Source organism: Methylobacterium sp. J-048 (assembly GCF_022829515.1).
Taxonomy (GTDB): Bacteria; Pseudomonadota; Alphaproteobacteria; order Rhizobiales; family Beijerinckiaceae; genus Methylobacterium.
Genome location: NZ_JAKSYL010000122.1, coordinates 1 through 56,899 on the forward strand (window position 1 = coordinate 1; position 56,899 = coordinate 56,899).

Sequence of the window (56,899 nt, forward strand, 5' to 3'; positions counted from 1 at the left end):
CGCCAGGCGCTCGGCCAGGGTGCCTTTCACCTTGAGGATCGTGAACAGCACCGACGAGCGCTGCATGCTGATCTTCACCTCGCGCACCGCCGCATGCACGGCCGGCGACGCGAAGGGCAGCGCCGCGGCGCCGAGGCCGGCCAGGAGGAGCGTCCGGCGGGACGGGGACCCTCCTGCGGGCGTGTCGTCGGTCATCGTGGTCTCCGGTCGGTGAAGAGCCCGTCCGCGCGGGTCCGGGAACCAATGTCCCCAGTTCTGCGGCGCTTGGAGTGGGCGATCACTATTGAAGCCCGGGCTTAGGGGATGGATCAATGAAACACGCTTCCGAATTCAGCGCGCTTCAAAGGACAGACCCTCTCTGTCGACGGCGAAACGCAGCACAAAGCCTTTGGGAATCGGGAATCGCGCAGTGGGAAGCGAGGATCTACCCGCCATCGTGTCGGCCAAATACCAAGCCTGCGTAGAAGATTTTTCTCACTAATTCGATTAATGCAGAACGTTCATTCTATGAAGCCAGGAAACTATGTGCCTGCCTTTCCTTGACCCCCGTCGGCGCCGACCGCCATACAGATCGCTTGCGTGAGATCCGACGCCGTCGCGGACCGCTCGGTCCCGCTCGAGGAGCACCCACAGGCTGTGTCCACCCTGCCGCCTTCCCGCGTTTCCGCCGACCCAGCCCTCATCCGGTTCGAGAACGTCTCGAAGACCTATCCGGCGCGGAAGGGCGCGGCTTTGGTCACGGCGCTGTCAGGCATCGACCTCTCCGTTCCGGCAGGCACGATCCTCGGGGTGATCGGGCGCTCGGGTGCGGGCAAGTCGACGCTGATCCGGTTGATCAACGGCCTGGAACGGCCGAGCGCCGGGCGGGTGGTGATCGGCGACGCGGAGGTGTCGAGCCTGCCCGAGCGGCAGCTGCGGGCAGTGCGCGCCCGGGTCGGCATGATCTTCCAGCACTTCAACCTGCTGTCCTCGCGCAATGTGGCCGACAACGTCGCCCTGCCGCTGGAACTCGCGGGCTGGAAACGCGCGGCGATCCGCGCCCGCGTGGCGGAACTGCTCACCCTCGTCGGGCTGGAGGCGCAGGCCGGCCGCTACCCGGCGGAGCTGTCGGGCGGCCAGAAGCAGCGCGTCGGCATCGCCCGGGCGCTCGCCACCGAGCCGGACGTGCTGCTCTCCGACGAAGCCACCTCCGCCCTCGACCCGGAGACGACCCGGTCGATCCTGGCCCTGCTGAAGCGGATCAACCGCGACCTCGGCCTGACCATCGTGCTCATCACCCATGAAATGTCGGTGATCCGGGCAGTCGCCGATGACGTGGCGGTGATCGACCACGGCGCGATCGTCGAGCGCGGCACGGTCTACGAGGTGTTCACCCAACCCCAGGCCGAGGTGACCCGCAGCCTGCTCGCCGGCGAGGTCGGGCTCGACCTGCCGGCCGGGCTGGCCGAGCGGATCTCCGCCGATCCGCGCCCCGGCGGCGTGCCGGTGCTGCGCCTTTCGCTCCGGGGTCCGCAAGCCGATACGGCGATCCTCGCGCGGCTGGCCCGCGAGACCGGGATCGAGGCCGCGATCCTGGCGGGCGCGGTGGACGAGATCGGCGGCCAGCGCTTCGGCTCTCTGGCGGTCGGTCTGTCACCGGGTCCGGACGTCACCGCAAGGGCCCAAGCCTATCTCGCCGCGCTCGGCATCCCGGCCGACTTCCTCGGCTATCTGCCGCCGGCCCAGGAGGTCGCTCAAGACATCGCCCAGAACATCGCCCATGGGGCTGCCCGTGTCGCCTGAGCTCATCAACCTTCTGGTCCAGGCCACCATCGACACGCTGACCATGGTGGCGCTGTCGGCCGCCATCGGCACGCTGCTCGGCCTGCCGCTGGGCGTGTTCCTGGCGACCAGCCGGCGGGGCGAGTTGCTGGCGGCGCCCGCGCTCAACGCCGCCCTCGGGGTGGTCGTCAACGCGACGCGCTCGACGCCCTTCATCATTCTGGTCGTGGCGATCATCCCGTTCACCCGCCTCGTGGCCGGCACCTCGATCGGCACCTACGCCGCCAGCGTGCCCCTGACGGTGGCGGCGACGCCCTACATCGCGCGACTGGTCGAGGCGGCGATCCGCGAGGTCGATCATGGGCTCGTGGAGGCCGCCCGGGCGTTCGGGGCGAGCCCGGCGCAGATCATCCGCAAGGTGCTGATCCCGGAGGCGATGCCCGGGATCGTCCTGGGGCTGACCCTCGCGGTCGTGTCGCTGATCGGCTACTCGGCCATGGCCGGCGCAGTCGGCGGCGGCGGGCTCGGCGATCTCGGCATTCGCTACGGCTACCAGCGCTTCCGGCCCGACATGATGCTGGCAGTCGTGGTCGTCCTGATCGTGCTCGTGCAGGTGTTCCAGACCGCGGGCGACCACTTGGCGCGCCGCCTCAACAGGCGCCACCGCCAGAGCTGATCCGTACACGCGTTCGACCCCGAAAACACGAGATCGTCCGTCATGTTGCGTCGCCTGGTGCTTGCCGCCCTCCTTGTGCTGCCCGGCGCCAGCCACGCGGAGGCCCTGAAGCGCGTCCGCATCGGCGCGACGCCGGGGCCGCACGGGCAGATCCTGGAGGCGGCGAAACCCGTCGCGGCGCGCAACGGGCTCGACCTGCAGATCATCGAGTTCTCGGATTACGTGGTGCCGAACGAGGCGCTCTCGGCCGGCGAGATCGAGGCGAACTCGTTCCAGAACCAGCCCTTCCTCGACAACCAGAAGGCCGATCGCGGCTACAGGATCGTCGGCGTCGCCACGACGGTGAACTTCCCGCTCGGCATCTACTCGAAACGCCACACGAGCTTCGACGCCGTGCCGCCCGGCGGCACAGTGGCGATCCAGAACGACCCGACCAATGGCGGCCGTTCTCTCCTGCTCCTGCAGGACAAGGGCGTGATCAAGCTGAAGGCCGGCACCGGGTTCAGGCCGACCGTCGCCGACATTGTCGAGAATCCGCGCAAGCTCCGGTTCATCGAGGTCGACGCCGCGCAGACGCCCCGATCGCTGGACGATGTCGACGCCGCGGCGGTGAACACCAACTTCGCCACACCCGCCGGCCTGAAGCCTTCGGACGCGATCCTCAAGGAGGAGCCGAAGGGCCCCTACGTGAACCTCCTCGTGGTCCGCGAGGCCGACCGCGACCAGCCCTGGGTGAAGGCGCTGGTAGAGAGCTACCGCAGCCCCGAGGTCAAGGCGTTCATCGAGAAGACGTTTGGGAGCACGGTGCTGCCGAGCTGGTAGCAGGCACATCAGCCCGCGCGCTTGCCGACCGCGTCCCGTCATCGATTGCCGAGCCGCGCCCGGAGCATTCTTGCTCGGCCTGCCGGAAGGTACCCGCCGTTTACAGGCACGCGGCCTTCAAGCGAGAACGTTGTTTCCCGAACAGATCGCTGCACGAAACACCTGTTTACGCAGTCGTTCTTGAAGAGATCTCGGTTCCAAATCGATCGACAACGGTCGTTTTCCGCGCAGATCGGCTTGAGATCGCGGCCCGACTTGGCGAATCCATAGGTCTCGCGTCGAGCGCCTTCGGGGGTCCGGCAGCGACGGTCTGGATGGGATGCGCAAGGCGATGTCGCAGAGGGATGCGGGTTGGGGCGCTGGCCCGAGCGAGCGCTACGAGGAGCTGGCCGCGCGCTTCCGGCCGACCTTCGCCGAGATCCGCGCCACGGCGGTCGAGCGCGACCGCACGCACGGCCTGCCGCACGCGGAGATCGGCTGGCTGAAGGAGGCCGGCTTCACCACCTTGCGGCTGCCGGTCGAGGCCGGCGGCCACGGCGCCAGCCTGCCCGAGCTGTTCAACCTGCTGATCGAGCTGTCGCAGGCCGATTCCAACGTGACCAACGCCTTGCGGGCCCATTTCGGGTTCACCGAGGACGTGCTCGCCTCGACCGCGCCGGACTGGCGCGCGCGCTGGATCGCCAGGATCGCCGCCGGCGAGACCGTGGGCAGCGGCGTGTCCGAGACCGGGGCCGCGAAGGTCGGCCAGTTCGACACGGTGGTGCGCCGCCGGGGCGCCGAGCGGGTCGTGTCGGGCAAAAAATTCTACACCACCGGCTCGCTGTTCGCCGACTACATCCATCTCTCGGCCGACGACGAGGACGGTACCACCCTCGTGGCGGCCGTGCCGACCGGAGCGCCGGGCGTCGCAATCGTCGACGATTGGGACGGGTTCGGGCAGGCGCTCACCGCCAGCGGCACGATCCGGTTCGACGACGTCGTCCTGTCGCCCGACCTGATCAAGCCGGACCCGGCTCGCTTCCCCTACGCGATGGCGTTCTTCCAGCTCGTCCATCTGGCGACGCTCGCCGGGATCGGGCGCGCGGCGGCCGAGGATGTCGGGCGCCTGGTCGCCGAGCGGACCCGAATCTACAGCCACGGCAATGCCGGGCGGACTGCCGACGATCCGCAGATTCTGGCTGTCGTCGGGCGCGTGCGGGGCAACGCCTACGCGGCCGGCGCCGTGGCGCTGAAGGCGGCCGAGGCGTTGCAGCGCTCCTATGAGCTGCATCGCGACGCGGGCGGCCAGGGGACTGAGGCTGAGGCGGAGCGCGCCACGGCGCTCGCCGATGTCGAGGTCAACCAGGCGGTCACGGTGGTCACCAACCTCGTGCTGGAGGCGACCACCATCCTGTTCGACGCGCTCGGCGCCTCGGCGGTGAAGCAAGGGCTCGGCCTCGACCGCTACTGGCGCAACGCCCGCACCATCGCCTCGCACAATCCCCGGATCTATCGGGACCGCATCGTCGGCGCCTTCGCGGTGAACGGCACCGAGCCGCCGCGTCAGTATCGCGTCGGCACGGCCTGAGGGACGCGAGGATGCCGCGCCGTCACGACCGCATGCGCCTTGGGGCGTTCCTGTATCCCGGCGGCCACCATGTGGCGGCGTGGCGCCATCCGTCGTCCCAGGCCGATGCCGGGATCAACGCCCCCCATTACCGGCAACTCGCCCGGACGGCCGAGGCCGCGAAGTTCGACCTGATCTTTCTGGCCGACGGGGTCAGCATCCGCGGCGACGATCTCGACGCCCTGAGCCGCACCGCGATCCGCTATGTCGGGCAGTTCGAGCCGCTGACCCTGCTGTCGCATCTCGCGGCGGTGACCGAGCGGATCGGCCTCGTGGCCACCGCATCGACCACCTACAACGAGCCGTTCCACGTGGCGCGCAAGTTCGCCTCCCTGGACCATCTGAGCGAGGGCCGGGCCGGCTGGAACCTCGTCACCTCGGCCGACCCGCGCGAGGCCTGGAATTTCAGCCGCGAGAGCCATCTCGCTCATGCCAACCGCTACGCCCGGGCGGAAGAGTTCGTGGATGTCGTCCGCGGCCTCTGGGATTCCTACGAGGACGACGCCTTCGTGCGCGACCGGGAGGCCGGCCGGTTCTTCGACCCGGAGAAGCTGCACCTGCTGGCCCATGAGGGCACGCATTTCTCGGTGCGCGGCCCGCTCAACGTGCCGCGCCCGCCCCAGGGGCATCCCGTGGTGGTGCAGGCGGGCTCCTCCGAGGCCGGCAAGGCGCTGGCCGCCCGCACCGCCGAGGTGATCTTCACCGCGCAGGATTCGCTGGACGATGCGGTCGCCTTCTACGCCGACGTGAAGGGTCGGATGGCACGGCACGGCCGCGATCCGGACCATCTCAAGATCATGCCCGGCGCCTTCCCGGTGGTCGGGCGCACGGAGGACGAGGCCCGGGAAAAATTCGCCGCCCTGCAGGCGCTGATCCACCCGGTGGTCGGCCGTTCGCTCCTGGAGCAGCTCACCGGCGCCGATCTCTCGGCCTACCCGGACGACGCGCCCATGCCGGACCTGCCCGAGACCAATGGCGGCAAGAGCCGGCAGGACCTGTTCCTCCGCCTCGCACGCCGGGAGGGCCTGACCATCCGCCAGCTGTACCTGCGCGCGGCCGGCGCCCGGGGCCACTGGATCCTGGTCGGCACCCCGGTCCAGATCGCCGATGCGCTTCAGGAGCGCTTCGAAGCCTACGGCGCCGACGGCTTCAACCTCATGCCGCCGACCCTTCCGGGCGGCCTCGACGATTTCGTGGCGCTGGTCCTACCCGAATTGCGCCGGCGCGGCTTGTTTCGGGAAGATTATGACGGAAACACCCTGCGCGCGCATCTCGGCCTGCCGCGGCCCGAATTCCAGCCGCGCCATCGGAAAGTGTGAGGAGGCGAGACGTTGCGAAACGCCACTTGGATCGGATGCCTTGGAGATTGATGCGGCAGATCCCGTACGGATCTGCCGTTGACATTGCTATTTCGATTCCGCGCATCCGAGATAATAAGTCGGATCCTTTCCAATTTCAGTTGGTAATTTACTTATGTTACCACTTATAGCCAAAATATAGATTTACTGATTGCTATATTGTGATCAAGTCTTCGCTGCGAATGCTGGCGCCTGTAAGGATGTGGCTCGACGCCGTCGCCGAGCCGACGCCATGAAGCAGATTCGTTCTCGGTTTCACGCCAAGCGAACGAATATCTTTCTTTCGCAGAGTGAAAGATTGGAAAACGCTTTCGTTGACTCGAGTGCGAGTCAATTGAATATTCAAATCGTTGATCCCTCGACGGATCATTCACCGAAATTGAGGACGTACGACCTGTCCGGCCACGCGGTCGGGCCGCATCGTGCGTCGGCCCACCTCACCGCGCGGTCGCGCGGTCCGGAGACTTCCGATGACAGACGATCCGTCACATCCGGGACCCACAGGATCGGGCCGGATGCCCTCGCGCCGCCTGCTGCTGCGGGCCGGTGCCGCCGCCATGGCCGCGCCCTTCGGCCTGGGCGTGGGCGCGAGCCAGGCCTGGGCGCCCGGGCCTGGCGCGCCGTTCGATCCCGGCCCGCTCTGCCGGCCCGCTGCGGCCGAGGCCGCTTCGGGACCGCTCCGGCCGGTCAAGCTGGCCTGGAACGCCACCGCGATCTGCACCGCCGCGGCGCCGGTCGCGAAGGAGCAGGGCATCTTCGCCAAGCACGGCCTCGACGTGGAATTCGTCAATTTCGGCGGTGCCACCGAGGCGCTGCTGGAGGCCATCGCCACCGGCAAGGCCGATGCCGGGATCGGCATGGCCCTGCGCTGGCTCAAGCCCCTGGAACAGGGCTTCGACGTCAGGATCACCGCCGGCCTGCATGGCGGCTGCCTGCGGCTGCTGGCCGGCAAATCCAGCGGCATCACCGACATCGCTTCCCTTAAGGGCAAGACCATCGCGATCAGCGATCAGGCGAGCCCGGCCAAGAACTTCTTCAGCCTGCAGCTGGCCAAGGCCGGGATCGACCCCGATAGCGGCGTCGAATGGCGGCAATACCCGGTCGATCTGCTGAACCTCGCGGTGGAGAAGGGCGAGGCCCAGGCGCTCGCCGATGGCGACCCGCGGACCTGGATCTGGCTGAAGGACCCGCGCTTCGCCGAGATCTCGACCAACCTTGCGGGGGAATATGCCGACCGCTCCTGCTGCGTCGTGGCGGTCCGCGGCAGTCTGCTCCGCAACGACCGGGCGGTCGCCGCGTCGCTCACCCGGGCGATCCTGGAGGGTGGGCACGCCGTCCATGAGAACCCGGAGGCGGCCGCGAAGGCGTTCGCCGGCTACGGCGGCAAGGGCTCGATCGAGGATCTCGCCGCCATGCTGCGCAGCCAGCATCACGGCGACAGCCCGGTCGGCGGACGGCTCAAGCAGCAGCTCGCCCTCTACGGCGATGAACTGAAGCTCGTGAACGTCCTGAAGCGCTCGACCGACACGGCGAAGTTCGCCGAGCGGATCTACGCCGACGTGCTGAGCTGAGGGGCCGCATGTCCGGAAGCATCACCGCCGGCACGGCGCTGCGGACCGCCGCCGTACCGACGCGTCTGTCTTATCCGCCCTGGCGTGTGCTCGCGGCCGGTATCGTCTGGCTCGTGCTCGCCGGACTCACCCTGCAGTTGCCCGAGGCGGGCGACTTTCCGAGGACGGCCGTGTTCGCCCAGGGATCGGCGGCTATCGGTCTGGCGCTGCTGCCGCTGGGCCTGCTCGCCGGCCGGCTCGGGACCTTCGGGGCGCGGCTGCGGCACTGGAGCCCGTGGCTCGCCGCCATCGCCGTCGTCCTGCTGACCTGGGAACTCGTCACGGCGAAGTTCGATCTGTTGCCGATGCCGTTCTTCCCGCCACCCCAGGCGATCCTGGAGGTCTTCCTCGACGATTGGCCGAAACTCGGCGGTAGCACGCTGAACTCGCTCATCCTGCTGGCCGGCGGCTATGCCTTCGGGGCAGGTCTGGGCTTCGTGCTGGGCGTCGCCATCGGGACGTCCAAAGCCGTGGGCTATTGGGCCCACCCGGTCCTGCGCTTCGTCGGGCCGCTCCCCGCGACCGCTTGGCTGCCCCTGGCCTTCTTCGTGTTCCCGTCCTCTTGGTCGGCGAGTACGTTCCTGGTGGCCTTGGCCACCGGCTTTCCCGTGACGGTCCTGACCTGGTCCGGGGTTGCCGGTGTCAACAAGGCCTATTTCGACGTGGCGCGCACGCTCGGCGCCTCGCGCAGCTTCCTGATCCTGCGGGTGGCGATTCCGGCGGCGCTGCCGCACGTCTTCGTCGGGTTGTTCATGGGGCTCGGCGGCTCCTTCGCGGTGCTGGTGGTGGCCGAGATGCTCGGCGTGAAGTCGGGCCTCGGCTGGTACCTGCAATGGGCCCAGGGCTGGGCGGCCTATGCCAACATGTACGCCGCGCTGATCGTGATGGCCCTGATGTGCTCGTCGCTGATCACCCTGCTGTTCCGTCTGCGCGACCGCCTGCTCGCGTGGCAGAAGGGGCTGGTGCAATGGTAGCCGCAACGCGGGAACGGCCGGCGGTTCAGGCGGTCGGGGCCCGGTTGAGCGTCGAGGCGGTCAGCCACGCCTTCGATATCCGCGGGACGCCCCTGCCGGTTCTCGACCGGGTCAGCCTCGCCGTCGAGCCCGGAGGGTTCGTGGCTTTGCTCGGTCCCTCGGGATGCGGCAAGTCCACCCTGCTGCGGCTGGTTGCGGGCCTGGAACCACCGGACCAGGGGCTCATCACGGTCGACGGAGATTTGGTTGAGGGGCCGGACCCGTCTAGGCTGCTCGTGTTCCAGGATCCGACCCTGTACCCCTGGCGCACCGTCCGCGGGAACGTGGCGCTGGGGCTCGAAGCCCAGGGCGTCGGCCGCGCCACCCGGGCTGCGCGCATCGATCAGGCGCTGGGGCTCGTCGGTCTCGCCGGCTTCGCGGATGCCTATCCGCACCAGCTCTCCGGCGGCATGGCGCAGCGGGCGGCTTTGGCGCGGGCGCTGGTCAACGAGCCGCGCCTGCTGCTCCTCGACGAGCCCCTGGGCAAGCTCGACGCCCTGACCCGGCTGGCCATGCAGGCCGAACTCCTGCGCCTCTGGGAGGAGAAGCGCTTCACGGCGGTGCTCGTCACCCACGACGTCGAGGAGGCGCTGATCCTGGCCGAGCGGGTGATCGTGCTGGGCGACCGCCCGGCCGCGATCCGGGCCGAGCTCCCGGTCGACGCCCCTTACCCGCGTCACCGGGACGATCCCGACCTCGTTCGGCTGCGCCGGACGATCCTGGAAATCTTGGGCCAGACCACCTGATCGCACGAATCCCTGCGGCGCGCGGTGTCGCGGTTCCCAAGCTTCGGGCCGCGCGCCGCGAACCTGTGCGTGCACGCCTTCCCCAAAACTTCGCCCGAACTAGGTTCCGCTGATGCGCTCCTCACGCCGATCCCTCCTGGCCGCCGGCCTCGTCCTGATCTCCGCGACCGGCCTGTTCGCGCCTGCGGCCCGGGCCGAGGATCCGAAGGAGCTCCGCCTGGATTGGGCGACCTACAATCCGGTCGGGCTGCTCCTGAAGGATAAGGGGTTCCTGGAGGAAGCCCTCAAGCCGAAGGGCATCCGGGTGCGCTGGGTTCAGTCGCTCGGCTCCAACAAGGCGCTCGAATTCCTGAATGCCGGCGCGATCGATATCGGCTCGGCCGCCGGCGCGGCCGCTTTGGTCGCGCGGATCAACGGCAATCCGATCAAGGCGGTCTACGCCTTCTCGCGCCCCGAATGGACGGCCTTGGTCACCCGAAAGGACACCGGTATCGCCAAGCCCGCCGACCTGAAGGGCAAGCGCGTCGCCGTCACCCGGGGCACCGACCCGCACATCTTCCTCATCCGCGCGCTCCAGGGCGCAGGTCTGACCGAGAAGGACGCGAAGCTCGTCCTGCTGCAGCACCCGGACGGCCGCACGGCCCTCGACCGGGGCGATGTCGACGCCTGGGCCGGCCTCGATCCGTTGATGGCGGCGGCCGAGATCGAGAACGGCGACATCCTGTTCTACCGCGACCCGGCGGCCAACACCTGGGGCCTGCTCGACGTGCGCGAAGACTTCGCCAAGGCCCATCCCGATCTGGTCCGGACGGTGATCGCCGCCTACGAGCAGGCGCGCGCCTACGCGCTGGCGAACCCGCAGGCCCTCTCGGCGGCGCTGGTCGCCGCGACCAAGCTGCCCGAACCGGTGATCGCCCGCCAACTGGAGCGCACCGACCTGTCGCAGCCGACCATCGGGCCGGCACAGGCCGAATCGATCAAGGCCGCCGGCCTCGCCCTGCAGCAGGCCGGCGTGATCCCCGCCGCCACGGATGTCACGGCGGCGGTCGACGGCCTGCTCGATTCCGCGTTCAACCCCGTCGCGGCGCGTTGAGGTCCGGGACGCTGTTGCGGCAGGGCGGCCGCGTCGGTCTCGGGCTCGTCCTGCCGTTGGCCCTGGCGATCGGTTGGGAGATCGCCGTCGATAGCGGCCTGGTCTCCGGTCGCCTGCTGCCGCCGCCCAGCCGGATCGGCGCGACGCTGCTGGACCTGGCGGCCTCGGGCGACCTGCTCATGCATGTCGAGGCGACGCTGATCCGGGTCGGTTTGGGCTTCCTGTGGGGAGCCGCTGCCGGGATCCTTGCGGGCGCGCTGGTCGCCACACTCCCGATCCTGCGCTGGCTGGTCGATCCGAGCGTGCAGGCGCTGCGGGCCGTGCCGTCGCTCGCCTGGGTCCCGCTCTTCATCCTGTGGTTCGGGATCCTCGAAACGCCGAAGGTGCTGCTGATCGCCGTCGGGGTGTTCTTCCCGGTCTATGTCGGGGTCTCCGGCGCGATCGCCTCGGTGGACCGCAAGCTCGTCGAAGTCGGGCGCATCTTCCGGCTGTCGCGCCTCGCCCTGGCTTGGCGGATCCTGCTGCCCGCGGTTCTGCCGGCGACCCTGGTCGGCTTGCGCACGGGGCTCGGCCTCGGCTTCCTCTTCGTCGTGGCGGCGGAGCTGATGGGCGCCTCGGAGGGCCTTGGCTATCTGCTGGTTGACGGCCAGCAATTCAGCAAGCCCGATCAGATCGTCGCCGCGATCATCACCTTCGCGCTGGCCGGCAAGCTGGCCGACATGGTCCTCGTGACGCTGACCCGGCCCTTGACCCGCTGGCAGGATACCGCCCGGGAAAGCCTGTGACGGGCGCGACCGTGCAGGTCGGTCGCGGACCATCCCTGCAACCACTCACGCAAGACACGCCCGTGCTCATCGTCGACGATCTCTCGAAGACCTACGCGGACGGCACGCAGGCGCTCTCCGGAATCAGCCTGTCGGTGCGGCCGGGCGAGATCGTCGCGCTCATCGGCGGCTCGGGCTGCGGGAAGACGACCCTGCTGCGGCTGATTGCCGGCCTCGACCACGCGAGCCGCGGCACCGTGCAGGTCGATGGCGAGACGATCCGCGAGCCGCATCCCAATGTCGGCGTCGTCTTCCAAGAGGCGCGGCTTCTGCCCTGGCTCAATGTCGCGGGCAATGTCGGCTTCGGCCTCGCCGGGCTCCCCCGGTCCGAGCGCCGGGCGCGGGTCGCCCGGGCGCTGGAGCGGATCGGTCTTGCCGAGCATGGCGGCCGCTGGCCGCGAGAACTGTCGGGGGGACAGCAGCAGCGGGTCGCCATCGCCCGGGCGTTCGTGACCCATCCCCGCGTGCTGCTCCTAGACGAGCCGTTCTCGGCGCTCGACGCCTTCACCCGCAGGGACCTGCACGATCAGCTCCTGGGCCTGTGGGGCGAGACGAAGCCGACGATCCTGCTCGTCACCCACGATGTCGGCGAGGCGGTGACGCTGGCCGACCGGGTGGTGGTGATGCGCCCGCGCCCCGGACGGCTCGACGAGACCATCGATATCGGCCTCGCCCGCCCGCGCGACCCCGTCGCGGCCCATCATGAGGGGGCGGTGCGCCGGGTCATGGCTGCCCTCGACCGCTCCCTGCGGCCGGCCGCGACCCATCCGCCGCTCGCCCCCGAGACCCGCGCCGCGTGGTGGTAGGGTCTCGCCTCAAAGCATTCGCCGAAGCCCTCGCCCCGGATGACCCGATGTCCACCTCCCGCCGAAGCCTGATCGCCGGTCTCGCCGCCGCCCTCCTCGTACCGCCGTGCACCGCGCGGGCCGCCGCGACGCTGCGCATCGGCTACCAGCGCTCCTCGACGCTGATCGCGCTGCTGCGCCAGAACGGCAACCTGGAGAAAGCGCTGGCGCCGCTCGGCACCGGGCTGTCCTGGCACGAGTTCACCAGCGGGCTTCCGATCATGGAAGCCCTCAATGCCGGGCAGATCGACGTCTCGGCCGATGTCGCCGACACCGTCCCGATCTTCGCGCAGGCGGCCGGGGCCCGGATCAGCTACATCGCCCAGGAAGCCCCCTCCCCGGACGCGCAGGCGATCCTGGTGCCCGAAGCCTCGCCCGCCAAGACGGTCGCGGACCTTCGCGGAAAGCGGGTCGCCGTCACCAAGGGCGCGGGCAGCCACTACCTGCTGCTCGCCGCCCTCGCGGAGGCCGGCTTAACCTTCAAGGACATCACCCCGGCCTACCTGACGCCCGCCGACGGCCGGGCCGCGCTCACCAGCGGCGGGGTCGAGGCCTGGGTCGCCTGGGACCCGTTCCTCTCCGCCGCCCGGCAGCAATCGGGGGCCTGGGTCCTGCGCGACGGCGCCGGACTGTCGCTGTATAAGCGGTACTATCTCGCCGCCGATCCGTATGTGGCCGCCAACGGCCCGGTGCTCGCCGCCCTGTTCGGCCAGCTGGCCGAGACCGGCGCCTGGGTGAAGGCCCAGCCGGCCGAGGCGGCCGCCCTTCTCGCGCCCCTGTGGAAGATCGAGCCCGAGGTGATCTTGCGGGCGAACGCGCGCCGCAGCTACCGGGTGGAGCCGGTCACGCGGGCCGGCCTGTCCGAGCAGCAGAAGATCGCCGACGCCTTCAAGGCCGAAGGGCTCCTGCCCCGTCCCGTGGACGCCTCCGCCCTCGGCATCTGGGTGCCCCCGGCGCGCTGAATCCCTAAGCGCGGGGCACGCCCAAAACCTTCCGGCTCTCCTCGGCCAGCACGGCGTGACGCACCGCTTCAGGCCCGACGGTGGGCGTCTCCTGGGCGGCCTTCGCGATGAGCGCCTTGAAGCGCTTCTTGTCCCAGGACCGGGAACGCAGGCATTTCAGCACGGCGTCGAGCACGACTTGCACCGCTTGCGACCGCTGCCGCTCCCGCAGAAGTTCGGCGGCCAGCAGCGGATCACGGAACTGGGCCGCGCCGAGCGGCACGACGAGGACCGCGTTCTCGGCCAGTGCCGGATCGTCCTCGACCATCGTCGTCACATTGTCGGAGGTCTTTCGCCGGTTGAGGATCTTCGTCGCCTCGTTCAGCAGGATGTGGTGCTGGATGGGGGCCAGCGCATTTGCCGGAACGTCCTGGCCCGCCAACGTGATCTGCTGCCGGAAACGTCGGCGGTTCAGGCCGAACCGGCCGAGACTGGTCTGCACGGCCGAGAGAACTTTGCGCAGGGCATGCGCGCGGTACTCGGCTTTCAGAAGCTGGTCGCGAAGCAGGGCCGCCGACTCGCCGAGCGGCCCGTCCGGCAACTGGCGCGCCTGCTCGGCGAGCTCGACGACGACGCGCTGCATCAGGGTGGTGCGTTCGCGACGGGCGTCGTCGGCGGACAGGTGCGGGGCCCCTTTGCGAAGCCAGACGAAGAATTCGGTCGCGTGCCGCTCCTGAAGGTCCTCGACCTGGAGGTCCAGATAGCCGAGCAGTGACAATTCCAGGATCATCAGGCTGAAGCTCGACGGCACGAACACCCAGGCATGCGCGTCGGTGTAGTCCGGATGCTTGGCGGCGGCATGCCATTGCGGCGCGTTGGTGAGCGGATTGACCGGTTCTGCCAACTGGACGTCGCTGGCGGCCCAGGCCCCGATCCCTCCCGGTTTCAACGCCATGTTCAGGGCGTAGTCGATATGCGTCCGCAACGTGTGGCGGTCGCGTCGCTCCAGGAAGGCCGTGACCGCTTCGGCGGTGGCCGAGAGCGGGCGGTAGAAGTCGAAGCACTTGCGCTTGTCCGGCACGGCCAGGATCACGACGCCGTCGGGCCTCAGCAAGGTCTCCGCGGCGCGCAGGAACGTGACGATGTCGGTGGTGTGCTCGATGACGTGGCTGGCGATGAAGGCGTCGAACGTCCCGTGCTGATCGCGCGGGACCGCATCGGCCAGGGAACCGCCGGTCCAGACGATGTCGACGTCCTCGATGCGATCTATCGTCTGGTCATGGTATTTCTCGAGCAATTCCTCACGCGAGGCGTGATCGACTACGATCGTGTTCCAACCGTCGCGCTTCGGGGCAAGGGGATTGAAGCTGGGGCCGATCTCGATGATCCGCGCTTCCTTATTCAAGGATCGCAGAAGTTGCGGCGCTCGCTCCATGTCCAGCTTAGCTCCTCATTAGCGTCCCGCCCGATACGATGGCGGCGGGTTATCGAAATGCCGTCTTGAAGGAAAATGTCCGGTGGAGAAAAGGCCGCTCGCCGTGGTCACCATGGCGTTCAATGAAAAGACGATGTTGCCGCTCTGGTTAAGACATTACGAACAGCAGGTTGGGGCGGAGAACTGCTACGTTCTCGATCATGGCTCCGACGACGGTTCGACCACCGGGATCGCCGCGAACGTGATCCGGCTACCGAGAACGCCCCTGGACGAATGGGAGCGTGTGAACACGATCCGCGACTTCTGTACCTCGTTGTTCATCGGTTTCAAGTGTGTGCTCTTCACCGATGCCGATGAGCTGGTCGTCGTCGATCCGGATGTGGCGCCATCGCTGTCCCACTACATTGCGCATCGGGATGTGCCGCTTGTGCTCGACCTGTTCGGCTCCGATGTCCGCCACGTCGAGGGCGAAGCGCCGATCGATCTCCAACGCCCTGTTTCGCTGCAGAGAGGATATGTCCGCCCCATCTCGTCCCTGTGCAAGGCGACGCTTATCTCCAAGCGAACGGATTGGCACATCGGATTTCACTGCGTCGTCCATGATCATCGACCGAAATTCGGCGATCTATTTCTGTTCCACTTGGCCCATTGTGATAACGACCTTTTGTTCGACCGGCAGAAGAAGCGCAATGCCGCTGCCCCCGTGGGAATCCCGGATTCGCATCACGCCATTCCGCCGATGATCTTTCTGGAGCATATCAAGTCGGACATTGCCGAACTCGCACGGCGACGCACCCAGATGCGCCGCGGCGAAGATCTCTTCGACACAACGCAGAGAATATTCGCCGATGCAATTGAGCGCAAGAGTTGGGCACAGGCGCCCGATCTGTGGCAATTGCCGGACCGCTTCGTCGGACTGTTCTGACGGATCGCCACCAAGGCGGAGCGGTTGAATTGACGACTGGGCAGGCGGTGCGTAGCAGCAGGCCCAACCCGAGCCTTCGCAACCCGCCGCAAGGCCTGATCGCGAAGGCCCGCGCATAACGATCCCTCGAAACTGCGCTGGAGAGGCCGCATTTCAGACCTGTGCGTTCAGGAAGCGCTGCTCCCGCCGCACCGTCGGCCCGAGCGCGTTGCGACTCTGGCCCACGCCGCCCTGATCGACGAGCTGGAAACCTGGCCGAAGCCCGGGCTCGTCAGCCCCGTCGATTCTGGCAGCCACCACGACATGGATGCCGAAACCCTGCGCCGCAGCGCGGCGGCGATCCGACCCTATTTCGGCGAACTCGTCGTGGCTGGCAGCCGCAGCGCGGGGATGGGCGAACTTCGGGCGATCGGCTTGAGGGCCGAGGCAGCGATGCTGGCGGCAACCGATGGCGTCAACGCGCATCGCGGCGCTATCTTCTCCCTGGGTCTGATCTGTGCCGGCGCGGGCGAAGCTGGGACGATACCCGCATCGGCCGAAGCGCTGGCGGAAGCCGTCGGCCGACGGTGGGGCGATGCGATCGCCCGGGCACCGACCTCGACGGACAGCCATGGCGGCCGCGCCGCGCGCCGCTATGGCGTTGGCGGCGCCAGCGCGGAGGCCGCCGCGGGATTTCCGACCATCCGGGCCGTTGGGCTGCCGGCCCTGCGCCGCGGCCGAAGCCTCGCGCCGGACGATCCCGAAGCCGCCCGGGTCCAATGCTTCTTTGCGCTCCTCGCCGTCGTGGACGACACCAACCTCTTGCACCGCGGCGGCGCCGAGGGTCTGGTTCGGGCGCAGGGCATGGCCGCGGCCTTCCTCGCTGCCGGAGGGATCGCGGCTTCGAACTGGCGTGACCGCGCGGTGGCGATCCATCGCAGCTTCGTGGCGGCACGCCTCAGCCCGGGCGGCTGCGCCGACCTTCTCGCAACGACGCTCTTCCTCGATGCCCTGTCCCGGGCGGCGTGAGCGGAGCCGTACCGTTCGGCCGCAGGTGAACCGGCGCGGCTCCTGCCTACATCTGACTGGTCCTCAGCTATGCCCCGGCCAATCCCGTGTCCCTGATCAGGTTCGCGCTGTTCGCGCTCGTCATCGTCTTCCTCGTGCCGGTCGCGGTCTCGGCAACGCTGTACTGGCTGCGTGCCGGCGGCGACTGGCGCATGGCGGATCGTTCCAGCGCCGGTCTCCTCCCGCCGGCCGAGGCCCATGCCGGGGCCGTGGTGCGGATTTTCTCCGCCCGAACGGTGAGTTGGCGCGGCATCGTGGCGACCCATAGCTGGATCGTGATCAAGGGCGCCGACGAGCGCCGCTATCGCCGCTTCGACTACACGGCTTGGGGCCAGCCGATCTGGATCGACCGCTTCGTACCGGATGGGCGCTGGTTCGGGAACGCGCCCGAGATCGTGTTCGCCTCCGACGGCCCGGAGGCGGAGGCGATGCTCCCTCGCATCCGCACGGCCGTGGCCGAGTACCGCTATGCAAGCCCCGGCGATTACGTGGTCTGGCCGGGCCCGAACTCGAATACGTTCGTGGCGGCCGTGATGGCGGCGGTGCCGGAAATCCGGGTCACCCTCCCGGCCACGGCCATCGGCAAGGACTTTCCCTATGATGGCCGGTGGATCGGGTGGACACCCTCGGGCACCGGGATCCGGATCAACCTCGGCGGCTATCTCGGGCTGACGCTGGCGTGGGTCGAAGGTCTGGAGCTGAACCTGTTCGGCGGCGTCGCCGGCATCGACCTGCGCCGTCCGGGGATCAAGCTGCCGGCCATCGGGCGCGTGGGGATCTGATGGCGGCGACCGGCGCATCGCGCGGTCGATGCGGGACGGCTTTGACGGCAGGACGGTCACCCGCGGCCCGGTTCATCCATCCGCCCGGGCTCAATTGCCGTTGCGAGCCATCTGGGTCCGGATGGGGCTCGCGGCGAGACTCGGCAGCGCATCCTGCGTGCCCGCCACGACCACGAGACGCTGGACCTCGCCGCGCAGGAACGCCTGCAGGAAGCGGTCGTAGTCGCGGAACGAGACGCAGCCATTCGAATCGCCGCGCGGGCCGAGCATGAAGGTGTGGGCGAGCAGGCCGACGCGGCCGTAGACGGCCTCGTTGCCGCCGACCGGCGTGAGGCGGATCGCCCGCACGCCGTGGAACAGCTGCTCGCGCTCCTTCAGGTCGTAGGTGCCCGGCGGGGTCGGGCCACGCATCCGCACGTTGACGAAGCGCGGTTCGTCGAGGCCTTCGCCAAGGCCGGAATGAGCTTCAAGGCGCTCGCCGTTCGGCAGGATCACGACGCGGCTCGCGATGTTGTATACCGCCGTCCCGGCCGTGGGTCGCGCATCCGTCGGGGCGAGGGGGGGCGAGATGCGCCGCTGCGGCACGAGATCGGCCGGCCGGGTCTCCAGGGCCGCATAGGCGAGGGCCGGCGCCCGCTCGACGCCGAACAGTTTCTCCAGGAACGAGCGATCGTCCTCCCGGGGCGGCATCGGCGCGGGGGGGAGTTCACGACGGGCGATCCGCCGTTCGGCCCTGCGGGCGGGGTCGGGTTGGCGCGCGGATCGGAATTCGGGCGGCCGCGGGATCGGGAGTGGAACCGTCATGGCGGCGCGCGGAGGCTCGGAGGCTTGAACCTCCGGTTCGGGCGCGGCCTCGGGAATCGCCAACGGTGCGGACGGTTCGATCTGGGTCCAGGCCCAGCGTGAGAGCGGACCGCCGGTGGCATCGCGCCAAGCTTCGGTCGCCGTTGCCTCCGCGTTCGTCGCCTCGGCTGCGGCTTCGGACGGTGATTCGGTGCTCTCGATCGCGGTATCCGGATTGACCCGCGTCTCGGAAGTCGGTCGCGCCCGGTGCAAGGCGCCGCTTCCGAGGGCGGCCAGTGCCACCGCGGCGGTCAGGACCGCGAGCGGAGCCGCGCAGGTGCGGCGGTCGGTCCGGATGGGGAGGCCGTCCAGCGGCGCGGGGTCGATAGCCATGCGGGCGCCCATGCTCTCGTCGCGGAGCGGGCGTCGGCCGGATCATCCGCGCCGCGGCTCGGGAGAGCCGTCAGCGCGTATCGATGGACCGGCCGGCCCCGCCGGGATGAAACAGCGGGAGCGGGCCGGCTTTTCTGCGGCGGCTGCGTGGTCGATTGCGGTTCGATCGGGACCATTTTCGGGCGGATACAGGTAAACTCTCCAAACGGGAGCTGTATCCGCCCTGGAACAAGCCTCAATCGTTGTCGATCTGTCTCCCGAGCTGGGCGATCGCCCGCTCATAGACCGGCGCGGCATTCCAGCCCTGGATCGCCACGAAGTTCGGCTCGCCGGGCTGGTAGCCGGCTCCCGCGCGCCAGCCGTGAGCCTTCAGGAAGTTCGCGGTCGACGACAGGGCGGCGCCGACATTGTTCAGGTCACCGGTGCCGTAGGTCAGGACGTTCTTCGGCAGGAACTGGGTGTGGCCGACCTCGCCATGGGCCGCACCGCGGGTGCTCGACGTGAGCAGGCCCCGGTCGACCAGGGTCAGCGCCGCGTAGAGCTGGTCGGTGAAGTATTCGGAGCGGCGGCAATCATATGCCAGCGTCGCCACCGCCGACAGCGTGTTGACGTTGCCGCGGACCGCGCCGAACCCGGTCTCCATGCCCCAGATCGCCAGCAGCGGGCCCGGGGGAACGCCGTAGCGCTGCTCGATCGAATCGAACAGGGCGGCATTGGTGCGCTTGAGCTGACGTCCCTTCGACACGATGGTCGGTCCGCCGCGCTTGGCGAGGAACTGCTCCAGGGACAGCTTGAAGCTGTGCTGGCCGCGATCGGCCGAGATCGTGGCGGTGGAGTAGCTCGTGGTCTCGAGGGCCGCCAAGCTTGCCGCGCTGGCCTTGCCGCGCGCCTCCTGGGCGAATTCCCGCTTCCAGATTTCGAACCCGGCTGCCGTGTTGCCGCACTGCGCGGCCTCCGCCCGCCCGGCCATTCCGGCGAGCCCGGCGATCGCCGCCACAGCCAGGGTCATACGCCGCATTTGTTCGATCACGCGAGACACTCCTTCGGCGCGAAACCGCGCCACGTTCTTCAACCGATACCGGGGAACATCTCGTCGACAACAGGGCGAGATGATGTCGGCCAAACCATCCGGGGGCAGTGTGGTATTCGGACCATAGCCCAAGCGTGCCGGACTGCTGAGGCATCCGGGCCGGGGTTTCTCAGTCATCGTGAATGCGTTGATCGGAAAGCCGATGCCGGGAGGCCGGCCGCGCCGCCGGTGCGGCCGTATCGTAACCGACGCATTCCTCCGCTAAGCGAGGCCCAAGACGAGATAGGATTTCACGCTGATCTTTCGCGGATCAATGCTTTGCCAGCGAAGCGTATGTCCGTAAAAGAACCTTTTGTGATGTCACAACATTGTCAAACGACAATCATAGCTTTGCCGGCGGAAAGATCGCCGCGGAGAGACGGTGTGGGGCCGATGACGTTCCGCTTAGCTTTGCGCCTCCGGCGCCGCCGTTTCTTCTGATCGCGGTGCCACGATGTCCATGATGTCATCGGCGGATCGTCCGCGTCCGGCCCTCCACGGCCGGCGCTCCGAGGTGTTTCCCGTCATCTGGTCGGCGCCGCCGGAACGGGCAGCGAGGCGCGAACCCAGCGTGATCCGAATCCGGGTCTGAACCCGGCTTTCTCCTGAATCCCGGATCGATCGGCCGACGACAGGGCCGGCGGCCGGGTGCCTCAGCCTGACAGACAGTGAGAGACAGGACCCTCATGGCCCTCGGAACGCAGAGCACCGGTTCACCGCGGGCGGCGACGCTCGGTCCCGATCTCGATCGTGACGGTGTCGCCAAGGCCTATGGCCGCTGGGCGCCGGTCTACGACCTGGTGTTCGGCCCGGTCTTCGCCCAGGGCAGGACCCTGGCGGCCGCCGCGGCCGAGCGGATCGGCGGGCGTGTCCTGGAAGTCGGCGTCGGCACCGGCCTGTCGCTGCCGGCCTACCGGCGGGCCTCCGGCATCGTCGGCATCGATATCTCGGCGCCGATGCTGGAGAAGGCGCGCAGCCGCGTGGCGCGGCTCGGCCTGCGCAACGTCGAACGGCTGGCCGTCATGGACGCCGAGCATCTGGACTTCGCCGACGCCTCCTTCGACGTGGTCGTCGCGCAATATGTCGTCACCGCTGTGCCGCACCCGGAGGTGGCCCTCGACGAATTCGCCCGGGTGCTGCGCCCGGGCGGCGAGATCGTCATCACCACCCGGATCGGCGCCGAGGGCGGCCTGCGCCGTCTGGTCGAGCACACGCTGATGCCGATCACGAGCCGGCTGGGATGGCGGACCGAATTTTCCTGGGCGCGCTACGCCGCCTGGGCGGCAACCGCGCCCGTGGAGGTCGTCGAGCGCCGCGCCCTGCCGCCGCTCGGCCACTTCTCCCTGATCCGCCTGCGCAGGCACGACGCCTGAGCGCGCACGCCTTCCTACCAGCCCACCCACGACCACACGGAGACGAACGGCATGGCGAGCTTTCTCGAGACGTTGCGCGTCCAGCGCTGGGACGACCACCGCTACTACCACCACAACCGGATCAACCAGAGCCTGCACTTCGTCAGCGCGGTGAGTTTTCTGGTTGCCTACGCGATGGCGTTCAAGGATCCGGCCACGGCGGCGCTGATCGGCTGGCTGCTGGCGATGACCAGCCGGCAATCCGGCCATCTGTTCTTCGAGCCGAAGGGCTACGACCACGTCAACAACGCGACCCACGAGCACAAGGAAGAGATCAAGGTCGGCTACAATCTCCAGCGCAAGATCGTGCTGCTGGCGATCTGGGCGCTGTCGCCGCTGCCGCTCTACTTCGATCCCACCCTGTTCGGCCTGCTCGAGCCGCACCGGACGACCACTGACCTGATCCGCAACGTCGGCTGGATCTGGCTGTGGCTCGCGGGCGCCGGCCTGCTGTTCCGCACCGTGCAGCTGTTCTTCGTGCGCGACGTGCAGACCGGGCTGGTCTGGGCGACCAAGATCCTCACGGACCCGTTCCACGACATCAAGCTCTACCACAAGGCGCCACTGGCATTGCTGCATGGTGAGATGGTCGAGGAGCACGAGCCGCACGAGCACGGCGCCTGAGCCGAGCGTCGCCAGGCGGTGGAATCCCTGCCGTACTGACGACGCCGCGAGACGATCCCGGTTTCAAAAGGTCGTCGACCTTTTGCAGGTGCAGGGTGGAACCCTGCGAAGACTTCGCGCTGCGCATTCGGGGCTGCGCGCCCTGAACCCCGCCAGAGGGCCGGGGGCCTTCGGAAACCCGATCAGGCCTGGTCCGGTGCCTTGAGGCCGAGACGGGCGCCCAGCTTGCCGAACCGGACCGCCGCGACCTCGCGCAGGATCGCCCGGCGGATCGCCTTGTCGGTCGGAGCGCCACACTCCCACCAGCCATCCGCCCGCATGGCGTTCGCGGCCGCCACGAACCGCGCGGCGACCGCCTCGAAGGCCGCGTCGTCGTAGGCGAGGCTGAAGATCATCCGGCCGGTTCCCACCCAGGACAGGGCCAGCCCCTCGGCGCGCAGGTAGAATTGCAGCATCCAGTTGTAGCGCGACGGCCGCGTGTAGAGGACCGTCCAGACCGTGGACATGTTGGCGACCCGCACCGGCAGGTCGGCCTCGGCCAGCAGGGCGTTGAGCCGCGCGGCCCGGGCATCCCAGGTCGCGTCGAGGTCGCGGTACAGGGCGGCGACCTCCGGCGTCTCCAGCCGGTCGAGGAACGCGCTCATGGCGCCCATCACGGAGGGATGGGCGTTGAAGGTGCCGCGGGCGAAGCAGATGTCCACCGGACGGTCGTCGCGGAAGCGCCGCATCAGGTCGGCGCGCCCGCAGATCACGCCCACCGGCAGGCCGCCGCCCAGGGTCTTGCCGTAGGTCACCATGTCGGCGCGCACGCCGAAATATTCCTGCGTGCCACCTCGGGCGAGGCGGAATCCGAGGAAGACCTCGTCGAAGATCAGCACGATGTCGTTGGCCGTGCAGACCGCGCGCAGCTCCTGAAGCCACTTCGTATAGGCAGCAGGGTCGAAGGCGGCCTTGCGGCCGCTGTCGACCAGGGCGGAATCGGACGGCGCGCCGGCATTCGGGTGCATGGCCTGAAGCGGATTGACCAGCACACAGGCGACGTCCCGGCGGCTGGCGAGCACCTGCAGCGTCCGCGCCGACATGTCGGCCAGGGTGAGCGTGTCGCGGGTCGGTACCGGGTTGCCGATGCCCGGCTGCACCTCGCCCCACCAGCCGTGATAGGCGCCGCAGAAGCGGACGATCCGGCACCGCCCGGTGTGGTATCGGGCGAGGCGCACCGCCTGCATTACCGCCTCGGTTCCGGACATGTGGAACGAGACCTCGTCGAGGCCCGACAGGTGCTTGAGCCGCGCGACATTGCCGGTCACCACCGGGTGCAGCGACCCGAGAACCGGCCCGAGCGCGCCGACCTTCGCGGCGCCCTCCTCCAGGCAGGCGCGGTAGAAATCCACGCCGAACAGGTTGACCCCGTACGACCCGGCCAGGTCGTAGAACACGTTGCCGTCGAGATCCGTGATGGTCACGCCCTCGGAAGCCGCGGCGAACGCGCCGGCCCCGAGATACGCGCGCACGTGCCGGGCAAACTGGAACGGCACCCGGTACAGGCCGGTGAACTGGAGATCCGAGAGGCCGTCGCGGACCGCCTCGGTCTCGGCCCGGGTGCGGGCGAACCGCGTCCGGTAAAGGTCGCTGAGCCGGGCGAAGCCGTTCTCCCGCCGCAGCGCCACCGTCTCATCCGGGTCGTCGGCGCGGAAGAAGGCGCGCTCGGCATAGGCGTAATGCGGGATCAGCCCGGCCACGCGCCGGGCCATCCGGGCGTGGCCGGTGAGCGAGGGATGCTTGGCCCGCGACAGCTGCAGGCGCTGCGCGGCCTTGGGCAGGGCGAACAAGGCCGCTGCAGCGGTGACGGACAGGGTGGCGAGGAGTGCGGACATCGCCCCACGCCGTATCGGAGGCGGTTCACGGCATGATGACGGTTTCGGCGGGATCGCGGCTGCGGCGCGCCCTGGCGCAGGTCGGCGCCCAGGAGGATCTCAATTTCTTGCTCACCAACCGGCTGCCGCGCCGGCTCGCCACCCGGTTCATGGGCTGGTTCAGCCGGATCGAGCAGCCGCTGGTGCGCGATGTCTCGATCGCCACCTGGCGCCTGTTCTGCGACGTCGATCTGAGCGACGCAGCCGAAACCGAGTTCCCGAGCCTTCACGCGGCCTTCGTCCGCGCCCTGCGCCCCGGCGCCCGCCCAATCGCCCTGGACCCGACGATCCTGGTGAGCCCTAGCGACGCGATCCTGGGTGCGCATGGCCGGATCGAGGCCGGCCGGCTGCTCCAGATCAAGGGCCTGTCCTACAGCCTCACCGATCTGCTGGGGGGCGACGCGGACTTGGCCCGCGCCCATGAAGGGGGCGCCTACGCGACCCTGCGGCTGACCGCCGGGATGTATCACCGCTTCCACGCCCCCCACGACCTGCGGGTCGAATCGGTCCGCCACATCTGGGGGGACACGTGGAACGTGAACCCGATCGCACTGAAGCGGGTCGAGGCCCTGTTCTGCCGCAACGAGCGGGCGGTGCTGCGCCTGCGGATCGCCGGCCACGCCGTGACCCTCGTGCCGGTCGCCGCGATCCTGGTGGCGGGCCTGCGCCTCGGCTTCCTGCCGGAGGGCGTCGCTTTGCGCCGCACCGGCGGGCGCCCCCTGCCCTGCACCGCCCGCCTGGAGAAAGGCGCGGAGATGGGCTGGTTCGAGCACGGCTCGACCATCGTGGTGCTGGCCCCGCCGGGCTTCACCCTGTGGCCGGCCCTGCAGGAGGGCGCACGCCTGCGCATGGGCGAGCCGCTGATGCGGCTGCCGGAGCGGACCTTTGCGTAGCGCTCGTCTCAGGCCGCCTGAACCTTGGTGAGGAAATCCGCGACGCCTTCGGTCAGCCGCTCCGACTGACGGGACAAGTCGGTCGCGGCGGCCAGCACCTGCGACGCGGAATTTCCGGTCTCGCCGACGGCAGCGGTGACGGCGCCGATATTGGTCGTCACCGCCTGCGTCCCCTGAGCCGCTTGCGTGACGCTCCGGACGATCTCCTGGGTGACCGCCCCCTGCTCTTCCATCGACGCGGTGACGCCGACTGCGATGGCGCGGAGTTCCACGATGGTCGCCGAGATCGCCTGGATGGCTTCCACGGCACGGCGCGTCTCGCCCTGGATGGCGATGATCTGGTGAGAGATCGTCTCGGTGGCCTTCGCGGTCTGCGCGGCGAGTTCCTTGACCTCGCCGGCCACGACCGCGAAGCCGCGCCCCGCCTCTCCGGCGCGCGCCGCCTCGATCGTCGCGTTGAGGGCGAGGAGATTGGTCTGCGCGGCGATGTCGGTGATCAGTTCGACCACCGCCCCAATCTTCTGGGCGCCATCCGCCAGTTCCCGCATGATCGTGTTGGTCTGGACGGCGTTGGTGGCGGCGCGTTGCGCCATATCGGAGGATCGGACGATCTGGACGTTGATCTCGCTGATCGACGCCGCAAGTTCTTCGCTGGCCGCCGCGACGGTCTGCACGTTGGCCGAGGTCTGCTCCGCCCCGGTTGCGACGCTGAGCGATTGGGCCGCCGTGTGGTCGGCTGTCCGGCTCATCGCCTGGGCCGTGGCCTCCATCTCCTCCGCGGCGGCCGACAGGGCCTGGGTCATCTTCATGACTTCGGCGCGGAACGTACGCGTGGCCTCGTCCAGAACCTGGGCACGGCGATTCTTGGCTTCGTTCTCGACAGCCGCATCCGCGTCCGCCCGGCGCTTGGCGATGAGGGCGTCCTTGAAGACCTGCACCGCCCCGGCCATGGCGCCGATCTCGTCTTGACGGTCCGCGCCGGCGACCGGCGCCTCGATATCCCCCGCGGCGAGGCGGGTCATCGTGGCCGTCATGCCGGTGAGGGGCCGCGCCACCTGCATCAAGACCGTGACGATTCCGTACGCGATGGCGATGGTCGCGAGGACGAGAGAGGCAACGAGCAGGGCGCCCGTCCAGCCCGACGTCGTCCGCGCCTGCTCGAACTCCTCGCGCCCCACCCCGATCTGCAAGGCCGTCAGCTTGCCGAGAGCGGCATGAGTCAGCGTCATCGCGTTCAGGAGCGCGGCATGCGCATCGGTATAGGCGCTCATCGCGTTCGCATTGGCGTGTCGCACCAGATCGCTGATGAGCGGGTCGTTCCGGTCGATCTGCGCCTGAAGGTCCGCTGCGAGAACCTTCTCTTCAGGTGTCAGATAGGTAGCGAGGTAATCGGCCCATTGCCGCTTCACGTTGGCCTGTTCGCGCTGGATAGTCTGAATGCCCGCGCGTGGATCGGTCTTCCCGTCCCGCACGGATCGCGACGCCTCGACCATGGCGTCGTAGGCGTCGCGCAAGCCGCTGAACTGACCGAGCGGAACGACGCGATCATCGAAGACCGTCTGCAGGCTCTTCGTGTTCCAGTAGAGCGCGAGATTGCCGAGTGCCGTCGCGCCCAACAACAGGACGCCCAAGACGCTGAGAAGCGCGATGAGGCGAATTCTTATGGTCAGGCGCATCAACGACGTCCGGTGTCAGGCGATTCGGCTCAAGAATTAAGGCGTCAAGATATCATCGGAGAGGTAAATCTAAAGTAGCGTTGTCATGTGCGACATCGGTTCGATTTTTATCAACTTTGAGTTTAAAGACGTGAAGAATCACGCTTTTTTTAAATGAAAAATGCGATTGTTTCTGTGCTGCTCTCTTCGATCCGCCCGGTCTGATAGGCTTTCGGGCGAGAAAATGCGCACCGACGCTCGCCTAGCATCCGCTGTATCCTGGGCGCCGTACAGTCATGACACCCGCATCGAGACGGGCCACGTTTGGTCCGCACGTGGATGCAGGTCACCCCGGTTGCGCGATCCGACACGACGCCCGTGGCTTCGGCTCTGATCACCCCCTGCAGGCGTGACGCGGTTCGCGCAAATCAGCGTGTCTTGAGGCTGCCTCGGAACCGCTGGCTCGCATCGGGAAATGGAAAATTTTCTCTTCTCCCCTGAAGCCGCAAAAAACCAGGCTCGAAGCATTTCATACAAGAGATTATCCTGCCTTTGACTCGCGTGTCGAAGACTAGCTATACTTCAGTGCCGGAATAAAGAACCTCACACCGATGCTCAATCGACGTAATGATTGCGGCATCATTATTCTTGATCTTGACGCAGCCGGTGACGGGTCTGCGCGCGGGCACGTTCGGATGCAGGATGCCTCACAGCGAACCGTGCCAGTGCTGAGACGGCAAAACCGCTCTGAGGTCGCGCAACTGAGCGACGCTCGGTCGTCGCGGCGGGGCGGTCCGGCGCGTGAGGCGGACCGCACGATCCTGGCGGTCGAAGGGCTGTCGCTGGCGTTCGGCGGCACCGTCGCCTTCGCGGAGATCGATCTGTCCGTGAAGGCGCATGAGATCCACGCCGTGATCGGGCCGAACGGGGCCGGAAAATCGTCGCTGATCAACGCGATCAGCGGTCTCTACGCGCCGCAGGCCGGGCGCGTCCGGATCGGCGACGCATCCTTCGCCCGGGTCCCGAGCCGACAGCTCGCCGCTCTCGGCGTCGCGCGGACCTTCCAGAATCTGGCGCTCTTCGCCGGCTTGAGCGTGCGCGACAACATCCTCTCCGGGCTCGCAGGGGACCGGACAGCGGGCCTCGCCGCACAGCTCCTCGGCCTGCCCTCGGCCCGTCGCGAGGCACGCGAACATCTGGCGCGCGCCGCAGCGGTGATCGAACTTCTCGAACTCGGTTCGTTCGCCGAACGAAGAGCCGGCAGCCTGCCCTACGGCATTCAAAAGCGGGTGGAGCTGGCCCGCGCCCTGGTCGCCCGCCCGCGCTTGCTGCTGCTCGACGAGCCGATGGCCGGCATGACCGCCACCGAGAAGTCCGAGATGAGCGGCTTCATCCGCACGGCGCGCGAGACCTATGGCACGGCGATCGTGCTGATCGAGCACGATATCGGCGTCGTCATGCGCCTGTCCGACCGGGTCACCGTGCTGGATCACGGCCGCCGCATCGCCACCGGTACCCCGGCCGAGGTTCAGGCGAACCCGAAGGTGATCGCCGCCTATCTCGGCCTCGAATCCGAGGATGTCGCGGACGAGGACGCTGCGTGAACCCGGATCTCGCCTTCCTCATCGAGGTGATCGTCGGCGGCCTGCTGTCGGGCGTGATGTACGCCCTCGTGGCGATCGGCTTCGTGCTGATCTACAAGACCTCCGGCGTGCTCAACTTCGCCCAGGGGGCGATGGTTTTGTTTGCCGCGCTCACCTTCGTGAGCCTGCTGGAGCGCGGGCTGCCCTTCGCCGGCGCCCTCGCGGCGACCCTGGCAGTCATGGTCGTGCTGGGGCTCGCGATCGAGCGGGCGGTGCTCCGGCCCCTGGTCAACCAGCCGCCGATCACCCTGTTCATGGCGACCCTCGGGGTGTCCTACGTCATCGAGGGCGCGGCACAGCTCGCCTGGGGGACGCAGGTGCACGGGCTCGATCTCGGCATCGACGATACGCCGTTCGAGGTCGGCGGCGTGCTGGTCAGCCGGTTCGATCTGTTCGCCGCCGGGATCGCCGGGCTTATGGTCGCCGGTCTCACGGCGTTCTTCCGCTACACCCGCATCGGGCTCGCGTTCCGGGCGGTCGCCGACGACCCGTTGGCCGCCTTGAATGCCGGTCTGCGCCTGCCGCGGATCTGGTCGGCCGTCTGGATCGCCGCCGGCCTCGTCGCCCTGGTGGCGGGCCTCCTGTGGGGCGCGCGCCTCGGCGTTCAGTTCTCCCTGTCGCTGGTCGTGCTCAAGGCCCTGCCGGTGCTGGTGCTGGGCGGCTTCGATTCGATCGCCGGTGCGATCCTGGCCGGCCTGATCGTCGGCGCGGCGGAGAAGCTGTCGGAAGTCTATCTCGGCCCGATCATCGGCGGCGGCATCGAGGGCTGGATCGCCTATGTCGCCGCGCTCGCCTTCCTGCTGATCAGGCCCTCGGGCCTGCTCGGCCTGCGCACCATCGAGCGGGTCTGAGCCGATGGCTGGAATCGCGTCCGTCGGCGCGCAACGCACCCTCCCCGCCGGCGTCACCAGCGTGGCGCTGGTGGCTCTGGTCGCTGTCGGAATCGTTCCGCTCATCGGCACGAGCTACCTGTACGAGGCGATCCTGACCCCGTTCCTGGCGCTGGCACTGGCCGGTCTCGGGCTGAACCTGCTGACTGGCTATGCCGGGTTGCTGTCCCTCGGCTCCGCAGCGTTCATGGCGGTCGGCGCTTACGCGGCCTTCAACCTGTCTCTGCGCCTGCCGTTCCTGCCGCTTCCGGTCGTGATCCTGATCGCCGGGGGCGTCGCCGCCCTGACCGGGGTGATCGCCGGCCTGCCGGCCCTGCGGCTGCGCGGCTTCTACCTCGCGGTCTCGACGCTCGCGGTGCAGTTCTTCGTCGCCTGGGCGCTCAACCGCATCGGTTGGCTGTCTAACGACAGCCCGTCCGGGATCGTCTCTGCGCCGCGCCTGATTGTGGCGGGCATTTCGTTCGAGGATGCCCGCGGGCGCTACCTGTTCTCCCTCGCGGTGGTCGCGCTGCTGAGCTTCGCGGCGTGGCGGCTGGTGCGGTCGCCCACCGGCCGTGACCTCGTGGCGATCCGCGATCACGAGATTGCGGCCCGGATCACCGGCGTGCGGGTGGCGCGCACCAAGCTGCTCGCCTTCGCGCTCTCGTCGTTCATCGTCGGGGTGGCGGGGGTGCTCTGGGCCTTCGCCTATCTGCGGACGCTGGAACCCGCCGGCTTCAACCTCGATCGCTCGTTCCAGATCCTGTTCATCGTCATCATCGGCGGGCTGGGCACCCTGCGCGGTGCCTTTCTGGGCGCGGGGTTCATCGTCGTCCTGCCGCTGGTGCTGGCGCGTCTCGGCGCCGCGATGCTGGGCGACGGCTTCGATTCCGGCACCCTCGAGATGTGCCAGCGCATGGTGCTCGGGACGCTGATCGTCGCCGTGCTGATCCGCGAGCCTGCTGGCCTGACCGCCCTCCTCGACCGCGCCGTTGGCCGGCTTCGGGGTCGGGCGGACTGATGTTTTTCCAACCCAGAAGATTGTGAGACGCCGATGATGTCAGGACCCCGCATGCGCGCCGCCCTCCTGGCCGGAGCCGCCCTGCTCGGCCTCGCCGGCGCAGCCGAGGCCGACGAGCAGTATTTTCCGCTGCAGAGCTACCGCGTCGGCCCCTACGCGGCCGGCGGCACCGGCTTCTTCGGCGGCTTCATCGACTACCTGAACCTCATCAACAGCCGCGACGGCGGCGTGAACGGCGTCAAGCTGACCTGGAGCGAGGGCGAGACCCAGTACGAGGTCGAGCGCGGCGTCGAAGTCTACGAGCGGTTGAAGTCGCGGCCCGGCATCGCCGCCAGGAACCCGCTCTCGGTGGGCATCGCCTACGCGATGATCGACCGGGTCACCGCCGACAAGGTGCCGCTGATCACCATCAACCACGGCCGCACCGATTCCACCGATGGGCGGGTGTTTCCCTACGTCTTCCCGCTCCTGCTCAATCCCTACAGCGAGACCAGCGGCATCGTCGCGTATCTCGGCACCCGGGCTGGCGGCCTGGACAAGCTCAAGGGCAAGACGATCGCGGTGCTCTACCACGGCTCGCCCTACGGCAAGGAGACGATCCCGATCTTCGAGACGCTGGCCAAGACCTACGGTTTCAAGGTCGAGCAGATCGAGGTGCCGCATCCCGGCAACGAGCAGCAATCACAATGGCTCACGATCCGGCGCCTGCGGCCCGATTTCGTGGTCCTGCGCGGCTGGGGCGTGATGAACCCCGTCGCTTTGAAGACCGCCCAGAAAACCGGCTTCCCGGTGGACCACATCGTCGGGAATGTCTGGTCGAACTCGGAGGAGGACGCGATCCCGGCCGGCGATGCCGCGAAGGGCTACGTCGCCATCACCACCCAGGCGTCCGGTACGGAATACCCGGTGATCCAGGAGATCGTCCGCAAGGTCTACGAGCCGGGGAACGGCAATCTGGCGGACAAGAAGCGCATCGGCAGCGTCTATCACAATCTCGGCGTGCTCAACGGCATCCTCAACGTCGAGGCGGTGCGGATCGCGCAAGGACGCTTCGGCAAGCGCACGCTGACCGGTGACGAGGTCCGCTGGGGCTTCGAGCATCTGCGCATCGACGAGGCCCGGGTGGCCGAACTCGGCGCCAAGGGTCTGTTCCACTCGATCAACGTCACCTGCGCCAACCACGAGGGCGAGGGCCGCGTCACCTTCCAGCAATGGGACGGCGCGAAATGGAAGGTCGTCTCCGACTGGATCGCCCCGGACTGGGCCAGCCTGCGCCCGATCATCGAGGCTTCGTCCACGGCCTACGCCAAGGAGCACGGCTTGACCCCGCGCGACTGCGCCGCCGAGGAACAGGCGGATGCCGGTACCAGGAATACCTCGGCCGAGCACGCGGCGGCGGAAAGCCGGTGACGCAAGCGGCCAGCAACACCCTCCTGCGCGTCGAGGCGCTGGAGGCCCGCTACGGCGGTGCGGTCCGTGCGCTCGACAGGGTCGATCTCCATGTCGACGCGGGCGAGATCGTGGCGCTGGTCGGCGCCAACGGTGCCGGCAAGACCACCCTGTTGCGGGCGATCTCCAACCTCCTGCCGGCCGTGCGGGGGCAGGTCACGGGCGGGCGCATCACCTACGCGGGCGCGGATGTCGGACACAGCCGCACCGACGCTCTGGTGCGCCGCGGCCTCGTCGGCGTGCTCGAAGGGCGCCACTGCTTCCGCGCGCTCACGATCGAGGAGAACCTCGTCACCGGCGGCCTCGGGCGCGGTGCCTCGCGTAGCGAGCTTCGGGCGGATCTGGAGCGGGTCTACGACCTGTTTCCACGGCTCAGGCAGAAGCGCGCCATCGCGGCGGGCCTCGTCTCCGGCGGCGAGCAGCAGATGGCCGCGATCGGCCGCGCCCTGATGGGCCGTCCAAAACTCCTCGTCCTCGACGAGCCTTCGATGGGCCTCGCGCCGAAGATCGTGGAGGAGATCTACCGGATCCTCGCCGCCCTCAACCGCGATGAGGGCCTCTCGCTGCTGGTGGCCGAGCAGAATGTCCGGCTCGCCTTGCGCCATGCTCACCGGGCCGTGGTGCTGGAGAACGGCCGCAGCGTGCTGGAAGGCAGCGCCGCTTCCCTGCGCGGTCGCGACGACGTGAAGGCGTTCTATCTCGGCGCCGGCGTCGCCCCCCGGCCGGCCGCCCTCGCCCTGGGGTGACGCTTGAAGGGCAGTCCTTGATCGCGCTGCAAGCCGAAGGTCTTCCACCGTAAGGTTCGGGCGAGCGAGCATGACGCTCCCGACACTCTGCGGAACCCGGAGGATCAGCGCCAAACGTATCGGTCATGCAAGCTGACTCGGACTCAGACGAAAGGCGTTGGGTGCGACGCGTCGGCCCCTCAAAACCTCTCGATGCTGTCATCGAGCCTGGCGCCACTTCAGATAGGCCTGATAGATTTCTTCTTTTCCGGCCTGCCGGTTGGCCTGCGCCTGGAAGAAGCGGTCGAGATCCGGTTGAGAGGCCACGTCCTGCTCGTGGTGACGATCGAGCCACTCCTGCGCGGGGCGGAAGCGCGTCCATCCGTTCACCGAGGCCGCCAGGTTGACCTCGCGCCATTTCGGATGCCGCTGCGGGGCCAGGAACTTGTCGAACTGGCCGAAGAAGGCGTCGACGAACCGGACGAGCTTCTCGTAGCGCGGCGATCCCCGCGGGCTGTTGTAGACCCCCAGGACCGTGCCGACGGCGACGGTCTCGATCGCGTCCCCGTTCACGAGTTTCGGATAATCGGCCTGCGTCAGGGTGGCGGGAACGTAGGCGTCGTTGATCGCATCGGGATAGGGCGCACTGACGAAGTGGAAGCGGTCTTCCGGGTCGAAGCCCGCGATGAAGGCCACGGGCTTGGCGGCTACCGAGGCGACGGCCTGGATCTCACCCTTGCGCAGCATTTCGAGGGCGGTCGGCTGGTCGACATTGACCGCCTCCACGCCGATGCCGAGCTCGCGGAACATCGCGCGACCGCTATAATCGGTGCCGCTGCCCTTGACGTCGAAGCTGACCCGCTTCCCGGCGAGATCGCTGATCGTCCGGATCGCGTTCGGCGCGATGATGTGCAGCTCGTCGTTGAACAGCTTGGCGATGAACTGGATGTGCCGCTCGATGTTCTTCAGGCGCTTATCCTGCCGCAGCTGTTCCAGCGTGTCGGTACGGACGAAGCCCAGATCGACGCCCTTCAGGAATCGGATATCGTAGGCGTTCTCGCCCGCACCCTTGCCGAGGATCGGCAGGACCCGCAGCTTGTCGCCGTCGTCCAGCGCGAAGGCTAGGTCGGCACCGATCCGGAAATAGGTCCCGCCGGGGGTTCCCGTCACCACCGTGACGGTGTTCGCGTTCATGCGGTCGCCGAGGATGGCCTCCGTCACGGAATCGGGGTGCGCCGATGATGCATCGGTTGCCATCGCGGCGGGACTTGCCACCAGGGCGGCAAGCCCGAAGAAGGCGGCGAATCTGGCGAGCCTCGGCATGAATACGTCCCCCGCTGATCTGTCAGCTGTCCGTGGTTTGCGCGTCCTCAGCGACCTGTGGCGGCCAGGCGCCGCTCGTCCGCCCGGTCCTGGCGCGCGGCCTTCGCGTACAGACTCTGGGCGAGGTCTTGATCCGACCGCAGGCCGCGCACTTTCCAGGTCCGCAGCATCGCCGGGTCCCAGGTCTGCGCCAGCAGGAAGGTCGCGTTCGGCGCGTCGCGCGCTTGGGCGCGCTCCAGCAGGAGCCGGGCACCGCTGATGTCGCCGAGCCGGATCAGGCCCCTGGCACGCTCGACCAGCGGGTCGGCCACCGTCGCCGGACGCGCGGGCACCGCAGGGCGTGGAACGCTCGTAGCCTCGGTCCCGGCGCCGGGTTTCCTCTCGGCAATTGCGGGGGGCGCCGTGATTGCTTCACGGGGGGCGACAGGTGCGGGTTCCGGCACGAAGACATCGGAGGGCGGCGCGCCGGAATCGGCGACAACGGCAAAGGCCTGGAGGGGCGGCGCCGTCTCCCCGATTTGAGCGGAACGCCGCCCGGAACTGCCCGGCGCGTCGCCGCGGGCCGCCATGTCGCGGCTCATGCTCTCCGGTATGAAATTGACGGTGAGGCGGCTCGACGTGACATCGATGTGTCCGCCGGATTCCGGAGTCCAGATCGCCGCGACGGCGAGCGGGAAACTGCTTTCGCGCTCGTCGCCCTGCAGGATCTGGATCTTCGAAAGATCCCATGCGCTGACATCGACGTCGTTGTTGTCGCTGGTCGACGAAAACGTATTGGTCGAGTCGCTGATCGTGACGCCGCGGGGAAGCCCAAGCAGCTTGATCGCTTCGATATAGACATTCCGGACGCGGACCAGCTTGATGTCCAGAGGGAGCGCTACGCCGATCGTTCCGGAGGCGTCATGGGTTCTGATCAGGAGATCCGAGGTTGTGCCTTGCGTCGAATCCGCATCATTTCGGCTGACGGGCGCGGTGGGCTCCGAGCGGCGGCGACCGTCCTCACTCTGCGCGAAGGCAGGTAGGGACAGCGATAACGTCAGAGCGAGCGCTGTCGACATGCGTCCACCCCATATCCGGCAAGGCATTTCCATCGGATGCGCTCCGTGCCAGGCGTTTTATTGCTAATTTTTTCACCGAATATAATATCTCCAAATCATAGTCAATCAACAGCGATTATCGCCAGTTACGGTCGGCTAGACGATGGTGACAAACACGGTCTTTTTAGAAGCCACACCGATCCGAGCAGCCCGCATTAACGCCGCTCGACATGTTTCGCGCGCCGATCCGCGGGAGATTTCAGCCGGCACAGCAGGATGGGATTGATCGGAGGACGTTCAGGTCCGGGGCGCGTTCCGGCCGCTATTGCCGTGCCCGTTCCCGGTGCCGAAATTTCCGTTGCCGTTCGTCTGATTGCCGTTTCCGTTATTCGAGCCGGCGTTGCCATTGCCATTGCCGTTGCCCGAGCCGACCGGTGAGATCTGCGTATGGGGCCGATCTCGTGCCAGCTCTGCGAGGGCGGCTACGCGGCCGGGCGCGGCCTGGGCCGCGCTGAGCCCGAGCAGGCTGAGCGCGAGAACAGCGAGGGTTCGATGCACGGCTCTCGGCTCCATCAGATGCGTCGCCCTCCTCGGGGCGACTCCGGTCGCGTGCGGACGGGAAATGCGCCCGTCCCGAATTTCGAGACGCGCGCCGCCGCCTGAACGGTGCCAGCTTCGACGGTGGACGCCTTACCGGCGGAAGAGGGACGGCAGGGAGGTGTTCCCGTTGAGGTTTCCATTCCCACTACCAATGTTGCCGTTGCCGTTGCTGCTGCCGCCGTTCAAGTTTCCATTGCCGGCGCCAACGTTGCCGTTGCCGTTGTGCGAGCCGGAATTGTAGTTGCCGTTATAGGCGCCGATATTGCCGTTTCCGTTGCCGGCACCGGTGTTCCCGATGCCGTTGAACGCGCCGACATTGCCCGTTCCACTGTTGAAGGCGCCGACATTGTTCGATCCGGAATTGAACGCGCCCATATTGCCGTTCACGATGGGCGTACCGCTGCCGTTACCGTTGCCGGTGCCATTTCCGGAGCCGATGTTCCAGTTGCCGTTGCTATTGCCGTTCAAGGATCCGATGTTGCCGTTTCCATTACCGACACCGTTCCCAATGGCGAAGATCTGGGCTTGCGCTGGTAGAGCCGCTGCGCTGATCAGCCCAAAAAGGGCTACGGGAAGGAGTGGAGACTTCATCACGCTGCTCCTTGTTCTGCGTCGAGCGACTGCTGACGCGCATCCGTCCCTCGATGGCCGTCCAAGCACAGACGGCCATCACCTGATGAGCCTTTGGCAGGCTGCCTTACGGCCTCCGAGGCGTACCGTCAGAAGGGCGAGTTCCGGCTGCCGTTCCGGTTGCCGTTGGAGCTGCCGAGGTTGTTGACGCCATTCAGATTGCCGTTGCCGACGGCGAAGACGTTGCGGTTACCGTTCAGGTTACCGTTCAGGTTGCCAGTGTTCAGGTTGCCGTTGCCGTTGCCGTTGCCGATGCCGACGAAGTTGGCGTTCCCGTTCAGGTTGCCGTTGCCCGATCCGATGTTGCCGTTCCCGTTCAGGTTGCCGTTCAGGTTGCCCAGGTTGAGGTTGCCGTTGCCGTTGCCGTTGAGCGAGCCGGCATTCGCGTTGCCGTTTCCGTTGCCGTTGCCGGAACCGACGTTGCCGTTGCCGTTGCCATTGCCGTTACCCACCACCTGAGCCGACGCCAGCGAGGGCATGCCGGCGAGGGCGAGAGCGGCGACGGCCGAGAGTAGGATGGTCCTCATCGCGCATTCCTCCTGTCCGATGCATGCCCAATCTCATTTGCGGGTTGGGACATGCGGTGCGTTGCTCGGGTTGAACAACACGTTCAGGTTGCAGCGTGGGTCCGGCGATGAATAGCCGTAAATCTGAGCTAACCTGTGTTGGCTACGCCTTTTGGATAATGAACCGCATTAGTCTTCGGCAAATCGCTCCGTTATTTTCCATATTATCGAGCAATCGTAAAATTATTTGATCAATACACATCATGATATTCAATAATCATGGTATTTCATTTGATCTAATGCCGACATCTTGGACAATAATACCGGTTTTGATTTTGGTGAATTCAACGTATATTCCTAAGTAAGCGGCTACGAGCCGCGATGTTGATGTCGTCCGCAACGACGGAGGGGAGACGCGGCGGTGCAGAGATCGGAACGCACGCGATCTGGTCGGGGAACGGAAGCCCAGCACGGCCTCTCGGCGCGCGACCTGCGCGAGACCCTCGACGAGATCGGTATCTGCACGTGGTCACTGAACCCCGCGACCGGCCGGGTCGCCATCTCCAAGAATTGCCACCACGTGCTTGGCGTTCCGGCGCGGTGCCTGCCCGATCACGATGCTTTCCAGGCTGTCGTGCATCCCGAAGATCGCGCCGCCCGGGCCGCGGCGGTTCGCTGGGCGCTGGAACACGGCGGCCGCTACAGCATCGAGTATCGCGTTCGCCAAGCTGACGGCGAGTTACGCTGGGTGCGCTCCCACGGGCGGGCTGAGATCGGTGGCGGTGCGCGCATGACCCGCTTCCGCGGCATCGTCTATCGTATCGACGAGCACCGGCAAGCCGAGGCGCGCCTGCAGCGCCTCCAAGCCGATCTCATCCACGTCTCGCGGCTCTCCGCCATGGGCGAGATGGCTTCGGCCCTCGCTCACGAACTCAACCAGCCGCTCGGAGCGATCAGCAACTACGCGGCTGCGTGCGACCACTTCCTCGCGGAGCCCGGAAACGCGCAGATCGACGCGGCGCGCACAGCGCTTGCCGCTGCAGCCAAACAATCGCAGCGGGCGGGGGCGATCATCCGACGGCTGCGGGACTTCGTGACCCGGGGCGAGACGGACCGGCGGCTGGAGAGCGTCGCGGGGCTCATCGACGATGCCTGCGATCTCGCCCTCGTCGGAGCCCGGGAACAGGGCGTCGAGGCGCGGATCGATCCGGGGCCGCCAGGGATCCGCGTTCTCGCCGACCGCGTGCAGATTCAGCAGGTTCTGGTCAACCTGATCCGTAACGCCTGCGAGGCGTTACGGGACAGCGCACGTCGGCACCTGGCGATCGTCGCAGCCGCACACGGCGATGGCTTCGTCTGCATCAGCGTCTCGGATAGCGGGCCTGGTATCGCAGAGGCGGTCGCCGAGACGCTGTTTCTGCCTTTCGTCACGACGAAGTCGACCGGAATGGGCGTCGGATTGTCGGTTAGCCGGTCGATCGTGCTTGCGCATGGCGGCACGTTCACCGTGGGCAGCTCCGCCTTAGGGGGCGCCACGTTCCGATTCACCCTGCCCGCGGCTGAGGACTGACATGAAGGCGGTCTCGATTCCGACGATCCACGTCGTAGACGACGACGATGCGATGCGCCATTCGCTCGCGCTCCTCCTCGGGGTGTTCGGGCATCGCGTCGTCGAGCATACCGGGGCGGCCACGCTGATCGAGGAGCCCGGCCGCTTGAACGGCTGCATCGTGGCCGACCTGCGCATGCCGCACATCGATGGATTGGAGATGCTGGCGCGCCTCCGAGCCGCCGGCTCGATGGTACCCGTCGTGATGATGACCGGGCACGGGGACGTGCCGACCGCGGTGCGGGCCATCAAGCTCGGGGCCTGCGACTTCCTGGAAAAACCATTCGAGGCTGCCCTCCTGCTCGACGCTGTCCGGACGGCCCTCGTCGGGGACGATGGCACCCGGCCGACCAGCGACGACGCGGATTTCGCCGCGCAGGTTCACCGCTTGACGGGACGCGAGCGCGATGTCCTTCACCACGTCCTCCTCGGACGCACCAACAAGGAGATCGGGCAGGCACTGGATATCAGTTACCGCACCGTGGAAATCCACCGCGCCAAGGTCATGTCGAAGACTCGCTGCGCGTGCGTTCAGACTTTGGTGCGCAGAGCCGCGCGACTGTCGATGATTTAGATTTCTTTTAATTTATTTCTGTTTTATCTATTAGACGAATATGAAAGTCGCCGCGCAGCAATCTGTTTTATTTGATTATTTAAATTCAGACGTTTCTAGAAAAATTCTTCAGGTTTGACAGAATAAAACTTCAGAGAGGACGATATAAGTACAAACACTTACGGGTTCGGGGTGAGTTCCCAAGCGCGACAATCTCTGTAACCAAGAGCGATGGCCGGGGCAGAGATCCGGGCCGAATCCGCGAGATCCGGGCCTTACCGGACATACGAAGCGGACAGGTGGGAGGTCTCGCAGATGGCGCGCTGGTTGCCCGGCAATCTGATGTCGCTCGGCATCGCGGCGATCTCCGCCTTTGCCTTGCTCACCTACGCCAATCCCGATGTCGGCCTGTTCGAGTCGACGCAGCGCGGATCGCCGGCAGCGGCTGCCGTCAACGAGGCTGCCGCCCCGGCATTCGAGGCGGGTCGCTTCATCACGGCTCCGATCCAGCGCGGTTCCCTGGAGCAACTCATCACCGCCACGGGCACTGTGCAGCCGGTCGATACGGTCGAAGTGGGCTCGCAGCTGCCGGGGCAGATCGCCCGGCTGTACGTCGATTTCAACGACCGGGTCCGCCTCGGCGATCCGCTCGCGGAACTCGACCAGCGCAGCTTCAAGGCCAAAGTCGAGGAGAATCGCGCGGCCCTCGACATGGCGTTGGCCAACGTCAAGGTTCAGCAGGCCCGTCTCGACCGGGCCCGGATCGATCTCGACAACGCCCGCGGCAACAAGGCGGTCCTTCAGGCCAAGGTCGAGAGTGCCCAGGCGGTGCAACTCGCGGCCGAGCGCAATCTCGACCGGAAGATGACCCTGCGGTCGCGCGAGGTCGCTTCACCGGCGTCCCTGGAAGAAGCTCAGACCGATCTGGCTTCCCGGAAGGCGCAGACTCGGGAAGCGAGTTCGATTCTCGACCTCAACGGCTTCGCGGTGGAGGCCGCCGTGGCGGAGGTTCGGCGCCTCGAAGCCGAATTCACGCAAGCCCGGGCGGCGGTGCCTCAACGCCAGGCGAGCCTCAAGGGCGCGGAGATCGACCTCGACCGGACGGTGATACGATCCCCCACGGATGGCGTGGTGGTCGGCCGCTTCGTCAACCAGGGTCAGACGCTGGCGGCAGGCCTGGAGGTTCGCACCGCCTTCAACATCGCCAAGAATCTCGCCGAGATGGAAGTCCATGCCCGCGTGGACGAGACCGATATCGGCCGGGTCGCGGCGGGGCAGCGCGCGACGTTCGGCGTGGACGCCTATCCGGGCCGGCGGTTCGAGGCCGTGGTCCGGCAGGTCCGGAAGGCGCCGCTCATGACGCAGAACGTCGTCACCTACACGGTGGTCCTCAAGACCGACAATCGCGACGGCTTGCTCCTGCCCGGGATGACCGCGCTGGTGAAGCTGACGATCCACAAGGACGAGGACGTCCTGAAGGTGCCGCTGGCGGCCCTGCGATTCCGACCGGAAGGCACCGCGCCCCGCGATCCGGCCGCCCCCGCGGTCTGGGTGCGGGCCGCTGACGGGAGCCTCGAAGCCGTCCGGGTCGAAACCGGATCGACCAGCGCGGACCTGGTCGCGCTGCGGGCAGGCGGCCGCCTCGCCGAAGGCAGCGAGGTCGTGGTCGGGCAAGCCGAGATGCGGACGGGCCGCCGCCTGTTCGGCGTGCGGCTGGGGTTCTGAGATGTCGCTCCTCTCGCTCGAAGCCGTGCACCGGACGTTCCAGGTGGGGACCGTGTCGGTGCCGGTCATTCGCGACATCACCCTCGGGGTCGAGGCGGGCGATTGCGTCGCGATCATGGGCCCGTCCGGATCCGGCAAGAGCACCCTGATGAACATGGTCGGGCTCCTCGATCGCCCCACCTCGGGCTCGATCCGCCTCGACGGCAAGGACACGGCGCGGCTGTCCGATGACGCTCGGGCTCGGATGCGCCGGGACTGGATCGGCTTCGTGTTCCAATCCTACAACCTGCTCCCGCGCAGCACCGCGGTGGAGAACGTGGAGTTGCCGCTGATCTATGCCGGCGTGGCGCCGCGCCTGCGCCGCCTGCGCGCCCGTGCCGCCCTGGAATCGGTCGGCATGTCGATCCGGGAGGCGCACTTCCCCTCGCAGCTCTCGGGGGGCGAGCAGCAGCGGGTGGCGATCGCGCGCGCCCTCGTGGGCGAACCGGCGGTCCTCCTGGCCGACGAGCCGACCGGGGCGCTGGACAGCCGGACCGGCGCGGAGATCCTCGACCTGTTCCGCCAGCTCAATCGCGGCGGGCAGACCGTCGTGATGATCACCCACGACGCCGCCGTGGCGGCCCATTGCGCGCGTACGGTTCACCTGCGCGATGGCCGGGTCGTCGACGACGTGCGTCAGGGATCCAGGCGGGCGGATGCCGCATGAGCCTGTCCCAGACCCTCCTGGTCGCGCTGCGGTCCCTGCGCCTGAACCCGATGCGCAGCTTCCTCACCATGCTCGGCATCGTCATCGGCGTCGCCTCGGTGGTGACGGTGCTGGCCATCGGCAGCGGCGCACAGGGGCGGGTCGCCGAGCAGATCCGGGCGGTCGGCGCAAACGTCCTGATGGTCAATCCTGGAGCCGCCCGGAAGGACGGCGTCCGGTTGAAGGCCGGGACCCGCCTGACGCTGACGGAGGGCGACGTCGCGGCGATCATGGAGCAGGTGCCGCAGATCCGGGTCGCGGCGGGGTCCTTGTCGGGGAGCGCGCAGATCGTCCGCGAGAGCCAGAACTGGAACACCACCGTCAACGGCACCACGAACGGGCACTTCCTCGTGCGCGACTGGACCTTGTCGGGCGGCCGCTACTTCAACGGGACCGAGCAGAACACCGCGGCCAAGGTCGCCATCCTCGGCAGTGCGGTCGCGAAGGAGTTGTTCGCCCGCGACAACCCGGTCGGGGCCGAGGTGCGCATCATGAGCGTGCCCTTCGAAGTGATCGGCGTGCTCGACGCCAAGGGGCCGGACCAGGACGACGTCGTCTTCGTCCCTTTGGAGACGGCCAAGCTGCGGTTTCTCGGCAGCGCCAGCGGCGTCAACCGCGACGCGGTCGCCTACATCGTGGCCAAGGCCGTTTCGGACGAGGCGATGGTGCGGGCGCGGACGGAGATCGAGGAGCTTCTGCGCCAGCGTCACCGGATCCTCGACGGGCAGGAGGACGATTTCAAGGTGTCCGACCCGGCGGCCGCGATGGACGCCCAGCGTGGCGCCACCCGCACCATCGCGCTGCTGCTCACCTCCGTGGCGGGCGTGTCCCTGCTGGTCGGCGGCATCAGCATCATGAACATCATGACGGTCACCGTGACCGAGCGCACCCGGGAGATCGGGATCCGCCGCGCGGTCGGCGCGCGCGGGGCCGACATCCGGCTCCAGTTCCTCGCGGAAGCCCTGGTGCTCTGTCTGCTGGGCGGTCTCGCCGGCGTCGTTGTCGGCACCGGGATCTCGCTGACCGTCGCCCGGTCGGCAGGCTGGGCGACCGTCATCGACGCGCAGGCGATCGTCCTATCGGTCGGGTTCTCGGCGCTGGTCGGCCTGTTCTTCGGATACTACCCGGCCCACCGAGCCTCCCGGCTCGACCCGGTCGAAGCGCTCAAAATGGAATGATGGGTTTGTCGGATAAGCTCCGACGCAGAAGGAGGTAACGATGGTCCAACCGTGCGCGCGAACCGTTCTCGCCGACACCCGCCTGGCCTTGACCGCACGCGAGCAGGAGATCATCCGGCATATCGCTCTCGGCGCACAGAATGACGGTATCGCCTACGAGATGGGAATCTCGGCCAATACTGTGAAAACGCATATCGGCAACATCATGCGCAAATTCGGACTGCACAACAGGACCCAGATCGCGATGCTGCTGACGCCCCGCGTGACGACCGCCACACCGGTCCGGCCCGGGCGCACCCTATCCCCGCGCCTCACGCCGTAGCGGACGACGCCGGTCAGCGGGGTGGCTCTGCCTGGGCGCGCCGGCGCCGCTTGATCGAGGCGGGGCGGGGAAGAGGAGGCTCGAACTCGGATCGGGCATCCCTGCCGAGGTCGGCGACCGCGGCATCATCCCCGGAGGGCGAGAAGCCGACGGCCCGCTGCGTCTCCGCGCCGGGGCCGGCGAGGCAGCGCACGCCCTCGACGGCGAGCGCCAGGGCGACGTCGGGATCGTTGCACAGGATCTGCGTGGCCGCGATCCGGTGGCCGAGGCTGTACAGGGTCCGCGCGTAGAGACGCAGGTTGCACCCCTTGTCGGTCATTGTGCTCCCGATCGTGACACCGATCCCGGGACCGGCCCCGCCGACGCTCGCGCTGCCGAGGCAGCTCTCGATCCCGGCCGCCGCCAGCCCCGGCGCCCAAACGCCCGGCGTGTTCCGTCCGCTGCCGCCGCCAACACTCACCGAACTCGACGACCCCGCCGCGGCCGCGGCGGCCAGCGTGTTGTTGCTGCCGTTGCCGTTACCATTGCCGTTGCCGGCTCCGGAATTGCCGATCCCGTTGCCGGCCCCGACCTGGGCCTGCGCGGCCGTCCCCATGACGAGAGCGAGCGCGAGGAAGAACAAACGACCCACGGGCAACCCTCCCATCGGCGAGCGGCAGCGGAGGCTACACGGCACCCGTGCCATCGTTCAAAGGCTGCTGAAGCTCGTCAATAGCCGGTGCGGCTTAGAATAGTACTCAAGATCGGAATACTTGAGTACGTTTCCCGAATTTTGAGGTCTGCGGCAAAAATGGCGACACCGTTCGGGCTGCCGCTTCTTCGACCTTTCGGTGAAGGCAGGTTCCATAGGACGTATGAGATCGGGATGAGCGACGGGCGCCAGTAGCCTGGAAGGCCCGACGCTCATTGATGCGGTAGTCTCGGGCAGGTGACCGGCGAGCCTACGAGGACCGGCGAGCCTACGACGACATCGTCGACCGGTTCTGCCACGCCTGCAATCGCCTCATCGATCAACCCCGGACGATCATGTCCCTCGGCCTGCGCGCGTGGGCCTATCGGACATGATCACTGTCGATTGGTATCACACGTCCAGGTTGGCGACGCTGAGCGCGTTCTCCTGGATGAACTCACGCCGCGGCTCGACCACGTCGCCCATCAGCTTCACGAACAGGTCGTCGGCATCGGTCGTATCCTTGACCTTGACCTGCAGCAGCGAACGGATCTCGCGGTCCAGGGTCGTCTCCCAGAGCTGCTGTGCGGTCATCTCGCCCAGGCCCTTGTAGCGCTGGAGCTGAAGACCTTTGCGGCCGAAGGCCATTACCGCCTCGAACAGGGCGACGGGCCCGTGCAGCACGGTCTCGTCGGTCTTGCGCATCAGCGTGGCGGGCTCTCCGTAGATCTCCCGGAATGCGTCGGCCCGTTCCGACAGGCGCCGCGCCTCCTGCGAGGAGATCAGGCTGGCATCCAGGGTGGCGACCTGCTTGACGCCCCGCAGGGTCCGCGTGAGGCGGTAGCCGCCCTCGTGGGTTTCACCCTGCCAGCCCTGCTCGATCTCGTCGGCGATCAGATCGAGCCGGCGCGCGGTCATGTCGGCGAGCACTTCGGCTTCGGCAGGCCGCGACGCCGCCTCGGCGTCGAACGCCCCGGCCAGGACCGCCTGCTCGACCACGGAGCGGTCGTAGCGGGTATGCAGGCCCTGGAGCACGTTGCGGAAGCCGCGCGCCTCCTCGACCAGGCTCTTGAGCTGCGGGCCGGTGAATTCGGCGCCCGTCGAGAGCCGCAGGATCGCCGCATCGGTGCCCTGGTCGATCAGGTAATCTTCGAGGGCGCGCTCGTCCTTCAGGTAGATCGCCTTGCGCCCGCGCTCGGCTTTGTAGAGCGGCGGCTGGGCGATGTAGAGATGGCCGCGCTCGATCAGCTCCGGCATCTGGCGGAAGAAGAACGTCAGCAGCAGGGTGCGGATGTGCGATCCGTCCACGTCGGCGTCGGTCATGATGATGATGCGGTGGTAGCGCAGCTTCTCGGGGTTGAAGCCTTCGCGGTCCGTGGACGAGCGCCCGATCCCCGCGCCGAGCGCGGTGATCAGCGTACCGATCTCCACCGAAGACAACATGCGGTCGGCCCGCACGCGCTCGACGTTGAGGATCTTGCCGCGCAGCGGCAGCACGGCCTGGAACGCCCGGTCGCGGCCCTGCTTGGCCGAGCCGCCGGCGGAATCACCCTCGACCAGCAGGATCTCGCATTTCGACGGATCGCGCTCCTGGCAATCGGCGAGCTTGCCGGGCAGCGACGCGATATCGAGCGCGCCCTTGCGGGTCACGGTCTCGCGGGCCTTGCGGGCCGCCTCGCGCGCCGAGGCCGCCAGCACGACCTTGCTCATCACCGAGCGGGCCTGCTGCGGATTTTCCTCCAGCCAGGTCGACAGGCCCTCGTTGAGCACGTTCTCCACCGCCGGGCGGACCTCGGACGAGACCAGCTTGTCCTTGGTCTGAGACGAGAATTTCGGGTCCGGCACCTGCACCGAGATGACCGCGGTCAGGCCCTCGCGGCAATCCTCGCCGGTGAGCGAGACCTTCTCGCGCTTGGAGACGCCCGACGAATCGGCGTAGCCGGTGATCTGCCGGGTCAGCGCCGCCCGGAAGCCCGCCATATGGGTGCCGCCGTCGCGCTGCGGGATGTTGTTGGTGAACGGCAGGGCCGTCTCGTTGAACGAGTCGTTCCACCAGAGCGCAACTTCCACCCGGATGCCGTCGCGCTCGGCGCGGACCACCACCGGGTTGGTCATGCCGTCGATCGGCTTGCGCGACCGGTCGAGGTAGCGGACGAACGCCTCGATCCCGCCCTCGTAGTAGAGTTCCTCGCGCTTGTGCTCGGCATGGCGCGCGTCGGTCAGCACGATGCGCACGCCGGAATTGAGGAAGGCCAGCTCGCGCAGGCGCTTCTCCAGCGTGGCGTAATCGAACTCGATCATCGTGAACGTGTCGGTAGAGGGCAGGAAGGTCACTTCCGTGCCGCGCCGTCCGTTGCCGGGGCCGACAATCTTGAGCGGCGCCACGGCATCGCCGTGGCGGAACTCCATCGCGTGCTCCTGGTCGTTGCGCCAGATCCGGAGCCGGAGGAAGGACGACAGCGCGTTCACCACCGAGACGCCGACGCCGTGCAGGCCGCCGGAGACCTTGTAGGAATTCTGGTCGAACTTACCGCCCGCGTGCAGCTGGGTCATGATGACCTCCGCCGCCGAGACGCCCTCTTCCTTGTGGATGTCCGTGGGAATGCCGCGGCCGTTATCGGACACCGTGACCGAGCCGTCGGCGTTGAGCTGCACGGTGACGAGGTCGGCATGGCCGGCCAGAGCCTCGTCGATGGCGTTGTCCACCACCTCGTAGACCATGTGGTGGAGGCCCGAGCCGTCGTCGGTGTCGCCGATATACATGCCGGGGCGCTTGCGGACGGCGTCGAGGCCCTTCAGCACGCGGATCGACTCCGCGCCATACTCGGCGGGCTCGTTCGGGGGGATGTCGGCCATGAAATTCCTCGGGCAGGCGGACCAGTTCGCGACGGAGAGACACGCGCCGTCGGGCGCCCACGCCTGCGCTCTCGTTTGGTCCGCCTGATATAGGGGTTCCGCGTTGAGATTGCACGATTTTACGGGCTCGCGCCGGACCCGTGCACCCGCTTTTCTGAGGCCCCGCGCTTAACGTTGCGTTAGCCCTGGATGCCGCCCGCGCTCGCCGCGTCCAAACGAGCGATCGCGTCCGCCGAAAGCTGCAGATCGGCAGCGCCGAGCAGATCGTCGAGCTGCGCCACCGAGGTCGCGCTGGCGATCGGCGCGGTGATGCCCGGGCGCGCGATGATCCAGGCGAGCGCCACCTGGGCCTGCGTCGCGCCGTATTCGCGAGCGACCGACTCGAGCACGTCGAGCAGCGCGAGGCCGCGCGGGGTCAGGTACTTGCCGACCCGGTTCTCCCGGGCCCGGCCCGCCGCATCCTGCGCGGACCGGTATTTGCCGGTGAGGAAGCCCGCGGCCAGGGAGAAATAGCCGATCACCCCGATCTCTTCCGCTCGGCACAGCGGTTCGAGTTCGGCCTCGTAGCCGCGCTCGGCGAGGCTGTAATCCGGTTGGAGGCACTCGTAGCGCGGCAGGCCGGAACCGGCCGAGACCGCTAGCGCCTCGCCGAGCCGCTTGGCGTCGTAATTCGAGGCGCCGATCGCCCGGACCTTGCCGGCGGCGATCAGGCGCTCGTAGGCGCGCAGGGTCTCCTCCAGGGGCACGTCGGCATCGTCAGTGTGCGACTGGTAGAGGTCGATCCGGTCGGTCCGGAGCCGGCGCAGGGACGCCTCGCAGGCCTGCTCGATGTGCTTGGCCGAGAGACCCTTGCCGGCATCCCTCATATCCATGCCGACCTTAGTGGCCAGCACGATTTTTTCCCGGGCACCGGGTCGGGGTGCGAACCATGTCCCGATCACCGTCTCGGATTCGCCGCCCTGATGGCCGGGCGCCCAGCGGGAATAGACGTCGGCGGTGTCGACGAAGTCGAAGCCGCGCTCGACGAACCGGTCGAGGATCGCGAAGGAGGTCGCCTCGTCCGCGGTCCAGCCGAAGACGTTGCCGCCGAGGCAGAAGGGCGCGACCCGGAGGTCGGAGCGGCCGATGCGGCGCGTGTCCATGATGTCAGCCCTGGAGGAAGGGGTTGGAGACGCGCTCTTCGCCGAGCGTGCCGGTCGGCCCATGGCCGGGAATGAACGAGATGTCGTCGCCCAAAGGCAGGACCTTCTCCTTGATCGCCCGGATCAGCTGGTCGTGGTTGCCGCCGGGCAGGTCGGTGCGGCCGACCGAGCCCTTGAACACCACGTCGCCGACCAGCGCGAAGCGGGCGTCCCGGCTCACGAACACGACGCTGCCGGGCGAGTGGCCCGGGCAGTGGAGGATGTCGAAGCCGAGGTCGCCCACCGTGACGGCGTCGCCGTCGTCGAGCCAGCGGTCCGGGGTCACGGATCGAGCCTCGCCCAGCCCGTAATTGGCCGCCGTCGCGGGCAGGGAATCGAGCAGGAACTTGTCGGCGAGGTGCGGTCCCTCGATCGGTACGCCGAGGCGCTCGCGCAGCTCGTCGGCGCCGGCGGCGTGGTCGACATGGCCGTGGGTCAGCAGGATCTTTTCCACCCGTACGCCCTGCTCCCGGATCGCGGCCTCGATCCGGTCGAGGTCGCCCCCGGGATCGACCACCGCACCGACCTTGGTGGCGTCGTCCCAGATCAGCGTGCAGTTCTGCTGGAAGGGCGTGACCGGGATGATCCCGGCGCGGGGCGTTCCTGGCATGGGGTTCCGCGGGTTGGCTGCGCCGCCGTCGGCGCTCTCGGTCCGGTTCTAGCGCAGAACCGGCCCGGCGGCACCCTGCCGCCGCTCAGGCGGATCCGTCCTTCGGCCGCCGCAGCCTGTCGTGGAGCGCCAGCATCTCGGCCATGCCGAGCGACCGGCTGCTCCAGCGCGTCTCGGCGGTGTTCACTTTCGTGAATCGGTCATGGGACCGGCCGCCATAGGCGCCGAAGATCGCCGATCCCGCTTCGGTCGCCCCATCGTCCGAAGGGGCGGACGATGCCTCCGGGCGGTCGATCCGGTACGACGGCGCCGTCGCCTTGCCGGTGACCCCGATCCGGACCCAGGCGTCGCCGTAATGCTTCTGGCACATCCGCATGGTGACCAGCACCTGGCGGAGATAGCCCTCGGGATCTTCGAGGTTTTCCAGCACGTCCGCGATCGTCGCGTCCGACGGGTAATGTTTCGACCGAACCATGTGCATCCTCGCTCCGGGCCGAGCCTTACCGCGCCGGCCGGGTCAGAGCGAGGCGCTATCCCCTCAGCCCGGGGTCCGCTTGAGCAGAGCGTCGAGGCCGCCGACCCGGTACCAATGGTAGCCGTAGCCCTCCAGGAACAGGCAGTGCTCGCCCTCGGGGCCGGCCTGGCTGCGCGTTCCGGTGAGCACGTCGACCAGGATGTCGTGCTCCGGATCGGTTTCACCCGAGCGGAGCGCGATTTCCGCGGGTTCCGGCGCGAGGTTGTGCACGCACAGGACGGCGTTGCCGCGCCATGCGTAGCGCAGGGCCAGGACCGAGTTCTTGCCGGTCGGCACCGCGGTCACGTCGCCCCAGCCGATCTCGGGGGCTTCCTTGCGCTGGCGGATCAGGCTCTGCATCCAGTTCAGCAGCGAGCCCGGGTCGTGGCGCTGGTCGGCGACGTTGACATGGGCGTAGCTGTAGGGGCCGTGGTCGATCGGCGGCAGCACCGTGCGCTCGGCCTTGGTGAAGCCGCCCTGGTGCTCCGCGGTCCACTGCATCGGCGTGCGGGCGCAGTCCCGCTCCTTGAGCGTAAGGTCGTCGCCCATGCCGATCTCGTCGCCGTAGCGCAGCACCGGCGTCCCCGGCAGCGTGAACATCAGCGAGTAGGCGAGCCGGATCCGGCGCGGATCACCGGCCAGCATCGGGGCGAAGCGGCGGCGGATGCCGCGGTCGTAGAGCTGCATCCGCTTCTCGGGGCCGAACGCGGCGAACACCGCCTGCCGCTGCGTCTCGGTGAGCCGGCCGAGGTCCAATTCGTCGTGGTTGCGCAGGAAGATGCCCCACTGGCACGAAAGCGGCCGAGGCTTGGTCCGCTCGATCGCCTTCACCAGCGGGCGGGCATCGTGTGCCGCCAGGGCGTAGAAGGTCGATTGGTTGACCTGGAAGTTGAACATCATGTGCATGCGGTCGGCATCGTCGCCGAAATAGTCGAGATCCTGCTTCGGCAGGATGTTGGCCTCGGCCAGGATGATCGCGTCGCCCTTGCGCCATTGCAGGAACTCGCGGAAGTCGCGCAGCATGTCGAACTGCTCCCGCGGCTTGCCGCCGACATCGGCGCCCTTCTCGGCGATGACGAACGGCACCGCATCCATGCGGAAGCCCGAGACGCCGAGCTCGATCCAGAAGCCCATGATCTTCAGGATCTCGGCCAGCACCTCGGGATTGGCGGTGTTGAGATCGGGCTGGAAGTCGAAGAACCGGTGGAAATACCACGCGCCGGCCTTCTCGTCGTAGGTCCAGGTCGTCTCCTGCACCCCGGGGAAGACCATGCCCTCGTCGGTTGTGGCCGGGCGCTCCTTCGACCAGACGTACCAGTCGCGGTAGGGCGAATTCGGGTCGGAGCGGGCCGACTGGAACCAGCGGTGCTTGTCCGAGGTGTGGTTGACCACGAGGTCGATCAGCACCCGCAGGCCCCGCTGCTTGGCCGCGTGCGCGAAGGCGACGAAATCGCCGAGCGAGCCGTAATCGGGATCGACCCCGTAATAGTCTGAGATGTCGTAGCCGCCGTCGCGCTTGGGCGAGGGCTGGAACGGCATCAGCCAGATCGCGGTGGCGCCCAGGCCCTGGATGTAGTCGAGCCGCCGTTCCAGCCCGGCGAAGTCGCCGATACCGTCGCCGTTGGCATCCATGAAGGTGCCGACCGACAGGCAGTAGATGACCGCGTTCTTGTACCAGAGATCGGTGATCATGCCGGTCCTCGCCAGACGTGCCGAGAAGCGCCGTGCGGCCGTCAGGACCGGCTGCGCCGGCGACCCTACGGTGACCCGCGGGATTTGGTTCCGCCTTGTTGCAGGGCTTGTGCCGGCTACTTGCGCGAATGATCCATGTAGGCGCGCAGCACGGCGTTGATCTTGGTCTGGTAACCGCGCCCCTGATCCTTGAAGAAGGCCAGAACATCGGCATCGAGCCGCATGGTCATCGTCTTCTTGCGCGACTCGGGGTGGAAGACGGCCTTGCTCCAGTCGATCGTCGTTTCGGCCTCGTCGGCATCGTTCGCGACGGCAGCTTCGACGTCGGCATCGCTCAGCGCCTTCACGGCGTCCCAGTCGCTCTCGCTCGCGCCGCGCTCAATCATCGCTGTCAGGTCCGCCGACGCATGCCTGACTGTACGCCTGTCTTTCTTCACGCCGCGCCCTCCTGAACGAGATCAACCGCCGCCTGCCCTCGCGCCAAGTTTAGATCAGGGTTCCAGACCAGGGTGACGTGCACCTCACCCAGGAGCCCGACCGTGACGTGGCGCGCCTCGTCCCGGAAGGCCGCCGGACCTTCGAGCCGCGGGCGGCCATCGAACAAGGCGACGGCATCCCGGAAGTCGAGGCGATGCTTGTCCAACTTCGTTCGGCGCTTGGCCTCGTCCCACTCGAACATGGCCAGCCGCTCCCTGGTGTCAATACATCATGTCAATACGTCCTGTGCCGAGGCTTGCGGGCGGCGGCACGCCGGCCGGCGTTTCCTTAAATCAGCCGCGTTGTGCACGCCCAGTTCAGCTGCGCACCCGGAGGGTCCGCACCCGCTCCACCGCCCCGTCGAATCCGGACCGCATGAACGCCATCCTGATCAAGCTGTTCGCGACGGCCCTGACGCTGAGTCAGGTCACGACGCGGCCGGACGCGGTGCGGACCCAGTTCGATCCGTTCACCGACCAGGCCGAGGTCGTGCGCCTGTTGCGCGACGGCTGCGCCCACATGCGCAAGGCGTTCGACATCGAGGATATCAATCTCGACGAATTGATCACCACCGCCATGGAGGATCCGACGAGCGTCGCCGGCCCGGGGGCGCCGAAGATCCTGCACGGGCTCAACCTCGACGAGCTGAACACCAGCTACAAACAGTTCTGCAAGGGCGAGAATCCGGCGATCTCGCCGTTCAATGCCCGCGAGGTCATCGAGTTCTACGACAACGCCACCAAGGACCTGCCCACCGCCGAGGCGCTGCGGGACAAGGTCCTGCCCGGCATGACCCGGATCCTCGACGGATCGGGCAAGCCCTTCGCCGAGACCTTCGAGCCGAACGGCCGCCGCCTCGTGGTGCCGATCACCACGGTGCCGAACCTGGTGCAGAAGGCGTTCATCGCGGCGGAAGACAAGCGCTTCGAAAGCCACCACGGCATCGACGAGCGCGGCGTGATCCGCGCCTTCATCGGCAACCTCGCCTCGCCCGGCCGCCCGGCCGGCGGCTCGACCATCACCCAGCAGGTGGTGAAGAACCTCTCGGTGGGCGACGACGTCACCTACGAGCGCAAGATCCGCGAGATGATCGTGGCGGCGCGCCTGGAGCGGATCCTGACGAAGCCGCAGATCCTCGGGCTCTACCTCAACGGCATCTATCTCGGCCGCGGCGCCTACGGCATCGAGATGGCGGCGCAGAGCTATTTCGGCAAATCGGTCGGCCAGCTGACCCTGCCGGAGGCGGCCCTCCTCGCCGGCATGCCCAAGGGGCCGAACTTCTACAGCCCCGACAAGTACCCCGAGCGGGCGCGCGAGCGGCGCGCCTACGTGCTCGCCCGCCTCAAGGAAGAGGGCACGATCACCGAGGCCGAGATGAACGCGGCGGTGAACGCCGATCTCGGGCTGAAGCCGGTCGACGCGACCCGGCGCGATTCCGGGTTCTACGTCGTGGACTATCTGAACCGGGAGGCGCGCACCTTCGCGGGCGTGGATTCGCTCACCGCCGGCTCGTTCACGGTGCGCTCGACCATCAATGCCGGGCTCCAGCGCGCCGTCGAGGCGGCGTTGCAGGACGGGCTCGCCACTTACGAGCGCGGGACCGGCCGGCAGAGCTATACCGGTCCCGAACTCAACCTCGCCGACAGCATCCGCCGCATCCAGGCGGCGACGCCGGCGCCGGAAGGCTCGGTCCAGACCGCGCCCGGTGTGACCGGTGCACGGGCGGAGGCCGCCAAGGAGGCGGCCAAGCCAGAGACGAAGCCGGAGTCGAAGGCGTCCCGACCCAAGGTCGCGGCCGCTCCGCAGGCCAAGCCGGTCTGGCTGCGGGCCCTCGAGAGTTCCCGGCCAACCCTGTACGACGTGCACTGGCCGGTCGCGGTGGTGCTGGAGGCCGGCCGCGGCCCCGTGAAGGTCGGCCTGGCCGACGGCCGGACCGCCATCCTCGACCCGGGCATCGCCCGCAACCGCCTGCAGCTCTACGACGTGGTGCGGGTGAAGCTGACGGAGGCGCGCGGCGCGCCCCGGGCGCAGCTCCGGGTCCGGCCCACCGTGCAAGGCGCCGCCCTGGTGGTGGAGAACCAGACCGGGCGCATCCTGGCGATGGCCGGGGGATTCTCCTATCCGGTCAGCCAGCTCAACCGGGTCACCCAGGCCGTGCGCCAGCCCGGCTCGACCCTGAAGCCGCTGACCTACCTCGCCGCGCTGAATGCCGGGCTCCAGCCCAACACCCTGGTGCTCGATTCGGCCGTCACCCTGCCGCCGATCAGCGGATCCGGAGAATCCTGGTCGCCGAAGAACTACGAGGGCGGCGGCTCCGGCCCCACGACGCTGCGACGGGGCCTCGAATTCTCCAAAAATCTCGTCACCGCCCGGCTGCTTCAGGGTGGTATCGCCCCGAAGGCGCCCGCCAGTCTGAAGCGGGTCTGCGACATCGCCCTCGAAGCGCAGATCTACGCCGAGTGCGAGCCCTATTACCCGTTCGTGCTCGGCGCCCAGCCGGTGCGGATGCTCGACCTCGCCGGCTTCTACGCGGCGGTCGCCAACGAGGGCGCCCGCCCGGCCTCCTACGCGCTCGAATCGGTGGAGCGGGACGGCAAGGCGCTCTACACCCACGCCCCCCGCGAGCCGGTGCGGATCGGCTCGGCCGACCGGGTCGCGTTCTACCAGCTCAAGACCATGCTGCAGGGCGTGACCCAGCACGGCACCGCGGCGGCGCTGTCCAAGGTATCGGCCTACGTCGCCGGCAAGACCGGCACCTCCGAGAACGAGAACGACGCTTGGTTCGCGGGCTTCACCAACGAGATCACCGTGGTGGTCTGGGTCGGCTACGACAACGCCGACGGCAGCCGCAAGACGTTGGGCCGCGGCCAGACCGGCGGCCATGTCTCGGTGCCGATCGCCTCCAGCATCCTGCAGGCCGCCTGGGCCAACGGCGTCCCGAAGACGCCGCTGCGCGGCCCCTCCTCCGAGGCGCGCCCGTTCATCGCCGACCTGCCGATCGATCCGCATAGCGGCCAGCGGGTCGCGGGCGGCGGTTTCATCGAGCATTTCCGCACGAGCGGCGACGGCAAAATGGCCGACACGCAGTTCCGCCTGGTTCCGCGCGAGACCCTCTACGCGATGCGGCCCGATGCCGAGGACGGCGACCTCACCGGCGGCGAGGACGGGGCCAGCGTCGCGGGCGATGTCGAGGGCACCATGACCGGCGAGCGCGCCGCGCCCGATCCCCTCGACCCGTTCGGCGAGCGCCAGAGACCGCGCAGCCGCCGTGCGCAGGGCGATCTGGATTCCTACGGCCAGGACGCCTACAGGCCCTGGCCCGGCCAGACCGCGCGCTCGCCCTTCGGCGACGAGGACGCGCGCCGGCCGCGCCGCCGGGACCCGGATTACCTGTTCGGCGAAGACCCGGGCTACTGACCGCCCCTCGATCGATGAGACATTCGTTGCGCACGCAGCTTCCTGCCGCCCTCGCCCTTGCCCTGACGGCCGCCCTCCCGGTCCACGCGCAGACGCCCGCCGCCAACACGGCGCCGGGCTCCGAGCGGATCAAGGAGGTTCCCTCGGTCACCGCCCTCGATCCGGCGACGCTGAAACCCGGGCAGGTTCTGTTCACGGATCACCGCGACAACCCGACGGCACCCGAGAACGGGCTGATCCCGTACCTGGACTGGCTGAAGGCCCGCCCGAACGAGGCGGCGGTGCTGGCGCCCTTCCCCGGCTACAAGGAGCCGGACTACCCGGTAACGGTGAACGGCGTGACCAAGCCGCGTCACGAGACCCTGAAGGTCTACGTGGCGGAAGGGCGGTTCGTGGTCCCGCGGCCGGCGGAAGCGATCGACCTCCAGGCCTTCGCCAATCTCGGCTTCGTCCAGACGATGGACCCGGCGATCAAGCACAAGGTGATTACAGCCGGTGAGGTGACGCCGAACAAGGACCCGGCGGCCGCCTTCGCCAAGCGCCCGGACCGGCCCTGGTGCGAGGGTGCCGGCGCCTGCATCGAATCGCGCTACGATCTCGAAGGCAAGCTGCCGCTGGGCGTGAAGCTCGCCAACAAGCTCGAAGAGGGCTCGGCGAAGAAGATCGCCGAATACGTCTCGTTCCAGAGCGAGCTGCGGGTGCTCGGCCCCGACCAGGGCGCACCGCTCAAGGCGCTGACCAAGATCGACACCACGGTGACGGGCGGGCTCGAACAGACGATCTTCTGGGTCAACCAGATCCTGCGCTTCGGCAAGTTCTTGGCCGTGTTCCAGCCGATGCCGAACGACCCGACCAAGACCGTGGTGACCACCTACATGGCGCTGGCGATCAAGGCCGATGTGCTCGACCACAAGGCCGAATATGCCCGGGTACCGGTGCTGAAGAACCTGCTGCCGGCCCAGGTGCTGATGGGCAATTCGAGCTTCAACACCGGCAATTCGATCAGCGCCGGCCTGCCGGTCTACGCCCGCAACCGCATCACGGCCTTCGCCGACGCGATCGCGAAGCGCTGAGCGGCTGGAGCATCGTCCCGAAAGGTGGTGGCCGGCTTTCGGAAGACGACGATGCACAAGCAAAACCCGAGCGCCGCGTCGTGGATCTATCATCCCGGACGCGGCGCTCGGGCTCAGAACCCGCGGTTGCCGATCGAAGGCAGGGTCGGCTGCGTGTAGGCGCGGTTCACGTCGCGCCGTGTCTGGGTGCCGTTGGTGTCGTTCGAGGCCCGGTAATTGTCGAGCTTGAAGCTGTCGGCGAGGCCGCTGCGCCCGTCCGGGCTGTCGGTGTTGCAGGCGCAAAGGCCGCCGACCGCCAGGAACGCGACGGCGAGAAGGGTAAAGCGCATGATTGGTCCTGAGCGATGCCGAACCGCGCGAGGGATCACTATCCGCCGCCCAATCGCAGGGTGAAAAGTCGGTCGCGGCATGGTCAGGGTGGCGACAAGTCCGTCAAGACCGGCGTCGAGGTGTAAACCGATTCCGCTGCGTCCGATGCGCGGCGGCCACGGAAAATCTACCTTTCCGCGTGTTTGCGGCGGATAGGGGTCGGCAATCGCCGGAAGTACGGCCCCTCCCCCTGGCGAATCCGGGTCCTTTCGGGCCAAAACCGTCGGCGATGAGCAACGTCCTGCCCTTCCGGCCGCGCCCGACCGTCAGCCGCCTCGCCCGCTGCGAGGTCGTGACCGTGGCCGGCGACCTCCTCGCCCTGCTCGAGCAGCTCGAGGACGTGAGTGCCCGCGCCGCCGCGATGGGCCGTCCGGCGCTCGAGGTCGAGCGCACGGTTCAGCATCTCCTCGACGCCGTCGGCGCCGTGGAGCGCGCCCTCGACTGCATCGGCGAGGGCGAACAGGTCGCCCCGGCCTGAGGCTGCCCCTCGTCGCCGCCTCGACTTTCCCGCGATCAATGCGCCCTGCCCGGCTGAGGCCGCCTCGGGTGTCGTTAATCCCTTGAGTTCACCGTCGATCGCGGGCCGGCCTGCGCTCCGATCCGAAACGGTTTTGCACAATAGAACTCGCGTCGCATCCAACAATAACGGCGCCAGCAGGGCGATCGATCGACGTCCGTCTTTGAACCTCTAATATTCCGGAACTCTCTCGCGCAGCTTGCGGTTGAAGGTTCGGTTGTCGCGATCGGCACCGGTTCCGGAGGATGTTATGAGGTTTCGTACGGGCAGCACGTTGGCCGTCATCACCGCCGCCGGGCTTCTCGCCGGAACCGCAATCCCGGCCCAGGCGGCCGAGGTCGGGTTTCTTGAAATGCTGTTCGGCGCGCGCCCGGCGCCCCAGCAGGTCCAGCCCCAGACTCCCGCATCCATCGAGGACCGGGCCGTGTACCGGCGCGCGACGCCGCGGCTCGGCAGCGCCCGTCATCGCCTCCAGACGCGATATGCCGCTCTCCCGGTCCGGATTCGCGCCAAGGACACCGAACTCAGCCCGCGCCAGACCCCGATCGACATGAAGGCGGGCGCGACCACGGCACTTCTGAAGGACGAGACGCTCCTGCCCGGGGACATCGTCGTGCTCAACACCGGCGCCAAAGTCTTCACCGGCAATCCCGACAAGCGCCACGCGCTGCGGGACTTCGAGCCGGTCCACACCTCGCCCTTCGTCAGCAAGGGAACCCGCAAGCAGCTGGCCGGGCTGTTCACCCCGGTCGGCGCGTCGCCGGCGAACGAGGCGCGTCGGGTCGTGGCCCGTGGACCCCAGTCCACGCCGCCGGTGGCGACCCCGATCCCGCCGCAGCAGACCGCGATGCGGGTGATCAACGTCTGGAAGGCCGCGCAGTAACTTGCGGCTGCGATCGGTCAGAAGAATCGCTCCTTGACCACGATCGTGTCGCCCGGCCGGACCGAGTAGGTCATCGGCACGATGCCCGACACCAGCCCGCCACCGGTATCGCGGGTCAGCACGGCGTAGTCGCGAGCCGCGCGCGGCCCGAAGCCGGCGGCAATGGCCACGGCCGTCTCCACGGTCATGCCGTTGACGAACGGGTACTGACCCGACGTCGTGACCTCCCCCAGGATGTAGAACGGCCGATAGGTGTCGACTTCTACGGTGACGTGCGGCTCGCGCACGAAGCCCGAGGACAGTTTCGCCTCGATCGCCCGGGCCGCCTGTCCGGTCGTCTGGCCGCCGACCTGGACGGTGCCGATCAGCGGCATCGCGATCTTTCCGGCGCCGTCGACCGCATAGATGTTCGACAGGTTGTCCTGTCCGAAGACGATCACCCGCAGCTTGTCGCCCGCCGAGAGCGGATAGCGTGCCCC

General features: G+C 67.9%; 53 protein-coding genes and 1 pseudogene (1 of these 54 cut by a window edge). 33 read left to right on the plus strand and 21 right to left on the minus strand.

All coding sequences use genetic code 11. The features are described from left to right. Positions 1-195, minus strand: a pseudogene (locus tag MKL09_RS10260) (ABC transporter substrate-binding protein); the annotation flags it as partial. A gap of 441 nt (positions 196-636) precedes the next feature. On the opposite strand from MKL09_RS10260, the gene MKL09_RS10265 reads away from it, so the two are divergent. From MKL09_RS10265 to MKL09_RS10320, 12 genes are all read left to right on the plus strand, one after another. After that, complete coding sequence (locus MKL09_RS10265) at positions 637-1,782, plus strand: methionine ABC transporter ATP-binding protein (RefSeq protein WP_244020041.1); 1,146 nt, start codon at positions 637-639, stop codon at positions 1,780-1,782. Next, on the plus strand, positions 1,772-2,437 hold the full coding sequence (locus MKL09_RS10270) for a methionine ABC transporter permease (RefSeq protein WP_244019945.1): 666 nt from the start codon (positions 1,772-1,774) through the stop codon (positions 2,435-2,437). Before MKL09_RS10265 ends, MKL09_RS10270 begins: the two co-directional genes overlap by 11 nt. A 42-nt stretch (positions 2,438-2,479) precedes the next feature. Then, positions 2,480-3,259, plus strand: coding sequence for a MetQ/NlpA family ABC transporter substrate-binding protein (locus tag MKL09_RS10275; protein ID WP_244019947.1), 780 nt, complete (start codon positions 2,480-2,482; stop codon positions 3,257-3,259). A 331-nt stretch (positions 3,260-3,590) separates the two neighbouring features. Beyond that, complete coding sequence (locus MKL09_RS10280) at positions 3,591-4,826, plus strand: acyl-CoA dehydrogenase family protein (protein ID WP_244019949.1); 1,236 nt, start codon at positions 3,591-3,593, stop codon at positions 4,824-4,826. Between the two features lie 11 nt (positions 4,827-4,837). Then, on the plus strand, positions 4,838-6,184 hold the full coding sequence (locus MKL09_RS10285) for an LLM class flavin-dependent oxidoreductase (RefSeq protein WP_244019951.1): 1,347 nt from the start codon (positions 4,838-4,840) through the stop codon (positions 6,182-6,184). A 509-nt stretch (positions 6,185-6,693) separates the two neighbouring features. Beyond that, positions 6,694-7,794: an ABC transporter substrate-binding protein gene (locus MKL09_RS10290; RefSeq protein ID WP_244019952.1), complete on the plus strand. Its 1,101-nt coding sequence runs from the start codon at positions 6,694-6,696 to the stop codon at positions 7,792-7,794. A gap of 8 nt (positions 7,795-7,802) precedes the next feature. Then, on the plus strand, positions 7,803-8,807 hold the full coding sequence (locus tag MKL09_RS10295) for an ABC transporter permease (protein WP_244019953.1): 1,005 nt from the start codon (positions 7,803-7,805) through the stop codon (positions 8,805-8,807). Then, the gene (locus MKL09_RS10300; RefSeq protein ID WP_244019954.1) at positions 8,801-9,592 is read left to right on the plus strand and encodes an ABC transporter ATP-binding protein; all 792 of its coding nucleotides are present in this window, start codon (positions 8,801-8,803) and stop codon (positions 9,590-9,592) included. Before MKL09_RS10295 ends, MKL09_RS10300 begins: the two co-directional genes overlap by 7 nt. A gap of 112 nt (positions 9,593-9,704) precedes the next feature. Beyond that, entirely contained in the window at positions 9,705-10,685 is a 981-nt protein-coding gene (locus tag MKL09_RS10305; protein ID WP_244019955.1) for an aliphatic sulfonate ABC transporter substrate-binding protein, read from the plus strand. 11 nt (positions 10,686-10,696) lie between these two features. Beyond that, complete coding sequence (locus MKL09_RS10310; RefSeq protein WP_409566917.1) at positions 10,697-11,470, plus strand: ABC transporter permease; 774 nt, start codon at positions 10,697-10,699, stop codon at positions 11,468-11,470. Between the two features lie 62 nt (positions 11,471-11,532). Further along, positions 11,533-12,315: an ABC transporter ATP-binding protein gene (locus MKL09_RS10315; protein ID WP_244019957.1), complete on the plus strand. Its 783-nt coding sequence runs from the start codon at positions 11,533-11,535 to the stop codon at positions 12,313-12,315. 47 nt (positions 12,316-12,362) lie between these two features. Next, the gene (locus MKL09_RS10320; RefSeq protein ID WP_244019958.1) at positions 12,363-13,316 is read left to right on the plus strand and encodes an aliphatic sulfonate ABC transporter substrate-binding protein; all 954 of its coding nucleotides are present in this window, start codon (positions 12,363-12,365) and stop codon (positions 13,314-13,316) included. Positions 13,317-13,320: 4 nt separating this feature from the next. Here MKL09_RS10320 and MKL09_RS10325 read toward each other — a convergent pair whose 3' ends face one another. Beyond that, a complete protein-coding gene (locus tag MKL09_RS10325; protein WP_244019959.1) occupies positions 13,321-14,730 on the minus strand; it encodes a class I SAM-dependent methyltransferase in 1,410 nt (469 codons plus the stop codon). An 82-nt stretch (positions 14,731-14,812) separates the two neighbouring features. Here MKL09_RS10325 and MKL09_RS10330 point away from each other — a divergent pair, with 82 nt between their 5' ends. The 3 genes from MKL09_RS10330 (at position 14,813) to MKL09_RS10340 (ending at position 17,484) form a co-directional block, all read left to right on the plus strand. Next, positions 14,813-15,655, plus strand: coding sequence for a glycosyltransferase family 2 protein (locus MKL09_RS10330; protein WP_244019960.1), 843 nt, complete (start codon positions 14,813-14,815; stop codon positions 15,653-15,655). A gap of 177 nt (positions 15,656-15,832) precedes the next feature. Then, positions 15,833-16,663, plus strand: coding sequence for a triphosphoribosyl-dephospho-CoA synthase MdcB (gene mdcB / locus MKL09_RS10335; RefSeq protein ID WP_244020042.1), 831 nt, complete (start codon positions 15,833-15,835; stop codon positions 16,661-16,663). An 86-nt stretch (positions 16,664-16,749) separates the two neighbouring features. Continuing rightward, positions 16,750-17,484 (plus strand): DUF3750 domain-containing protein, encoded by a 735-nt coding sequence (locus MKL09_RS10340; RefSeq protein WP_244019961.1) that lies wholly within the window; start codon positions 16,750-16,752, stop codon positions 17,482-17,484. Between the two features lie 90 nt (positions 17,485-17,574). Here MKL09_RS10340 and MKL09_RS10345 read toward each other — a convergent pair whose 3' ends face one another. After that, the gene (locus MKL09_RS10345; RefSeq protein ID WP_244019962.1) at positions 17,575-18,660 is read right to left on the minus strand and encodes a tlde1 domain-containing protein; all 1,086 of its coding nucleotides are present in this window, start codon (positions 18,658-18,660) and stop codon (positions 17,575-17,577) included. A 235-nt stretch (positions 18,661-18,895) separates the two neighbouring features. After that, a complete protein-coding gene (locus tag MKL09_RS10350; protein WP_244020043.1) occupies positions 18,896-19,678 on the minus strand; it encodes a lytic transglycosylase domain-containing protein in 783 nt (260 codons plus the stop codon). A gap of 737 nt (positions 19,679-20,415) precedes the next feature. Here MKL09_RS10350 and MKL09_RS10355 point away from each other — a divergent pair. Next, complete coding sequence (locus tag MKL09_RS10355; protein ID WP_244019963.1) at positions 20,416-21,102, plus strand: class I SAM-dependent methyltransferase; 687 nt, start codon at positions 20,416-20,418, stop codon at positions 21,100-21,102. A gap of 51 nt (positions 21,103-21,153) precedes the next feature. Further along, positions 21,154-21,765: a hypothetical protein gene (locus MKL09_RS10360; protein WP_244019964.1), complete on the plus strand. Its 612-nt coding sequence runs from the start codon at positions 21,154-21,156 to the stop codon at positions 21,763-21,765. Between the two features lie 182 nt (positions 21,766-21,947). Here the strand turns inward: MKL09_RS10360 and MKL09_RS10365 are convergent, their stop codons facing one another. Continuing rightward, complete coding sequence (locus MKL09_RS10365; protein WP_244019965.1) at positions 21,948-23,639, minus strand: aminotransferase class III-fold pyridoxal phosphate-dependent enzyme; 1,692 nt, start codon at positions 23,637-23,639, stop codon at positions 21,948-21,950. Between the two features lie 32 nt (positions 23,640-23,671). Between MKL09_RS10365 and asd the strand changes: the two genes are divergently transcribed. Then, positions 23,672-24,571, plus strand: coding sequence for an archaetidylserine decarboxylase (asd, locus tag MKL09_RS10370; RefSeq protein ID WP_244019967.1), 900 nt, complete (start codon positions 23,672-23,674; stop codon positions 24,569-24,571). Positions 24,572-24,579: 8 nt separating this feature from the next. On the opposite strand, the gene MKL09_RS10375 is transcribed toward asd, so the two are convergent. Further along, entirely contained in the window at positions 24,580-26,247 is a 1,668-nt protein-coding gene (locus MKL09_RS10375; protein ID WP_244019969.1) for a methyl-accepting chemotaxis protein, read from the minus strand. 704 nt (positions 26,248-26,951) lie between these two features. Between MKL09_RS10375 and MKL09_RS10380 the strand changes: the two genes are divergently transcribed. The 5 genes from MKL09_RS10380 to MKL09_RS10400 are packed head-to-tail and all read left to right on the plus strand — an operon-like array spanning position 26,952 to position 31,954. Then, the gene (locus tag MKL09_RS10380) at positions 26,952-27,830 is read left to right on the plus strand and encodes an ABC transporter ATP-binding protein (protein WP_244019970.1); all 879 of its coding nucleotides are present in this window, start codon (positions 26,952-26,954) and stop codon (positions 27,828-27,830) included. Further along, entirely contained in the window at positions 27,827-28,720 is an 894-nt protein-coding gene (locus MKL09_RS10385; protein ID WP_313901177.1) for a branched-chain amino acid ABC transporter permease, read from the plus strand. Before MKL09_RS10380 ends, MKL09_RS10385 begins: the two co-directional genes overlap by 4 nt. Before the next feature lie 4 nt (positions 28,721-28,724). Continuing rightward, positions 28,725-29,759, plus strand: coding sequence for a branched-chain amino acid ABC transporter permease (locus tag MKL09_RS10390; RefSeq protein WP_244019971.1), 1,035 nt, complete (start codon positions 28,725-28,727; stop codon positions 29,757-29,759). Between the two features lie 51 nt (positions 29,760-29,810). Further along, a complete protein-coding gene (locus tag MKL09_RS10395; RefSeq protein ID WP_244019972.1) occupies positions 29,811-31,169 on the plus strand; it encodes an ABC transporter substrate-binding protein in 1,359 nt (452 codons plus the stop codon). Continuing rightward, a complete protein-coding gene (locus MKL09_RS10400; RefSeq protein ID WP_244019973.1) occupies positions 31,166-31,954 on the plus strand; it encodes an ABC transporter ATP-binding protein in 789 nt (262 codons plus the stop codon). The genes MKL09_RS10395 and MKL09_RS10400 overlap by 4 nt, the downstream gene beginning before the upstream one ends. A gap of 198 nt (positions 31,955-32,152) precedes the next feature. Here the strand turns inward: MKL09_RS10400 and MKL09_RS10405 are convergent, their stop codons facing one another. From MKL09_RS10405 to MKL09_RS10425, 5 genes are all read right to left on the minus strand, one after another. After that, entirely contained in the window at positions 32,153-33,190 is a 1,038-nt protein-coding gene (locus tag MKL09_RS10405; RefSeq protein WP_409566918.1) for a TAXI family TRAP transporter solute-binding subunit, read from the minus strand. A 113-nt stretch (positions 33,191-33,303) separates the two neighbouring features. Further along, the gene (locus MKL09_RS10410; protein WP_244019975.1) at positions 33,304-34,314 is read right to left on the minus strand and encodes a hypothetical protein; all 1,011 of its coding nucleotides are present in this window, start codon (positions 34,312-34,314) and stop codon (positions 33,304-33,306) included. Positions 34,315-34,590: 276 nt separating this feature from the next. Next, on the minus strand, positions 34,591-34,851 hold the full coding sequence (locus MKL09_RS10415) for a hypothetical protein (protein ID WP_244019976.1): 261 nt from the start codon (positions 34,849-34,851) through the stop codon (positions 34,591-34,593). A 132-nt stretch (positions 34,852-34,983) separates the two neighbouring features. Further along, positions 34,984-35,484, minus strand: a complete 501-nt coding sequence (locus tag MKL09_RS10420) for a hypothetical protein (RefSeq protein ID WP_244019978.1) — start codon at positions 35,482-35,484, stop codon at positions 34,984-34,986. A gap of 128 nt (positions 35,485-35,612) precedes the next feature. Next, the gene (locus MKL09_RS10425) at positions 35,613-36,002 is read right to left on the minus strand and encodes a hypothetical protein (protein ID WP_244019980.1); all 390 of its coding nucleotides are present in this window, start codon (positions 36,000-36,002) and stop codon (positions 35,613-35,615) included. Positions 36,003-36,450: 448 nt separating this feature from the next. Between MKL09_RS10425 and MKL09_RS10430 the strand changes: the two genes are divergently transcribed. From MKL09_RS10430 to MKL09_RS10455, 6 genes are all read left to right on the plus strand, one after another. Continuing rightward, complete coding sequence (locus tag MKL09_RS10430) at positions 36,451-37,599, plus strand: sensor histidine kinase (RefSeq protein ID WP_244019981.1); 1,149 nt, start codon at positions 36,451-36,453, stop codon at positions 37,597-37,599. Position 37,600: 1 nt separating this feature from the next. Then, positions 37,601-38,212: a response regulator transcription factor gene (locus MKL09_RS10435; RefSeq protein WP_244019983.1), complete on the plus strand. Its 612-nt coding sequence runs from the start codon at positions 37,601-37,603 to the stop codon at positions 38,210-38,212. A gap of 294 nt (positions 38,213-38,506) precedes the next feature. Beyond that, positions 38,507-39,916, plus strand: coding sequence for an efflux RND transporter periplasmic adaptor subunit (locus MKL09_RS10440; protein WP_244019985.1), 1,410 nt, complete (start codon positions 38,507-38,509; stop codon positions 39,914-39,916). A gap of 1 nt (position 39,917) precedes the next feature. Further along, positions 39,918-40,622, plus strand: coding sequence for an ABC transporter ATP-binding protein (locus tag MKL09_RS10445; protein ID WP_244019987.1), 705 nt, complete (start codon positions 39,918-39,920; stop codon positions 40,620-40,622). After that, positions 40,619-41,839, plus strand: coding sequence for an ABC transporter permease (locus tag MKL09_RS10450; protein WP_244019988.1), 1,221 nt, complete (start codon positions 40,619-40,621; stop codon positions 41,837-41,839). The genes MKL09_RS10445 and MKL09_RS10450 overlap by 4 nt, the downstream gene beginning before the upstream one ends. Positions 41,840-41,879: 40 nt before the next feature. Further along, the gene (locus MKL09_RS10455) at positions 41,880-42,161 is read left to right on the plus strand and encodes a response regulator transcription factor (protein ID WP_244019989.1); all 282 of its coding nucleotides are present in this window, start codon (positions 41,880-41,882) and stop codon (positions 42,159-42,161) included. A 13-nt stretch (positions 42,162-42,174) separates the two neighbouring features. On the opposite strand, the gene MKL09_RS10460 is transcribed toward MKL09_RS10455, so the two are convergent. The 8 genes from MKL09_RS10460 to MKL09_RS10495 form a co-directional block, all read right to left on the minus strand. Next, entirely contained in the window at positions 42,175-42,792 is a 618-nt protein-coding gene (locus tag MKL09_RS10460; RefSeq protein WP_244019990.1) for a hypothetical protein, read from the minus strand. Positions 42,793-43,242: 450 nt separating this feature from the next. After that, the gene (gyrB, locus tag MKL09_RS10465; protein ID WP_244019991.1) at positions 43,243-45,687 is read right to left on the minus strand and encodes a DNA topoisomerase (ATP-hydrolyzing) subunit B; all 2,445 of its coding nucleotides are present in this window, start codon (positions 45,685-45,687) and stop codon (positions 43,243-43,245) included. A 179-nt stretch (positions 45,688-45,866) separates the two neighbouring features. Continuing rightward, complete coding sequence (locus MKL09_RS10470; protein WP_244019992.1) at positions 45,867-46,829, minus strand: aldo/keto reductase; 963 nt, start codon at positions 46,827-46,829, stop codon at positions 45,867-45,869. Between the two features lie 4 nt (positions 46,830-46,833). Then, on the minus strand, positions 46,834-47,478 hold the full coding sequence (locus MKL09_RS10475; protein ID WP_244019993.1) for an MBL fold metallo-hydrolase: 645 nt from the start codon (positions 47,476-47,478) through the stop codon (positions 46,834-46,836). An 85-nt stretch (positions 47,479-47,563) separates the two neighbouring features. Next, the gene (locus MKL09_RS10480) at positions 47,564-47,953 is read right to left on the minus strand and encodes a hypothetical protein (protein WP_244019995.1); all 390 of its coding nucleotides are present in this window, start codon (positions 47,951-47,953) and stop codon (positions 47,564-47,566) included. Positions 47,954-48,016: 63 nt separating this feature from the next. Further along, positions 48,017-49,684 (minus strand): alpha-amylase family protein, encoded by a 1,668-nt coding sequence (locus MKL09_RS10485; RefSeq protein ID WP_244019997.1) that lies wholly within the window; start codon positions 49,682-49,684, stop codon positions 48,017-48,019. A gap of 116 nt (positions 49,685-49,800) precedes the next feature. Then, positions 49,801-50,121 carry a BrnA antitoxin family protein gene (locus tag MKL09_RS10490; protein WP_244019998.1) on the minus strand — a complete coding sequence of 107 codons (321 nt, stop codon included), beginning with the start codon at positions 50,119-50,121 and terminating at the stop codon, positions 49,801-49,803. After that, a complete protein-coding gene (locus tag MKL09_RS10495; protein ID WP_244019999.1) occupies positions 50,118-50,363 on the minus strand; it encodes a BrnT family toxin in 246 nt (81 codons plus the stop codon). The genes MKL09_RS10490 and MKL09_RS10495 overlap by 4 nt, the downstream gene beginning before the upstream one ends. A 173-nt stretch (positions 50,364-50,536) precedes the next feature. Between MKL09_RS10495 and MKL09_RS10500 the strand changes: the two genes are divergently transcribed. Together MKL09_RS10500 and MKL09_RS10505 are read left to right on the plus strand one after the other, a co-directional pair. Next, positions 50,537-53,578 (plus strand): penicillin-binding protein 1A, encoded by a 3,042-nt coding sequence (locus MKL09_RS10500; RefSeq protein ID WP_244020000.1) that lies wholly within the window; start codon positions 50,537-50,539, stop codon positions 53,576-53,578. A 26-nt stretch (positions 53,579-53,604) separates the two neighbouring features. Beyond that, a complete protein-coding gene (locus MKL09_RS10505) occupies positions 53,605-54,651 on the plus strand; it encodes a hypothetical protein (RefSeq protein WP_244020001.1) in 1,047 nt (348 codons plus the stop codon). A 113-nt stretch (positions 54,652-54,764) separates the two neighbouring features. On the opposite strand, the gene MKL09_RS10510 is transcribed toward MKL09_RS10505, so the two are convergent. Beyond that, complete coding sequence (locus tag MKL09_RS10510; protein ID WP_244020002.1) at positions 54,765-54,980, minus strand: hypothetical protein; 216 nt, start codon at positions 54,978-54,980, stop codon at positions 54,765-54,767. Positions 54,981-55,249: 269 nt separating this feature from the next. Here MKL09_RS10510 and MKL09_RS10515 point away from each other — a divergent pair, with 269 nt between their 5' ends. Both MKL09_RS10515 and MKL09_RS10520 read left to right on the plus strand, forming a co-directional pair. Beyond that, positions 55,250-55,498 carry a hypothetical protein gene (locus tag MKL09_RS10515; RefSeq protein WP_244020003.1) on the plus strand — a complete coding sequence of 83 codons (249 nt, stop codon included), beginning with the start codon at positions 55,250-55,252 and terminating at the stop codon, positions 55,496-55,498. Between the two features lie 289 nt (positions 55,499-55,787). After that, the gene (locus MKL09_RS10520) at positions 55,788-56,420 is read left to right on the plus strand and encodes a hypothetical protein (protein WP_244020004.1); all 633 of its coding nucleotides are present in this window, start codon (positions 55,788-55,790) and stop codon (positions 56,418-56,420) included. A gap of 17 nt (positions 56,421-56,437) precedes the next feature. Here the strand turns inward: MKL09_RS10520 and MKL09_RS10525 are convergent, their stop codons facing one another. Beyond that, a protein-coding gene (locus tag MKL09_RS10525; protein WP_244020045.1) for a polysaccharide biosynthesis/export family protein crosses the window boundary here: on the minus strand, positions 56,438-56,899 show its 3' portion. Its footprint extends 117 nt past the window's final position; only the last 462 of its 579 coding nucleotides appear in the window; the start codon falls outside the window, past its right edge — the gene reads right to left on this strand; the stop codon is at positions 56,438-56,440.

Bases quoted from the DNA above. Each gene is read 5' to 3' on its own strand.
- MKL09_RS10275 (WP_244019947.1), top strand. From the start codon at position 2,480: ATGTTGCGTCGCCTGGTGCTTGCCGCCCTCCTTGTGCTGCCCGGCGCC.
- MKL09_RS10280 (WP_244019949.1), top strand. From the start codon at position 3,591: ATGTCGCAGAGGGATGCGGGTTGGGGCGCTGGCCCGAGCGAGCGCTAC.
- MKL09_RS10285 (WP_244019951.1), top strand. From the start codon at position 4,838: ATGCCGCGCCGTCACGACCGCATGCGCCTTGGGGCGTTCCTGTATCCC.
- MKL09_RS10290 (WP_244019952.1), top strand. From the start codon at position 6,694: ATGACAGACGATCCGTCACATCCGGGACCCACAGGATCGGGCCGGATG.
- MKL09_RS10295 (WP_244019953.1), top strand. From the start codon at position 7,803: ATGTCCGGAAGCATCACCGCCGGCACGGCGCTGCGGACCGCCGCCGTA.
- MKL09_RS10300 (WP_244019954.1), top strand. From the start codon at position 8,801: ATGGTAGCCGCAACGCGGGAACGGCCGGCGGTTCAGGCGGTCGGGGCC.
- MKL09_RS10305 (WP_244019955.1), top strand. From the start codon at position 9,705: ATGCGCTCCTCACGCCGATCCCTCCTGGCCGCCGGCCTCGTCCTGATC.
- MKL09_RS10320 (WP_244019958.1), top strand. From the start codon at position 12,363: ATGTCCACCTCCCGCCGAAGCCTGATCGCCGGTCTCGCCGCCGCCCTC.
- MKL09_RS10325 (WP_244019959.1), bottom strand. From the start codon at position 14,730: ATGGAGCGAGCGCCGCAACTTCTGCGATCCTTGAATAAGGAAGCGCGG.
- MKL09_RS10345 (WP_244019962.1), bottom strand. From the start codon at position 18,660: ATGGCTATCGACCCCGCGCCGCTGGACGGCCTCCCCATCCGGACCGAC.
- MKL09_RS10350 (WP_244020043.1), bottom strand. From the start codon at position 19,678: ATGCGGCGTATGACCCTGGCTGTGGCGGCGATCGCCGGGCTCGCCGGA.
- MKL09_RS10355 (WP_244019963.1), top strand. From the start codon at position 20,416: ATGGCCCTCGGAACGCAGAGCACCGGTTCACCGCGGGCGGCGACGCTC.
- MKL09_RS10360 (WP_244019964.1), top strand. From the start codon at position 21,154: ATGGCGAGCTTTCTCGAGACGTTGCGCGTCCAGCGCTGGGACGACCAC.
- MKL09_RS10365 (WP_244019965.1), bottom strand. From the start codon at position 23,639: ATGTCCGCACTCCTCGCCACCCTGTCCGTCACCGCTGCAGCGGCCTTG.
- asd (WP_244019967.1), top strand. From the start codon at position 23,672: ATGATGACGGTTTCGGCGGGATCGCGGCTGCGGCGCGCCCTGGCGCAG.
- MKL09_RS10375 (WP_244019969.1), bottom strand. From the start codon at position 26,247: ATGCGCCTGACCATAAGAATTCGCCTCATCGCGCTTCTCAGCGTCTTG.
- MKL09_RS10390 (WP_244019971.1), top strand. From the start codon at position 28,725: ATGGCTGGAATCGCGTCCGTCGGCGCGCAACGCACCCTCCCCGCCGGC.
- MKL09_RS10395 (WP_244019972.1), top strand. From the start codon at position 29,811: ATGCGCGCCGCCCTCCTGGCCGGAGCCGCCCTGCTCGGCCTCGCCGGC.
- MKL09_RS10405 (WP_409566918.1), bottom strand. From the start codon at position 33,190: ATGGCAACCGATGCATCATCGGCGCACCCCGATTCCGTGACGGAGGCC.
- MKL09_RS10410 (WP_244019975.1), bottom strand. From the start codon at position 34,314: ATGTCGACAGCGCTCGCTCTGACGTTATCGCTGTCCCTACCTGCCTTC.
- MKL09_RS10420 (WP_244019978.1), bottom strand. From the start codon at position 35,484: ATGAAGTCTCCACTCCTTCCCGTAGCCCTTTTTGGGCTGATCAGCGCA.
- MKL09_RS10425 (WP_244019980.1), bottom strand. From the start codon at position 36,002: ATGCCCTCGCTGGCGTCGGCTCAGGTGGTGGGTAACGGCAATGGCAAC.
- MKL09_RS10435 (WP_244019983.1), top strand. From the start codon at position 37,601: ATGAAGGCGGTCTCGATTCCGACGATCCACGTCGTAGACGACGACGAT.
- MKL09_RS10440 (WP_244019985.1), top strand. From the start codon at position 38,507: ATGGCGCGCTGGTTGCCCGGCAATCTGATGTCGCTCGGCATCGCGGCG.
- MKL09_RS10445 (WP_244019987.1), top strand. From the start codon at position 39,918: ATGTCGCTCCTCTCGCTCGAAGCCGTGCACCGGACGTTCCAGGTGGGG.
- MKL09_RS10450 (WP_244019988.1), top strand. From the start codon at position 40,619: ATGAGCCTGTCCCAGACCCTCCTGGTCGCGCTGCGGTCCCTGCGCCTG.
- MKL09_RS10455 (WP_244019989.1), top strand. From the start codon at position 41,880: ATGGTCCAACCGTGCGCGCGAACCGTTCTCGCCGACACCCGCCTGGCC.
- gyrB (WP_244019991.1), bottom strand. From the start codon at position 45,687: ATGGCCGACATCCCCCCGAACGAGCCCGCCGAGTATGGCGCGGAGTCG.
- MKL09_RS10470 (WP_244019992.1), bottom strand. From the start codon at position 46,829: ATGGACACGCGCCGCATCGGCCGCTCCGACCTCCGGGTCGCGCCCTTC.
- MKL09_RS10475 (WP_244019993.1), bottom strand. From the start codon at position 47,478: ATGCCAGGAACGCCCCGCGCCGGGATCATCCCGGTCACGCCCTTCCAG.
- MKL09_RS10480 (WP_244019995.1), bottom strand. From the start codon at position 47,953: ATGGTTCGGTCGAAACATTACCCGTCGGACGCGACGATCGCGGACGTG.
- MKL09_RS10485 (WP_244019997.1), bottom strand. From the start codon at position 49,684: ATGATCACCGATCTCTGGTACAAGAACGCGGTCATCTACTGCCTGTCG.
- MKL09_RS10495 (WP_244019999.1), bottom strand. From the start codon at position 50,363: ATGTTCGAGTGGGACGAGGCCAAGCGCCGAACGAAGTTGGACAAGCAT.
- MKL09_RS10500 (WP_244020000.1), top strand. From the start codon at position 50,537: ATGAACGCCATCCTGATCAAGCTGTTCGCGACGGCCCTGACGCTGAGT.
- MKL09_RS10510 (WP_244020002.1), bottom strand. From the start codon at position 54,980: ATGCGCTTTACCCTTCTCGCCGTCGCGTTCCTGGCGGTCGGCGGCCTT.
- MKL09_RS10515 (WP_244020003.1), top strand. From the start codon at position 55,250: ATGAGCAACGTCCTGCCCTTCCGGCCGCGCCCGACCGTCAGCCGCCTC.
- MKL09_RS10520 (WP_244020004.1), top strand. From the start codon at position 55,788: ATGAGGTTTCGTACGGGCAGCACGTTGGCCGTCATCACCGCCGCCGGG.